The sequence below is a fragment of the Sporosarcina luteola genome, assembly GCF_007991495.1.
GTDB classification, from domain to species: Bacteria; Bacillota; Bacilli; order Bacillales_A; family Planococcaceae; genus Sporosarcina; species Sporosarcina luteola.
Genome location: NZ_BJYL01000029.1, coordinates 1 through 56,861, shown reverse-complemented (window position 1 = coordinate 56,861; position 56,861 = coordinate 1). Strand labels below are relative to the sequence as shown.

At 42.8% G+C, this 56,861-nt stretch carries 63 protein-coding genes and 1 riboswitch (1 of these 64 running past the window's edge); of the genes, 25 read left to right on the top strand and 38 right to left on the bottom strand.

Going from position 1 to position 56,861, the window contains the following annotated elements:
• The 5 genes in view from SLU01_RS11250 to nspC are tightly spaced (at most 18 nt apart) and all read left to right on the top strand, a layout consistent with a single transcriptional unit that may run on beyond the window.
• Nucleotides 1–897, top strand: partial view of an aminotransferase class I/II-fold pyridoxal phosphate-dependent enzyme gene (locus tag SLU01_RS11250; protein WP_147058329.1) — the 3' portion only. The gene continues 564 nt to the left of window position 1, outside the view; the window shows 897 of its 1,461 coding nt (coding positions 565–1,461); its start codon lies beyond the left edge, outside the window; the stop codon is at nt 895–897.
• A complete protein-coding gene (gene speE / locus SLU01_RS11245; protein WP_147058327.1) occupies nt 894–1,745 on the top strand; it encodes a polyamine aminopropyltransferase in 852 nt (283 codons plus the stop codon). Before SLU01_RS11250 ends, speE begins: the two co-directional genes overlap by 4 nt.
• Nucleotides 1,735–2,592 carry an agmatinase gene (gene speB / locus SLU01_RS11240; protein ID WP_218029702.1) on the top strand — a complete coding sequence of 286 codons (858 nt, stop codon included), beginning with the start codon at nt 1,735–1,737 and terminating at the stop codon, nt 2,590–2,592. The genes speE and speB overlap by 11 nt, the downstream gene beginning before the upstream one ends.
• Before the next feature lie 18 nt (nt 2,593–2,610).
• Complete coding sequence (locus SLU01_RS11235; RefSeq protein ID WP_147058325.1) at nt 2,611–3,810, top strand: saccharopine dehydrogenase family protein; 1,200 nt, start codon at nt 2,611–2,613, stop codon at nt 3,808–3,810.
• 17 nt (nt 3,811–3,827) lie between these two features.
• On the top strand, nt 3,828–4,970 hold the full coding sequence (nspC, locus tag SLU01_RS11230; protein ID WP_147058323.1) for a carboxynorspermidine decarboxylase: 1,143 nt from the start codon (nt 3,828–3,830) through the stop codon (nt 4,968–4,970).
• A gap of 319 nt (nt 4,971–5,289) precedes the next feature.
• Here the strand turns inward: nspC and SLU01_RS11225 are convergent, their stop codons facing one another.
• The 7 genes from SLU01_RS11225 to argC form a co-directional block, all read right to left on the bottom strand.
• A complete protein-coding gene (locus SLU01_RS11225; protein ID WP_147058321.1) occupies nt 5,290–5,586 on the bottom strand; it encodes a hypothetical protein in 297 nt (98 codons plus the stop codon).
• Nucleotides 5,587–5,736: 150 nt separating this feature from the next.
• Nucleotides 5,737–6,732, bottom strand: coding sequence for a stalk domain-containing protein (locus SLU01_RS11220; protein WP_170232680.1), 996 nt, complete (start codon nt 6,730–6,732; stop codon nt 5,737–5,739).
• A gap of 71 nt (nt 6,733–6,803) precedes the next feature.
• A complete protein-coding gene (locus SLU01_RS11215; RefSeq protein ID WP_147058317.1) occupies nt 6,804–8,018 on the bottom strand; it encodes a CynX/NimT family MFS transporter in 1,215 nt (404 codons plus the stop codon).
• Between the two features lie 127 nt (nt 8,019–8,145).
• Nucleotides 8,146–9,288 (bottom strand): acetylornithine transaminase, encoded by a 1,143-nt coding sequence (gene argD, locus SLU01_RS11210; RefSeq protein WP_147058315.1) that lies wholly within the window; start codon nt 9,286–9,288, stop codon nt 8,146–8,148.
• On the bottom strand, nt 9,285–10,064 hold the full coding sequence (gene argB / locus SLU01_RS11205) for an acetylglutamate kinase (protein WP_147058313.1): 780 nt from the start codon (nt 10,062–10,064) through the stop codon (nt 9,285–9,287). Before argB ends, argD begins: the two co-directional genes overlap by 4 nt.
• Nucleotides 10,027–11,250 carry a bifunctional ornithine acetyltransferase/N-acetylglutamate synthase gene (gene argJ, locus SLU01_RS11200; protein ID WP_147058311.1) on the bottom strand — a complete coding sequence of 408 codons (1,224 nt, stop codon included), beginning with the start codon at nt 11,248–11,250 and terminating at the stop codon, nt 10,027–10,029. Before argJ ends, argB begins: the two co-directional genes overlap by 38 nt.
• Before the next feature lie 15 nt (nt 11,251–11,265).
• The gene (gene argC, locus SLU01_RS11195; protein ID WP_147058309.1) at nt 11,266–12,300 is read right to left on the bottom strand and encodes an N-acetyl-gamma-glutamyl-phosphate reductase; all 1,035 of its coding nucleotides are present in this window, start codon (nt 12,298–12,300) and stop codon (nt 11,266–11,268) included.
• Between the two features lie 191 nt (nt 12,301–12,491).
• Here argC and fabI point away from each other — a divergent pair, with 191 nt between their 5' ends.
• The 4 genes from fabI to SLU01_RS11175 all read left to right on the top strand — a co-directional run bounded on the left by fabI (nt 12,492) and on the right by SLU01_RS11175 (nt 16,598).
• Entirely contained in the window at nt 12,492–13,271 is a 780-nt protein-coding gene (fabI, locus tag SLU01_RS11190; RefSeq protein ID WP_147058307.1) for an enoyl-ACP reductase FabI, read from the top strand.
• Between the two features lie 112 nt (nt 13,272–13,383).
• Nucleotides 13,384–14,301 (top strand): DoxX-like family protein, encoded by a 918-nt coding sequence (locus SLU01_RS11185; RefSeq protein ID WP_147058305.1) that lies wholly within the window; start codon nt 13,384–13,386, stop codon nt 14,299–14,301.
• 115 nt (nt 14,302–14,416) lie between these two features.
• On the top strand, nt 14,417–15,025 hold the full coding sequence (locus tag SLU01_RS11180; RefSeq protein WP_147058303.1) for a DUF4166 domain-containing protein: 609 nt from the start codon (nt 14,417–14,419) through the stop codon (nt 15,023–15,025).
• The gene (locus SLU01_RS11175) at nt 15,018–16,598 is read left to right on the top strand and encodes a YndJ family protein (protein WP_170232679.1); all 1,581 of its coding nucleotides are present in this window, start codon (nt 15,018–15,020) and stop codon (nt 16,596–16,598) included. The genes SLU01_RS11180 and SLU01_RS11175 overlap by 8 nt, the downstream gene beginning before the upstream one ends.
• Before the next feature lie 15 nt (nt 16,599–16,613).
• Here SLU01_RS11175 and SLU01_RS18000 read toward each other — a convergent pair whose 3' ends face one another.
• Together SLU01_RS18000 and argH are read right to left on the bottom strand one after the other, a co-directional pair.
• The gene (locus SLU01_RS18000) at nt 16,614–17,021 is read right to left on the bottom strand and encodes a hypothetical protein (RefSeq protein ID WP_170232678.1); all 408 of its coding nucleotides are present in this window, start codon (nt 17,019–17,021) and stop codon (nt 16,614–16,616) included.
• 58 nt (nt 17,022–17,079) lie between these two features.
• Nucleotides 17,080–18,408 carry an argininosuccinate lyase gene (gene argH / locus SLU01_RS11165; RefSeq protein ID WP_147058299.1) on the bottom strand — a complete coding sequence of 443 codons (1,329 nt, stop codon included), beginning with the start codon at nt 18,406–18,408 and terminating at the stop codon, nt 17,080–17,082.
• 293 nt (nt 18,409–18,701) lie between these two features.
• On the opposite strand from argH, the gene SLU01_RS11160 reads away from it, so the two are divergent.
• Genes SLU01_RS11160 through SLU01_RS11150 form a run of 3 tightly spaced genes read left to right on the top strand, consistent with a single transcriptional unit; the run spans nt 18,702 to nt 21,174 of the window.
• Entirely contained in the window at nt 18,702–19,604 is a 903-nt protein-coding gene (locus SLU01_RS11160; protein WP_147058297.1) for a cation diffusion facilitator family transporter, read from the top strand.
• A 56-nt stretch (nt 19,605–19,660) separates the two neighbouring features.
• Nucleotides 19,661–20,221, top strand: coding sequence for a branched-chain amino acid aminotransferase (locus SLU01_RS11155; RefSeq protein WP_147058295.1), 561 nt, complete (start codon nt 19,661–19,663; stop codon nt 20,219–20,221).
• Nucleotides 20,218–21,174, top strand: coding sequence for a TRM11 family SAM-dependent methyltransferase (locus tag SLU01_RS11150; protein WP_246110963.1), 957 nt, complete (start codon nt 20,218–20,220; stop codon nt 21,172–21,174). Before SLU01_RS11155 ends, SLU01_RS11150 begins: the two co-directional genes overlap by 4 nt.
• Nucleotides 21,175–21,217: 43 nt before the next feature.
• Here the strand turns inward: SLU01_RS11150 and SLU01_RS11145 are convergent, their stop codons facing one another.
• The 5 genes from SLU01_RS11145 to SLU01_RS11125 all read right to left on the bottom strand — a co-directional run bounded on the left by SLU01_RS11145 (nt 21,218) and on the right by SLU01_RS11125 (nt 24,473).
• Nucleotides 21,218–21,418 (bottom strand): cold-shock protein, encoded by a 201-nt coding sequence (locus SLU01_RS11145; RefSeq protein ID WP_147058293.1) that lies wholly within the window; start codon nt 21,416–21,418, stop codon nt 21,218–21,220.
• Between the two features lie 190 nt (nt 21,419–21,608).
• A complete protein-coding gene (locus tag SLU01_RS11140; RefSeq protein WP_147058290.1) occupies nt 21,609–21,947 on the bottom strand; it encodes a MazG nucleotide pyrophosphohydrolase domain-containing protein in 339 nt (112 codons plus the stop codon).
• Between the two features lie 58 nt (nt 21,948–22,005).
• Nucleotides 22,006–22,557, bottom strand: a complete 552-nt coding sequence (locus SLU01_RS11135) for a GNAT family N-acetyltransferase (RefSeq protein WP_147058367.1) — start codon at nt 22,555–22,557, stop codon at nt 22,006–22,008.
• 177 nt (nt 22,558–22,734) lie between these two features.
• Nucleotides 22,735–23,247: a GrpB family protein gene (locus SLU01_RS11130; RefSeq protein WP_147058288.1), complete on the bottom strand. Its 513-nt coding sequence runs from the start codon at nt 23,245–23,247 to the stop codon at nt 22,735–22,737.
• 38 nt (nt 23,248–23,285) lie between these two features.
• Nucleotides 23,286–24,473, bottom strand: coding sequence for a serine hydrolase domain-containing protein (locus SLU01_RS11125; protein ID WP_246110962.1), 1,188 nt, complete (start codon nt 24,471–24,473; stop codon nt 23,286–23,288).
• 194 nt (nt 24,474–24,667) lie between these two features.
• Here SLU01_RS11125 and SLU01_RS18470 point away from each other — a divergent pair, with 194 nt between their 5' ends.
• From SLU01_RS18470 to SLU01_RS11110, 4 genes are all read left to right on the top strand, one after another.
• Nucleotides 24,668–25,201, top strand: coding sequence for a DUF6431 domain-containing protein (locus SLU01_RS18470; protein ID WP_373866414.1), 534 nt, complete (start codon nt 24,668–24,670; stop codon nt 25,199–25,201).
• 133 nt (nt 25,202–25,334) lie between these two features.
• Nucleotides 25,335–26,594, top strand: coding sequence for a TnsB C-terminal domain-containing protein (locus SLU01_RS11120; protein ID WP_147058282.1), 1,260 nt, complete (start codon nt 25,335–25,337; stop codon nt 26,592–26,594).
• The gene (locus SLU01_RS11115; protein WP_147058280.1) at nt 26,587–27,390 is read left to right on the top strand and encodes an ExeA family protein; all 804 of its coding nucleotides are present in this window, start codon (nt 26,587–26,589) and stop codon (nt 27,388–27,390) included. The genes SLU01_RS11120 and SLU01_RS11115 overlap by 8 nt, the downstream gene beginning before the upstream one ends.
• Nucleotides 27,387–27,644 (top strand): DUF5348 domain-containing protein, encoded by a 258-nt coding sequence (locus SLU01_RS11110; RefSeq protein WP_147058278.1) that lies wholly within the window; start codon nt 27,387–27,389, stop codon nt 27,642–27,644. The genes SLU01_RS11115 and SLU01_RS11110 overlap by 4 nt, the downstream gene beginning before the upstream one ends.
• 251 nt (nt 27,645–27,895) lie before the next feature.
• On the opposite strand, the gene SLU01_RS11105 is transcribed toward SLU01_RS11110, so the two are convergent.
• From SLU01_RS11105 to SLU01_RS11080, 6 genes are all read right to left on the bottom strand, one after another.
• The gene (locus SLU01_RS11105) at nt 27,896–28,918 is read right to left on the bottom strand and encodes a serine hydrolase domain-containing protein (protein WP_147058276.1); all 1,023 of its coding nucleotides are present in this window, start codon (nt 28,916–28,918) and stop codon (nt 27,896–27,898) included.
• Between the two features lie 315 nt (nt 28,919–29,233).
• Nucleotides 29,234–30,331, bottom strand: coding sequence for an IS200/IS605 family element RNA-guided endonuclease TnpB (gene tnpB, locus SLU01_RS11100; protein WP_147058275.1), 1,098 nt, complete (start codon nt 30,329–30,331; stop codon nt 29,234–29,236).
• Nucleotides 30,332–30,342: 11 nt separating this feature from the next.
• On the bottom strand, nt 30,343–30,714 hold the full coding sequence (tnpA, locus tag SLU01_RS11095; RefSeq protein ID WP_147058273.1) for an IS200/IS605 family transposase: 372 nt from the start codon (nt 30,712–30,714) through the stop codon (nt 30,343–30,345).
• A gap of 826 nt (nt 30,715–31,540) precedes the next feature.
• The gene (locus SLU01_RS11085; protein ID WP_147058269.1) at nt 31,541–32,917 is read right to left on the bottom strand and encodes a leucyl aminopeptidase family protein; all 1,377 of its coding nucleotides are present in this window, start codon (nt 32,915–32,917) and stop codon (nt 31,541–31,543) included.
• A gap of 71 nt (nt 32,918–32,988) precedes the next feature.
• Nucleotides 32,989–33,144: a hypothetical protein gene (locus SLU01_RS17995; protein WP_170232677.1), complete on the bottom strand. Its 156-nt coding sequence runs from the start codon at nt 33,142–33,144 to the stop codon at nt 32,989–32,991.
• Nucleotides 33,145–33,160: 16 nt separating this feature from the next.
• Nucleotides 33,161–33,616, bottom strand: coding sequence for a hypothetical protein (locus tag SLU01_RS11080; protein ID WP_147058267.1), 456 nt, complete (start codon nt 33,614–33,616; stop codon nt 33,161–33,163).
• A 153-nt stretch (nt 33,617–33,769) separates the two neighbouring features.
• Here SLU01_RS11080 and SLU01_RS11075 point away from each other — a divergent pair, with 153 nt between their 5' ends.
• Complete coding sequence (locus SLU01_RS11075; RefSeq protein WP_147058265.1) at nt 33,770–34,093, top strand: PadR family transcriptional regulator; 324 nt, start codon at nt 33,770–33,772, stop codon at nt 34,091–34,093.
• Complete coding sequence (locus SLU01_RS11070) at nt 34,086–35,135, top strand: DUF4097 family beta strand repeat-containing protein (protein WP_147058262.1); 1,050 nt, start codon at nt 34,086–34,088, stop codon at nt 35,133–35,135. Before SLU01_RS11075 ends, SLU01_RS11070 begins: the two co-directional genes overlap by 8 nt.
• A gap of 32 nt (nt 35,136–35,167) precedes the next feature.
• Here SLU01_RS11070 and SLU01_RS11065 read toward each other — a convergent pair whose 3' ends face one another.
• Nucleotides 35,168–35,395 (bottom strand): hypothetical protein, encoded by a 228-nt coding sequence (locus SLU01_RS11065; RefSeq protein WP_147058260.1) that lies wholly within the window; start codon nt 35,393–35,395, stop codon nt 35,168–35,170.
• A gap of 150 nt (nt 35,396–35,545) precedes the next feature.
• On the opposite strand from SLU01_RS11065, the gene SLU01_RS11060 reads away from it, so the two are divergent.
• The 3 genes from SLU01_RS11060 to SLU01_RS11050 all read left to right on the top strand — a co-directional run bounded on the left by SLU01_RS11060 (nt 35,546) and on the right by SLU01_RS11050 (nt 37,774).
• Complete coding sequence (locus tag SLU01_RS11060) at nt 35,546–35,998, top strand: YaiI/YqxD family protein (protein ID WP_147058258.1); 453 nt, start codon at nt 35,546–35,548, stop codon at nt 35,996–35,998.
• A gap of 152 nt (nt 35,999–36,150) precedes the next feature.
• Nucleotides 36,151–37,230, top strand: coding sequence for a type III polyketide synthase (locus SLU01_RS11055; protein WP_147058256.1), 1,080 nt, complete (start codon nt 36,151–36,153; stop codon nt 37,228–37,230).
• A 10-nt stretch (nt 37,231–37,240) separates the two neighbouring features.
• The gene (locus tag SLU01_RS11050) at nt 37,241–37,774 is read left to right on the top strand and encodes an isoprenylcysteine carboxyl methyltransferase family protein (RefSeq protein ID WP_147058254.1); all 534 of its coding nucleotides are present in this window, start codon (nt 37,241–37,243) and stop codon (nt 37,772–37,774) included.
• Between the two features lie 39 nt (nt 37,775–37,813).
• Here the strand turns inward: SLU01_RS11050 and nhaC are convergent, their stop codons facing one another.
• The 10 genes from nhaC to SLU01_RS11000 form a co-directional block, all read right to left on the bottom strand.
• Nucleotides 37,814–39,193, bottom strand: coding sequence for a Na+/H+ antiporter NhaC (gene nhaC / locus SLU01_RS11045; protein ID WP_147058252.1), 1,380 nt, complete (start codon nt 39,191–39,193; stop codon nt 37,814–37,816).
• A 311-nt stretch (nt 39,194–39,504) separates the two neighbouring features.
• A complete protein-coding gene (locus SLU01_RS11040) occupies nt 39,505–39,864 on the bottom strand; it encodes a fluoride efflux transporter FluC (protein ID WP_147058249.1) in 360 nt (119 codons plus the stop codon).
• Nucleotides 39,861–40,238, bottom strand: a complete 378-nt coding sequence (locus SLU01_RS11035) for a fluoride efflux transporter FluC (protein ID WP_147058247.1) — start codon at nt 40,236–40,238, stop codon at nt 39,861–39,863. Before SLU01_RS11035 ends, SLU01_RS11040 begins: the two co-directional genes overlap by 4 nt.
• Nucleotides 40,235–42,385, bottom strand: coding sequence for an ATP-dependent helicase (locus SLU01_RS11030; protein WP_147058245.1), 2,151 nt, complete (start codon nt 42,383–42,385; stop codon nt 40,235–40,237). The genes SLU01_RS11035 and SLU01_RS11030 overlap by 4 nt, the downstream gene beginning before the upstream one ends.
• 112 nt (nt 42,386–42,497) lie before the next feature.
• Nucleotides 42,498–42,680 (bottom strand): hypothetical protein, encoded by a 183-nt coding sequence (locus SLU01_RS11025; RefSeq protein ID WP_147058243.1) that lies wholly within the window; start codon nt 42,678–42,680, stop codon nt 42,498–42,500.
• Between the two features lie 56 nt (nt 42,681–42,736).
• Complete coding sequence (locus SLU01_RS11020; RefSeq protein ID WP_147058241.1) at nt 42,737–43,282, bottom strand: GNAT family N-acetyltransferase; 546 nt, start codon at nt 43,280–43,282, stop codon at nt 42,737–42,739.
• Nucleotides 43,239–43,868: an AAA family ATPase gene (locus SLU01_RS11015; RefSeq protein WP_147058239.1), complete on the bottom strand. Its 630-nt coding sequence runs from the start codon at nt 43,866–43,868 to the stop codon at nt 43,239–43,241. The genes SLU01_RS11020 and SLU01_RS11015 overlap by 44 nt, the downstream gene beginning before the upstream one ends.
• Nucleotides 43,869–44,396, bottom strand: coding sequence for a signal peptidase I (gene lepB, locus SLU01_RS11010; protein WP_373866413.1), 528 nt, complete (start codon nt 44,394–44,396; stop codon nt 43,869–43,871).
• 143 nt (nt 44,397–44,539) lie between these two features.
• Complete coding sequence (locus SLU01_RS11005) at nt 44,540–45,139, bottom strand: histidine phosphatase family protein (protein ID WP_308507726.1); 600 nt, start codon at nt 45,137–45,139, stop codon at nt 44,540–44,542.
• A 17-nt stretch (nt 45,140–45,156) separates the two neighbouring features.
• On the bottom strand, nt 45,157–45,945 hold the full coding sequence (locus SLU01_RS11000; protein WP_147058235.1) for an alpha/beta fold hydrolase: 789 nt from the start codon (nt 45,943–45,945) through the stop codon (nt 45,157–45,159).
• 81 nt (nt 45,946–46,026) lie between these two features.
• Between SLU01_RS11000 and SLU01_RS10995 the strand changes: the two genes are divergently transcribed.
• Nucleotides 46,027–46,539 carry a gamma carbonic anhydrase gene (locus SLU01_RS10995; RefSeq protein ID WP_147058233.1) on the top strand — a complete coding sequence of 171 codons (513 nt, stop codon included), beginning with the start codon at nt 46,027–46,029 and terminating at the stop codon, nt 46,537–46,539.
• Nucleotides 46,540–47,088: 549 nt separating this feature from the next.
• On the opposite strand, the gene metK is transcribed toward SLU01_RS10995, so the two are convergent.
• Complete coding sequence (gene metK / locus SLU01_RS10990; RefSeq protein WP_147058231.1) at nt 47,089–48,291, bottom strand: methionine adenosyltransferase; 1,203 nt, start codon at nt 48,289–48,291, stop codon at nt 47,089–47,091.
• Between the two features lie 181 nt (nt 48,292–48,472).
• Nucleotides 48,473–48,586, bottom strand: a riboswitch (SAM riboswitch).
• Nucleotides 48,587–48,758: 172 nt separating this feature from the next.
• Between metK and pckA the strand changes: the two genes are divergently transcribed.
• Nucleotides 48,759–50,345 (top strand): phosphoenolpyruvate carboxykinase (ATP), encoded by a 1,587-nt coding sequence (gene pckA, locus SLU01_RS10985; RefSeq protein WP_147058229.1) that lies wholly within the window; start codon nt 48,759–48,761, stop codon nt 50,343–50,345.
• A 43-nt stretch (nt 50,346–50,388) separates the two neighbouring features.
• Here pckA and SLU01_RS10980 read toward each other — a convergent pair whose 3' ends face one another.
• From SLU01_RS10980 to SLU01_RS10955, 6 genes are all read right to left on the bottom strand, one after another.
• A complete protein-coding gene (locus SLU01_RS10980) occupies nt 50,389–52,431 on the bottom strand; it encodes a catalase (protein WP_246110961.1) in 2,043 nt (680 codons plus the stop codon).
• A gap of 146 nt (nt 52,432–52,577) precedes the next feature.
• The gene (locus tag SLU01_RS10975; RefSeq protein ID WP_147058227.1) at nt 52,578–53,369 is read right to left on the bottom strand and encodes an alpha/beta hydrolase family protein; all 792 of its coding nucleotides are present in this window, start codon (nt 53,367–53,369) and stop codon (nt 52,578–52,580) included.
• A complete protein-coding gene (locus SLU01_RS10970; RefSeq protein WP_147058225.1) occupies nt 53,362–53,760 on the bottom strand; it encodes an NUDIX hydrolase in 399 nt (132 codons plus the stop codon). The genes SLU01_RS10975 and SLU01_RS10970 overlap by 8 nt, the downstream gene beginning before the upstream one ends.
• 86 nt (nt 53,761–53,846) lie before the next feature.
• Entirely contained in the window at nt 53,847–54,209 is a 363-nt protein-coding gene (locus SLU01_RS10965; protein WP_170232676.1) for a transposase, read from the bottom strand.
• Between the two features lie 147 nt (nt 54,210–54,356).
• The gene (locus SLU01_RS10960) at nt 54,357–54,542 is read right to left on the bottom strand and encodes a putative motility protein (protein WP_147058221.1); all 186 of its coding nucleotides are present in this window, start codon (nt 54,540–54,542) and stop codon (nt 54,357–54,359) included.
• A gap of 61 nt (nt 54,543–54,603) precedes the next feature.
• Nucleotides 54,604–55,053, bottom strand: a complete 450-nt coding sequence (locus SLU01_RS10955) for a Dps family protein (RefSeq protein ID WP_147058219.1) — start codon at nt 55,051–55,053, stop codon at nt 54,604–54,606.
• Between the two features lie 111 nt (nt 55,054–55,164).
• Between SLU01_RS10955 and yidD the strand changes: the two genes are divergently transcribed.
• Nucleotides 55,165–55,395: a membrane protein insertion efficiency factor YidD gene (yidD, locus tag SLU01_RS10950; RefSeq protein WP_147058217.1), complete on the top strand. Its 231-nt coding sequence runs from the start codon at nt 55,165–55,167 to the stop codon at nt 55,393–55,395.
• Between the two features lie 122 nt (nt 55,396–55,517).
• Nucleotides 55,518–56,495 (top strand): metal ABC transporter solute-binding protein, Zn/Mn family, encoded by a 978-nt coding sequence (locus tag SLU01_RS10945; protein WP_147058215.1) that lies wholly within the window; start codon nt 55,518–55,520, stop codon nt 56,493–56,495.
• The last annotated feature ends 366 nt before the right edge of the window (nt 56,496–56,861 follow it).

Sequence of the window (56,861 nt, the reverse complement as noted above, 5' to 3'; positions counted from 1 at the left end):
GAGCACGGCATGCTCGTCCTTGTTGACGAAGCGCATGGCACTCATTTCTATTTTAGCGATGACCTGCCTGCTTCCGGAATGTCGGTAGGTGCGGATATGGCTTCTGTCAGTATGCATAAGTCCGGCGGTTCCTTGACCCAAAGTTCAATATTATTGATAAATAACGATGTGAGCGAAGGCTACACTAGACAGATCATCAATTTGACGCAAACGACGAGCGGTTCTTATTTACTGCTCTCCTCTCTTGACATTTCGCGGAAAAACCTTGCCCTCAACGGGAGCGAAATTTTCCGGAAGGTTGGAGAGATGGCGCAATATACGAGAGAAGAAATCAATAAAATCGGAGGTTACTACGCTTTCTCCAAGGAATTGATCAATGGAGATACGATTTTTGATTTCGATCAGACAAAGCTTTCCGTACATACGCTTGAAATCGGATTAGCCGGTGTGGAAGTGTATGACATCCTTCGTGATGAATACGACATTCAAATCGAGTTCGGGGATATTGGCAATATTCTTGCCTATATATCTGTCGGGGATCGCCGATTGGACCTAGAAAGACTCGTGGGCGCCCTATCGGAAATCAAAAGGCGTTACGGCAACGATAAAAGCGGTTTATTCGACCACGAATATATTAACCCGCAAGTCGTCTATACGCCGCAAAAAGCGTTTTACGCAACTAAGGAAAAACTTCCGATCAATGAAAGCGCCGGTCGGATTGCGAGTGAATTTGTTATGGCCTATCCGCCTGGTATTCCGATTTTAGCTCCAGGAGAGCGGATTACAACCGAAATTCTTGAGTACATCCAGTATTGTAAGGATAAGGGCAGCTTCATGACAGGAACTGAAGATAGCAAGATTGAGCACATTAATGTATTGAAGGAGACTGAGCAATGAATTTATGGTTTACCGAAAATCATTCGCCGAATGTCCTATTCTCTATAAAGGTGATTGAACATCTTTATACCGGGAGAAGTGAATTCCAGAAAATCGATGTGCTGCAAACAGCGGAATTCGGACGTATCTTGACACTTGACGGTTTAGTCATGGTCACTGAAAAAGATGAATTCATCTACCATGACATGATCACGCACGTCCCGATGGCAACGAACCCAGGCATCAAGAAAGTCCTCGTCATCGGTGCTGGCGACGGCGGCACGGTTCGCGAATTGACTAAATACGAGTCAATCGAGCATATCGATATGGTAGAAATCGACGAGATGGTTGTTGATGTGTGCAAGGAATTCATCCCACAAACCGCATCTAAATTGGATGACCCTCGAGTCCATCTACACTTCGAGGACGGCTTGAAATTTGTCCGTTCCCGTGAAGATGAATACGATCTGATCATCGTCGATTCGACTGACCCATTCGGACCAGGTGAAGGGTTGTTCACACGGGAATTTTACGGGAACTGTTACAAGGCTTTAAAAGAAGACGGCATTCTTGTCAATCAACACGAGAGTCCGTTTTATGAAGAAGACGCTCTTGGCATGCAACGGGCACATAAGCGGATTACCGGTTTCTTCCCTGTTTGCGAAGTGTACCAAGTGCATATTCCAACATATCCTTCCGGCCATTGGCTGTTTGGTTTTGCGTCCAAAAAGTTTGATCCAATCAAAGACTTAAATGCAGATGCTTGGAATGAACTTGGATTGCAAACGAAATATTATAATACCGACATTCACGTCGGTTCATTCGCATTGCCGAATTACGTAAAGGAGCAATTGAAAGATGCTGAATAAAAATATTGAAACCTTCATCGGATGCGACAACGAGTATGATGAGTCAGGTATCGTCATTTTTGGCGCGCCTTTCGATTCAACGACTTCTTTTCGCCCCGGTACGCGGTTCGCTAGCAAAGTGATGCGCGGGGAATCGTTCGGAATCGAAACATACAGCCCTTATCAGAATAAGGATCTTGAAGATTTTAACGTCTATGATGGCGGAGATTTGGAATTGAGCTTCGGAAATACGGAACGGGCTTTAGGGCAAATTGAGGAATACACGCGAAAAGTCGTTCAAGATGGCAAGATTCCTTGCATGATCGGCGGAGAGCATTTAGTGACCCTTGGCGCAGTCCGGGCAGTAGCTGAACAATACCCTGATTTGCATATCATTCAATTCGATGCTCATGCGGACTTGCGTGACGATTATTTGGATGAAAAACTTTCACATGCAACTGTCATCCACCGTGTCTGGGATATCCTTGGCGACGGGCGGATTTTCCAATTCGGCATCCGCTCCGGTGATCGCAGCGAGTTTGAATGGGGACGGAACCATGTCTTCACGAATAAATTCAACTTTAACGGTTTAGAGGAAATAGTTGAAAGTTTAAAAGGGAAGCCTGTTTATCTAACAATAGATTTGGATGTTTTAGATCCATCCGTCTTTCCTGGAACAGGTACTCCTGAAGCAGGCGGCGTAAGTTTCATGGAATTATTGCAAGGCATTTTGACGGTGAGCGGCTTGAATATTGTCGGGTGTGATGTAAACGAACTCTCCCCGATTTACGATCAAAGTGGGGTTTCGACTGCAGTCGCTTGTAAAGTGCTTCGCGAATTGATTCTAGCAGTAGGTACAGAAAAATAATACTGGGTGGTGTTTTGATTGGGTAAAGCGTTAATCATTGGTGCAGGTGGAGTAGCAAGTGTAGTTGTTCATAAATGTGTGCAAGTTCCTGATGTATTTGAGGAAATTTGTATTGCAAGCCGTACGAAATCAAAATGTGATACGTTGAAAGAAAAGTTGGACGGCGGTCGCACTAAAATCCAAACAGCACAAGTCGATGCAGACAATGTAGATGAGTTGATTGAACTTATTAATGATTTCAAACCTGAAATCGTTATCAACGTTGCATTGCCGTATCAAGATTTGACGATCATGGATGCATGTCTTGCAACAGGCGTTCACTATTTGGATACAGCGAACTACGAGCCGCTGGATACGGCCAAGTTCGAATATAAATGGCAATGGGCATATCGTGAGAAGTTTGAACAAGCAGGCTTAACTGCGATTCTTGGCTCCGGCTTCGACCCTGGTGTAACAGGTGTCTTCTCCGCCTATGCACAAAAGCATTATTTCGATGAAATCCATACGATCGATATTGTGGATGCGAATGCTGGCGATCACGGATATCCATTTGCAACAAACTTCAACCCAGAGATCAACATCCGAGAAATTACGGCAAACGGCCGCTACTGGGAAAATGGCGAGTTCATTGAAACTCCGCCTCTTTCTGAAAAACGTGTATACGATTTACCGGAAATCGGTCCTAAAGATGTTTATCTTCTCTATCATGAGGAATTGGAGTCACTTGCAGAAAATATTAAAGGGATCAAGAAAATCCGTTTCTGGATGACGTTCTCAGAGAAATACTTAACGCATTTGAAAGTGCTTGAAAATGTTGGTATGACGTCAATCGAGCCGATCAACTTCGAAGGACAGGAAATCGTTCCATTGCAATTCCTGAAGGCGGTTCTTCCTGACCCTGCTTCCCTCGGACCGCGCACAAAAGGAAAAACGAATATCGGTTGTATTTTCCAAGGTACAAAAGACGGCGAAGAAAAGACGTATTACGTTTATAACGTATCCGATCACCAAGAATGCTACCGTGAAGTCGGTTCCCAAGCGATTTCGTACACGACTGGTGTACCGGCGATGATCGGCGCGATGCTATTAATGAAGGGCGAATGGAAAAAACCAGGCGTTTATAACGTCGAGGAATTCAATCCAGATCCATTCATGGAAGCATTGAACGAATACGGTCTGCCTTGGCAGGAAGATTTCAACCCAGAGCTGATCGATTGATAGGAGGCGCGCAACAAATGAAGTTAAATTTCGATCCACATGCAGTCCCCTCCCCTTCTTATGTAGTCGATGAAGGGCTGCTGATCAAAAACTTGGAATTGCTGAAATCGGTAATCGACCGGACAGGCTGCAAAATATTATTGGCTCAAAAAGGCTTTTCAATGTTCTCTGTCTATCCACTTATTGGACAGTATTTGAGTGGTGTAACCTCGAGCGGATTATTTGAGGCAAGATTAGGTTTTGAGGAGATGGGCAAAGAGGTCCATACGTACTCCCCCGCCTATTCCGAAGCTGATTTTGACGAGATCCTTTCCTATTCCGATCATCTTGTGTTCAACTCGTTCGATCAATGGAGACGGTTCAGGGATAAAGTGAAAAACAATCCGAAACCGATTGAATGCGGCATTCGGATCAATCCCGAGTATTCGGAGATTGAAGTCGATATGTACAACCCATGCTTTCCATTTTCTCGGTTCGGCGTGACGCTTGAAAACTTTGAACCTGAAGAACTCGAAGGCATCAGCGGCTTGCATTTCCACACGATGTGCGAACAGAACTCCGACACGCTTGCCCGGACGATCAAAGTTGTAGATGAAAAGTTCGGCAAGTATTTGAAAAACATGAAGTGGATCAATTTTGGCGGCGGTCATCATATAACCCGTCCCGATTATGATATTGAGTCCTTAATTGAATCCATTATGTTCATGAAGGATAAGTACGGCATTGAAGTCTATTTAGAACCTGGCGAAGCAATCGCTCTTCATACGGGATTCCTTGTGACAACTGTGTTGGATACGATGCATAACGCAATGCCGATTGCAATCGTAGATACTTCAGCTTCCTGTCATATGCCAGACGTCTTGGAAATGCCCTATCGCCCTGAAATCATAGGAGCAGGATTACCGAATGAGAAAGCCCTCACGTACAGGCTTGGCGGACCTACTTGCCTCGCTGGCGATGTTATCGGCGATTACTCATTCGATCAGCCCCTAACAGCAGGAGATAAGCTAGTCTTTACCGACATGGCCCATTACACAATGGTGAAAAACAATACATTCAACGGCATGGGCTTGCCGGCAATTGTGTTAAATACTATCAACGAAGGACCGAAAGTAATCAAGGAATTTGGTTATGAGGACTTTAAAGAGCGTTTATCATAATAAGCAAAAGTGTAGGTCGCAGCTAGATGATAAAAAAGGGTTGCCTGGCATCTAAACAATGCCGGCAACCTCTTTTTTATATTATGCGTGTTATAAACGAGCCGTTGTACGAAAGAATGAGCCGTTCTCAGGATAAACGAGCCGTCGTACGAAAGAATGAGCCGTTCTCATTAGGTTACAGTTTTCACATCATACCGTACTGATATCCCCTAACTTCGATGAGCCGAAAATTAATAATAGAATAAACACGAGTAAAATCACTTTATTGATAAACTTGCTAGCATCAAACTCTTGTTGCCTCTTCATAACAATTTCACTCCTATTGATTCATCTTCTGCTTAAGGCCTTCTAACACATCAGCCAATGTCATCTCGCGATTTTCTTCAAGAATGTCCGCCAAATCCGCCATCCGGTTTTCCTTTTTTTCTTCAGTCGATTTAAATTGCCCGATTAACGAAACAACAATGAGTGGCTGATCTCGAAAAAGAGATACCGAATCCACTTTTAACTTTCCAATTAAAAGTAAAGAAGCGGCAATGATTTCAAGATCCTTCCCGCTAAAAAGATCACTTATTCCATAAGATGTTTTGGCCCCTTGGCGGGATTGATCGTTCATACATTCACACCCTTGGTATTCCTTTTATATAGTGTATGGAAGATGAATGTCTATTGTTCTTTTCGGCCAAATAGAAAAAAGCCTGAAACGCTCGTCTACTGACGGTCCCATCGTTTCAGGCTTTGCTTATTTATTTATTTATTTATTTATTTATTGGTCACCAAGCAACATTTCAAGGAAGTCCTCGGATACATACGTCTTGTTCCATTCATGTAATTCCGGTGCTGCTTCAAACTTCCGTAAGCTCTTGTTGAATCCGTACGTCTTTTCGCCACGCGTAATTGTGAATGAACGATTTTCTTTTGTTAAAATAGCGCCATTCACTTTTGGTTGAGACACAACAGTGTAGCCTAGTTCTTCTGCGACTAAGCGCAATGGAATCATCTTCACGCCATCTTTCATGTAGTGGTCGGCTTCAATGATTGACTTTACAGCTTCCGATACTTGTCCTGATTCAGGAACTTCCGGTGTTTCAGGTGTTTCAGGCACTTCTGGAGTTTCTATATCCTCTCCAGGTACTTCTTCCGACATCAGATCTAATGCAATGATTTTAGTTGGCGGTGTTTGTGGCGGAAGGCTTCTAGTCGTAATTGTGTAAAAGACAACCAATTCCTTATTTTTCAAATCAGCCACTTCAATCTTTTCGCCTTGCTGATTCAACAACACTGTATCTTCACCGATATTCAATTTCAGCTCATTGTCCAAGCTTAGGAAGTTCTCGTCGAATTTGCTAACTTTCACATTGCCCGGTTCTTTATCATCCATGACAAAGAATAATTCTGGTGTAGTTTGTGGTGGATAAATCAAGATCATCGGCTTGTTTTTATCATAATAGCCTTCAACTTTCATCCCTTTTTCCAACTTGCTCATTTCCATTTTTTCAGTAGTTCCGCTATGGAAAATAAGCGTTTCATCTTTGATCCAGAAATTCATGATCATGCCGTCCTCATCTTCCACAGTGACAAACTTATCATTTTCTCTGTTTTCAATGTTCGTAATGACTCCTGCTGCTCGCATGAATTGTGTGGAATCCTTCACTTCTTCGTTCTCCATTTGAACTACGTCCTCTTTCGCCTGCACGGCATATGGTGTCCACGCACTTCCTGCCAACAACGCCGTTAATGCTACTGCTCCAATTTTTTTCATTTTCTCTCTCTCCTTCATTGGATTATCAATAAGTTAGACGGAAAACATTACTAATAGTTACAAGTATTTTTTTAGAATCCTATTTTTTTATTTTGTCCTGCGATCCATCCACTCGCAAGTAATACAAGTGAAACGGCAAGGAAGATGATCATCGGGCTCGTCCAAGACGAAGTTGCATCATGCAGGAATCCGAAAAGCACCGGACCGATTGCTGCAAGCAAGTAACCAAATGATTGTGCCATGCCTGATAGATTCGCAGCCTCGGTATGCGTCTCCGTCCGCAATGTGAAAAACATCATCGCAATACCAAATGCGGCACCTCCCGCGATGCCGATTGCGATCATCCAGAGAGGTATCAACGCCGATCCGCCGAAAAGAATACCGCCGTAACCTATTAAATATAACGCGGCCACTCCGACAACGACACCCCGCTGATTCTTCAATCTTCCAATGACAACCGGAATGATGAACGTCATCGGCAATTGGGCTAATTGCAAAAGTGAAAACATCCAACCTGCTTTTTCAGCTGTCATTCCTGTTGAAATAAGCATCTCAGGCAACCATGCTGATGTGGAATAAAACAGCATGGACTGCAATCCCATGAAAAATGTCACCGCCCATGCGATAGGAGAACGCAAAAGTGAATTTGCCTTCCCTTTCGCAACGGTTTGGCCCGCTGATTCCGTTGAAACCTTGTTTTTCAATTGCGGTAACCATAACAGCAATGCAACTGCAGCTAACATTGCCCAAACTCCAAGCGCTCCTTGCCACCCGAAAGTGGTTTTCTCAACGATTGGCACGCTTATGCCTGAAGCGAGCGTCGCCGATATATTCATCGAAATGGAGTAGATCCCGGTCATTAAACCGATATGTAGTGGAAAGCTCAATTTCAATAAGCCTGGCAATAAAACATTACCAAATGCAATAGCTACACCGATGAGAAATGTCCCGATGACCAAAAAAGTAATAGAGCCTACTGACCTTATAACAATCCCGGCTGTCAATAAGCACAGCGAACAGAATAAAGTGATTTCCATTCCGAATCGTCTTGATAGCTTTGGGACAAATGGTGAAATGAGCGCAAATGCCAACAAAGGGATAGTTGTTAAAAAACCTGCCAGCACATTTGACATCCCAAGACCATCCCGAATGGGTGCGATGATCGGTCCTACAGAAGTCAAAGGGGAGCGGAGAGTGGAGGCGATGAAAATAATGCCGATGATCAGTAACCAAGTTTGCTTCCCGAAACTCAATTTCTTTGAACGATTTTCTTCTATCAAAAGAATGCCTCCCTATACAATTTTAAATGCTATACGAGCATATCATATCAAAATCCATTCTGATACTAGAAAACGGATCCCACAGTTTGCAGGATCCGTTTTCTATAGATCTATTCTTTTCAATTCGTTACAACTAACTGATAAGCGTTTCATGCAAGACGGAAGCCAATAAACCAATCGCCTGATCGATTTCCATTTGCGTCACCGTCAAAGGCGGCAGTAACCGAATGATGGATGGTCCTGCCTGAACTACGAGTAAACCCGCTTTCTCTGTTTGGCGGATAAATGGCGTAACGTCCTCTTTACAGTCGATACCGAGTAACAGTCCTTTGCCCCGCACTTCAAAGGGCGCCGGTAATAGATCCTCCAGTTTTCCACTTATATAAGCCGACTTGCGTTGAACATCCTCCAAGAAAGTTACGTCAAAAACATGATTCACAACTGTCTGGGCAACCGAGATTGCGAGCGGATTTCCGCCGAATGTCGTTCCGTGTGATCCGGGTCCAAATGCGTTGCACAACTCTGCTGTTCCGAGCATCGCCCCGATTGGGAAGCCCCCACCCAACCCTTTGGCAAGCGTCATAATATCCGGCACGAGTGAAGTTTGCTCATATGCATAACGAGTCCCTGTTCTGCCAATCCCAGTTTGCACTTCATCTACGATGCACAATATCCCTTTAGATTTACAAATACCGGCAATTGTGTCCGCAAATTCAGCAGTGATCTCATGGACCCCTCCTTCTCCTTGGATCACTTCAAGCATGATAGCTGCCACGTCTTCGTCAATGGCCGCTGACAGCGCTATTGGATCATTGAAAGGAACAGTTCGGAACGATTCAAGCATCGGGCCGAATCCCTGCTTGATCTTCTCTTGGCCAGTTGCAGCCATCGCCCCGAACGTACGCCCATGGAAGGATTGTTCGAAAGTGATGATGACGTGTTTTCCTGTATGCTTTCTGGCAAGCTTAATGGCAGCTTCATTCGCTTCGGCTCCGCTATTGCAAAAGAAAGCGTGGGAGAACTGCGTATCCTTGGTGAGTGTTGCCGCGAGCTTTTCCTGTTGGGGACTTTCGAATAGATTTGAGACATGCCATAGCTTTTCACTCTGTTTTTTTATCGTTTCGACAATCGCCGGATGAGCGTGCCCCAAGCTGACAACGGCAATACCGCTAATGAAATCTAAATACTCCTTGCCTTTGTCGTCTTGGACAATCGTCCCCTTCCCGCTTATAAGATGGATAGGCCGCCTTGAATAGTTATTAAATAGAAAGCTCAATTCAACACCTCCTCAAATGCAATCATCGTGCCCGTCAAATATTGATCTACAACTTGAACAGTCGCAACACCCGCATCCAAACAAGCAACGGCAGCGTTCACTTTAGGAATCATACCGCCGTATATATCCCCATTTTCAATCCATTTGGCGATTTGCCCAGGGGTTGCCGATTGCTTAATTTGGTTTTCAATCTTTATCCCCGGCGTGTCTGTGACGAGCAGTAGACTTTCCGCACCGATTGCAAACGCTATAGCACTCGCAACCGTATCAGCATTAATATTGAGTGCAAAACCGTCATTTGTTGAACCGATACATGAAATCACCGGCACCATTTCCGCGACAAGCAACTTTTCAATCATTGTTTGATTCACCGCGTGGATATTTCCGACGAAGCCATACCTTTTCTCATCTAGCATCGAACACTCCAACAATTTGCCGTCGAATCCATTAAGACCGATTGCTTCTACGGCGTTCCGGTTCAACTGATGGACGAGTGATGTATTGACATTTCCAATCAAAACTTGCTTCACAATCTCGATAGATTTTTCGCAAGTCACCCGAATGCCATGATCGATTTTCGATTCAATGCCAGTTTCCTTCAACGCTTCATTAATGAAAGGACCTCCGCCATGTACGATGACAACTTCATATCCTTCATTCCGCAGCTCGTTGAACCTTGTGAAAAACCCTTCACTTAAACGTTCAAGCGTACTGCCACCTAATTTGATAACAACCCGCTTACGTTCTGTATGATGCATTGATTTGGACGTAATCATATGTCAAATCACACCCCCATGCAATTCCCTGTCCGCTTCCTTTATTCAACCCTACAAAGATTTTCACTTCAGGTTGTTTTAAATAAAGTAGCAGCTGCTCTTCCGAAAAGATGACCGGCTCTCCATCTTCCACGACTACTGTTTGGCCGATTTTAATAGAAATCCCTGCTGGGTCCACGGATGCTCCGCTATATCCGACTGCCGCAATAATTCTTCCCCAGTTTGCGTCGCATCCGAATACCGCGGTTTTTACTAATGGCGAGCCAACAACGGTTTTAGCGATTTTTCGAGCTTCAAGGTCTGTTAGCGCCCCATTCACCTCGACTTCGATGAGTTTCGTCGCTCCTTCTCCGTCGCTCGCAATCATTTTCGCAAGGTCTTGCGCAACGGCATGCATCGTCTGAAGGAAAACGTCCCAATCAGGATGGGACGGGGTTAGAGATGAATTCCCAGCCATCCCGTTTGCAAGGACCAACACCATATCATTTGTTGAAGTGTCTCCGTCAACCGTAATGGAATTGAATGTCACATCCGTCACCTTTTGCAGTGCATCTTGCAAATGAACGGAATCGATTTCTGCATCGGTCGTTATAAAGCCGAGCATCGTTGCCATATTCGGTTCGATCATGCCGGAACCTTTTGCAGTGCCTGCAATCATTACCTCTTTGCCATCGACTTCCATTCGGTAGACTGTGTTCTTCATAACAGTATCTGTCGTCAAGATTGCTTGTGAGAATTGAATTGAGCCTTCCAAGCTGTCAACCGGATCGAGCTGTTCAATCCCTTTCAACAAAGGTTCCATCTTCAATTTCTCACCGATTACGCCTGTTGAGGCAACACCGACCAATTTAGTTTCAAGGCCGAATTTTTCTGCAGTCTTCTCCTGCATTGTCAGCGCATCCAACATCCCCTGCTTTCCTGTGCAAGCATTGGCGTTGCCGGAATTGATAATTACCGCCTGCATCTTTCCGTTTTGAACCGCTTCTTTCGTTACGATAAGGGGTGCGGCTTGGATGGCATTTGTTGTAAACACACCTGCAACGCTAGCAGGTACTTCGCTAAGCAAAACTGCCAAATCATATTTCTTATGTTTTAATCCACAATGAATGCCGACTGCTTTGAACCCTTTTGGCGAAGTGATGTTTGTGCCCGAAACATGTTTTGCTTGTTGGATGACAACTGGCATACCTTCTCCTCCTCTTTAAATGAATAATGGTACTTGATTCAACCCGGTCGTTTCTTCCAACCCGGATGCTACGTTCATATTTTGAATCGCTTGCCCCGCCGCACCTTTCACCAAATTATCGATGACTGACACGATTGTCGCCCGATTCGTCCGCGGATCCACTTTCACGTGCATATCACAAAAATTCGAGCCATACACTTGCTTCGTACTAAATTTGGCCGATTCAGGCATGACACGGATGAACGGCCGCCCGTCATAATAGTCCTTCAGACAATCGATAAGCACTTCTTCAGTAACGCCTTTTGTAAGTGGCGCGTAGCTTGTTGTCATAATCCCCCGCGTCATCGGAACGAGATGTGTCGTAAATGTCACCGGCGTTTTATAATTGCCGAACTGTTCGATTCCTTGTTCAATTTCAGGGATATGCTGATGCTGATGGATTTTATAGATTGTAAGATTTTCATTCGTTTCACTGAAATGCGTCATCGGTCCGGGAGTATTCCCCGCTCCCGACACGCCGCTTTTTGCATCGATAATGAGTCCCGATGCATCGATTAGCCGCTCCTTGATAATTGGCAATAAAGATAGAAGGACTGCTGTCGGATAACAACCTGGATTTGCAATTAGATCCGCTTGACGGATTGCTTCCATATTCCATTCCGTCAAGCCGTATGCACTTTGCTCAATGGCTTTGATTGGCGCAGAAGTCTTCTTATACCAAAGCTCATAGTCCGCAACATTGTTTAATCGGAAATCACCCGAAAGGTCAATCAACTTTGGCCCTTTACCGATCAGCGGAGGCAATAAACGACTCGTTACTCCTGCTGGGGTGCTAGCAAACAGAACGTCATAGTTGGTTAACTGTGCTTGATCGATTTTCAGAAGAGGTTGGTCATACAATTTTGTTGTATGAGGATACTTCATTGAAAATAATGTCCCCTCTTCAGAAGATGTGTATAAATCGATTTTCTGCACTTCGGGGTGATGATGCAATAACCGCATCAATTCAAGCCCTCCGTACCCCGAAGCTCCAATTATTCCTACCTTCATGTCCTCACCTCTCTTAATCTTAAAAGTAGTATACTGATGTATAAATATAAAGTCAACTGTATTTTTATTAATTATAACGTAGTTTTTATACATACTTGTCGAATTGGAGTGTTGAATTTGGGTAGAGTATGTTATAATTCTGTTATTATCAGGTACTAATATTAGGTGATAGATTTTCTAAGGAGGACACTATGGAGGATTTATTAAAACTAAAAGGAAAGAACGTTGTCGTTATGGGCGTTGCGAACGAACGCAGTCTTGCTTGGGGAGTGGCAAAATCTCTTTTTGAAATCGGAGCGAATGTCATTTTCACGTATCGTAAAGAACGTTCACTCGTAAAGCTTGAAAAAGCATTAGAAAGCAATGGCCTGGAAGCGAAAATGATTGTTCAATGTGATGTCAATGAAGATGAAAGCATCCAACATGCATTCACATTGATCGGCGAAACGCTTGGAACAATTCATGGCCTTGTCCATTCCGTCGCATTTGCGCATGCGGAAGATTTGAAAAATGATTTTGTCGAAACGACAAGAAGCGGCTATGCATTCGCGCAGGATACAAGCTCCTATTCACTCATTGCGACAGCGAGGGAAGCTCGTCGCTATATGACGGAAGGTGCGTCTATCATTACGATGAGCTATCTCGGGGCAGAACGCGTTCTTGATGGCTATAATGTAATGGGAGTTGCAAAGGCTGCGCTGGAAGCCTCCGTCCGTTATTTAGCAAATGATTTAGGGAAAGAAGCAATCCGTGTCAATGCGATTTCTGCGGGCGCGGTCCGCACATTGTCTGCAAAAGGTGTTCCTTCATTTAACACGATTTTAGGTCAAATCGGAGAGAAGGCTCCATTGAAACGCAATATTACGAACGAGGAAGTAGCGAAGATGTCAATTGTGATGTTGAGCGACCTTTCTAGCGGTGTAACCGGCGAAATTATTTACGTCGATGGTGGCTATCATATAATGGGATGAAAAAGGAGCCTTGAGGGCTCCTTTTTTCATTGTCGTATACTGACAACCCTTATTGTATGATATAAGTGAATCTAGTTAATTTCCAAAACGTCATAGTGAGGAGATGAAAATGATGAAGAAGAAACCAATCTATGTAGAAATTGAAATCGATACAGAGTTGGAGGATGTGTGGAATGCATCACAAAATCCCGATTTGCATTCGCAATGGGATTTGCGATTCTCATCCATCACCTATTTGCCGAAAAAAGACGATGAGCCCCAATTGTTTACTTATAAGCGTAGTGTTCTTCCCTTACTTACAGTTGAAGGTTGGGGGAAAAGCATGGGGACGATGAATAAAGCGGATGGCACTCGATCTTCTTCCCTTCATTTCGGAACAGACCAATGGTTTTCGCCGATTAAAGAAGGAAAAGGGTATTGGAAGTACGAGCCGCAGGAAAAAGGTATCAAGTTCCTTACTCAATATGATTATGACGTAAACTTCGGCTCTTTCGGGAAATTGCTTGATGCACTCGCATTCCGGCCTTTAATCGGATGGGCGACCGCATTAAGCTTCGACGTTTTAGGAAGATGGCTTGAAAAAGGGGAAGCGCCTAGTTCGCAATATATGCGTTTTTTTATTACCTATGGAATGACGGTTCTTCTTTCATTCATTTGGTTGTATCAAGGGCTCGTCCCAAAACTGATTGGCATGCATCCCCAAGAACGTCTTATGGTGGAAAACACATTTTCTGCAAGTGAGGCAACAGTTACTGCCATTATGATAGGTGTCGGGATTTTGGAAATATTATTTGGAATTCTTTGGCTCATCTATAAGAGGAAGAAGCAATTATTTGCAATCCAGCTCGTCGCATTTCCATTGTTGACGGCAGCGGCTATATTGGGGGACCCGACAACTGCAGTACATCCTTTCAATCCGGTCACGTTTAATCTGGCGCTGTTTGCATTATCCTTGATCGGCTATTTTACGTGTAATGACGTCCCTACAGCAAAAAGTTGTAAAAGACAAAAGCAAAGAGCGCTTGCATAGCTGCGACCGGCATAAGGCAGATCTGCGAAACGGCGGTTTTTGCCGTGCAGCTGAGCTGACTTATGATCCGAGCAGCTAGCGCTCGGAGCTAGATGAAGAAAAAGGTGAATGATTAATGTCCATTTATAAGCAAGTGCTGGGAGACGAGTACTACCGGCTTCATCCGATGCTGCAGCAACGATACAATATCGGTCCTGATAGATCCTTCGAAGCGTCTGGCATTATGCATGAAATCAAAGGCGGGCCCAAATGGCTTTTTCCGCTATTCCGACTAGGCGTCTATTGGAAATTACTTTTCCCCGAACATGGGCGCTCAATCCCTTTTACAATTAAAAATACAGCACGAATCGGACCGGATGGGGAAAGTCAAATCCATTGGGAACGCATCTTCCATTTCGGAGCATCGAAGCGCTTTTTCAATGCGCTGATGAGCTTGGACGAGGAGCGGTCGGTCATAAAAGATTATCTTGGAGAGCCGCCATTGGTGTATTCCGATTTGACATTCCATGTATCTGACGATGGTTCATTAACAATCGGTTCATTACATCAGCGCGTGGTGCTTGGAAAAGTCGAGTTACCATTGCCAAAATTTCTGCAAGGACTTGCTACCGTCACAGAACGTTATGATGACAAGGACGGTGTCTTTAAAATAAATGTGAATGTCCGAAATCCTTTGATTGGCCATGTCTTTTCCTATGAAGGGGAGTTTAAGGAAAATGCGTAAATTCATCAGTCTCCATTTCGTATTGTTCGCTGTTATTGCTCTTTTCAGCGTTGATCCATGGCCGTCTTTATTATTGACTGTCGCACAAATCGCGTATGTACCGATTGCGATGAAGTTCGTCATGCATCAGAAAGACTGGTTTTCCAAGTACTATTTCTACTTCGCAATACCCGCGTATGCTTCAATTGCACTTATTCAAATTAGCCCGGTGGAATGGATTGCATTGCCAGCATTCATTTATTTCGCATTTACATTATGGATTGCAATCTATGGGCTGACCCGGTTTCTAAAAAAGGGATTCACCAATATTGAAGAGTTTTCAATCGATCTTGGACTAATGTATATCGCGCTCGGTGGCGCTTGGTTTTTTGCTTATGTTGTGGATATTAACACGGGGTTCACGCCATTATTAACTTGGTTGACTGCTATTCATTTTCATTACTCTGCCCTTCTTTTACCGATCTTCATAGGACTGCTTGGAAGATTGCACAAACCACGTTCCTACTCAGTTTTCACAGCGCTGTTGTTGGCATCACCAATGGTTGTGGCAATCGGCATCACATTTTCAAGATGGATTGAATTGATATCAGTCTTACTGTACATCGTTGGTTTAGCCGGAATGATCACGATTGCTTGGCGCGCAAACTTTCCAAAACGCATTCAGAAATGGCTAGTGTTTATTTCTTTTTCATCTCTCGGGGTCACAATCGTCTTTTCGTTGTTATATGTGCTTGGAAACGGCTTCGGTCTCACTGCCGTTACGAAAGACTTTATGCTGCGTTTTCACGGCGTTTTGAATTGTCTCGTCTTTGCGTTGTTCGGAATTGCCGGATGGGCGTTAGCTGTTCCATCTTCGAATTATCAAGAACCGAAATTCCCAGTTAGCAGGATGAGGGGAAAGCAACGGGTAGATAATCTTGGCGCTCCTGGAAAGTACAAAGGGCTTGTCGATGATATGAAAATGTATGACATCGGCGATATATCCCCGGGCATTGTCGATTTTTACGAAAATACAAACGATTATCGGCTATTTGCAACCATTCGATGGCGGAGTTGGTTCAAGCCTTTTGCATTCGTCTATTCATTTATTAGCCGGAAAACAGAGCAGATTAATTTACCGCTGCATCGTAATGAGGTGGAAATGACAGGTGATATTATTACGGTAGGAGATGGCTTGGACGGAAGAGAGGATGTCCGCGCATGGATTCGGAAAGTCGGTGAAAAGTATGCCTTCATCGCACTTTATTCTCATCATCAGTCAGTTGAAGGCGTTCCATTCATGAATATCGCATTGCCTCTGCCCTTTTCGACGATGACCGGCATCTTGGAATTAAATGCCAATGGCAGGGACTTGCAGCTAACGAGCCGTAAAAATGCAGCTGCCTCGGATGCAGGAATTTATTTAGCATTCAGATTGGGTCAGTATTTCAGACTGCCGCTTGAGGAAAACTTCGTCGTCCACGAAGAAACGGATGGACAATTGCACGCGAAACATGAAATGTGGATTTTCTCGATTCCTTTTTTGAGAATTGACTATACTATTGTTAAACGAGCAGCGCCAGATGGAGAGTAACCTCCTCTGGCGCTGCTAGTTTAAAGCGCAAGACCCGCTTCCTTGAGCGCGATACTCGTTTTCTTGAGCGCGAAACTCGCTTACTTGAGCGCGATACCCAAATTCATTGAGCGCAAAACTCGCTTGCTTGAGCGCGAGACCCGATTCCTTGAGCGCGAAACCCGATTCCTTGAGCGCGAAACTCGCTTGCTTGAGCGCAAGACCCGTTTCCTTGAGCGCGAGACCCGATTCCTTGAGCGCGATACTCGCTTTCTTGAGCGCGAGACCCGTTTCCTTGAGCGCGATACTCGCTTCCTTGAGCGCGATACTCGCTTTCTTGAGCGCGAGACCCGATTCCTTGAGCGCAAAACTCGCTTGCTTGAGCGCGAGACCCGTTTCCTTAAGCGCGAGACCCGATTCCTTGAGCGCGAGACCCAAATTCATTGAAACCGCTCAAACTTTTTCTTCGGCGCGTATCCCCGGAAGTAAGATCTGTTGCAGACTATTCCCCAATCTCCTTCATCAACCCTTTATTTCCTTTCGTCAATATGTTTTCGTAATCGATATACGCATATATATCATCGGAAATCGTATCACTAAACGTCGTCAACTCCTGGACGGTTAAATCCTCGATCGCTTTCTTTTCCGCTTCGCAATAAATAATGATTTTCCCTACAATTTCATGTGCATCACGGAATGGCGTCCCTTTGCTCACCAAGTAATCGGCCACTTCTGTTGCATTCAAGAACCCGGCTTTGATAGCTGCTTTCATATTGTCCGCATTCACTTCCAATGTATCAATCATCTTGGACATGATTTCCATACAATCCAACACTGTATCAAGCGCATCGAAAAATTGCTCTTTATCCTCCTGCATATCCTTGTTATACGTGAGGGGAAGACCTTTCAACGTTGTCAATAATGCGAATAAAGAACCGTACACCCTGCCCGTCTTTCCGCGGATCAATTCGGCAGCATCCGGGTTCTTCTTCTGCGGCATAATGCTGCTGCCTGTTGAATACGCGTCCGCCATTGTAATGAATTTGAATTCCTGGCTGCTCCATAAAATCAATTCTTCGCTCAATCGGCTCAAATGCATCATGATGATTGAGAAATCGGACATAAGTTCAAGCATATAATCGCGATCACTGACACCATCCAAAAAATTATCGACCGGTTTCGCAAATCGTAAAAGAGCGGTTGTCACATCCCTGTCGATGGCATGTGTCGTTCCGGCAAGCGCTCCGCATCCCAATGGATTTTCATCCAAGAGTTCAAGCGCATTGCCGACTCGTTTTTTATCGCGCTTGAACATTTGCTCATATGCGCCTAAATGATGTCCGAACGTGACGACTTGTGCGCGTTGCAAATGCGTATAACCCGGCATGATAACGTTATTCGCCATCGCTTTTGCATGCAAGGAATCGATGAGCGACTGAAGACTATCGATCACCTCAATCGCTTTATTTTTTGCATAAAGTCGCATATCGACCGCCACTTGATCATTTCGGCTGCGCGCAGTATGTAATTTCTTCCCCGTCTCTCCGATTCGCTCAGTCAAATGCATTTCCACAAACGAATGGATATCTTCATAATCCCCCTCTATCACTAGCTGCCCGGATTCTATATCATGAAGAATGGAATCAAGTCCTTGCGTTAGCAAATCCCCTTCTTCCGGCGTCAGCAGATCACTATGCACAAGCATTGCGACGTGCGCTAGGCTGCCTGCAATATCTTCATGGTAAAGCCTATGATCGACCGGCAACGACGTATTGAACTGCTCCATGATTTGATCTGCACGATTTGTAAAACGTCCTCCCCAAAGTTTCATGGTTAATTAACCTCCATTATGTATTTTTATTCACTTCATTGTATTATAATGATTCAGTTGCTGATATGCAATTGATTCTACAGTTATGATCGTCCACATGCCGACTTCTCATTCAATTTCTTGCTACAATTACGATGAAATGCTATGCTTGAATGAATGATAATTAAAAGAGTGATGACAATGTTTGCAAATAATTATACACAATACGATATCATTTTCTTTAACGAGCCCTTGACAACAATATGTCAGGGCTTTTTGTTTCCCCAGGGAAAATCAGCTTGGAGGTCAGATGAATGACAACTAAACATAGCCATTCCATTGCTTCTGTTTTTGCAATTTGGATCAGTTTGATGAGCAATATTGTCTTAACGGTTTTGAAAATACTTGTTGGAATACTTTTCAACAGTCCGGTATTATTGGCAGACGGTTTTCATAACGCAGGTGATGTCGTTGCGTCGGCCGCAGCATTGACTTCCATGCGATTTTCACAGCGCCCTGCCGATGAAGACCATCCTTACGGTCACGGGAAAGCGGAAGTCATCGGATCGGGGATTGTCGCCATTATTCTAGCCGCCGCTTCCATCTATATCGGATATGAGGCTGTGAAAACATTTTTTGAAGAACCCGCAAAGGCAAGTGTCATCGCCCTAATTACAGCGCTTGTGTCCCTTTTCTGGAAACAAGGTCTTTATATCTACACGATGCGCGTCGGAAAGAAAGCAAACAGCAAAGGGTTGATTGCAACCGCCTACGATCATTTGGCGGATGTATATGCTTCCCTTGCCGCGGTCGTCGGAATCGGCTTGGCGCTAATAGGCGATGCTTTTGATATTCCGTTCCTCGCTTACGGAGACCCTTTCGCAGGGGTGATCGTCTCCATTCTCGTCTTAAGGCTCGCTTATGAAATCGGGAAAGAGGCGATGGACATTTTAATGGAAAAGAATGTTTCCGAAGATCGACTTAGAGAGTTTGCAGCTCTCATTCGCACGATTCCTGAAGTAAGACGGATCGACCGCCTGCGCGCACGGGAGCATGGTCATTATGTCCTCGTCGATTTACGCATCGGCATTCCGGGCACACTCACGATCCAGGAAGGTCATGATATATCGAGTGAAATCCGAAATTTGATCATCAATGAGCATCCCGATGTGGATGAAGTGCTCATTCATTTGAACCCTTGGTATCCAGGGGAATAGTTGGGCAAATGATACAGGATATGCGGTATACTGTTGAATGAAAAGGAGTGTCTTTCATGTTAAAAGAAAAAATCACACATTTAATCGATACTAATGAACCGTTATTTTCGATTGAAAAAGCGTATGCGGTCAATCAAGGCTTGATGAACGAAAATAACGAAGTTGGAAATAAAGAATGGGAATTTCCAGTTATTGAAAGATGCCTAAAAGAGACGGAAGAAGTCATCATAGAAGAGCAAGATTCTTTCATGAATCAACCCATTTCCTATTTTGCCAAAAACGCTGATGAGTTCCTCTATATCGAATCGAACGCTTTCGAAACGATTGGCGTCGATGGAATTGCATTCGAAACGGATGATGTGTTCCAGACATCCACAGTTCTATTCGGATTGAAAGTACAGAAAAAATGGGGTCCTTTCTTAAAAGGATATTTCGAAGAAAACGTCGGTGCAAAGACGTTCAGCGCCATGTTCTCAGACAAAGACGGATTGTGGGACGTCAATATCCCGCTTGATCATTTGGATGGTTTTCAAAGTGAAATGCCTATAAAAGATGCAATGGATCTTGCCTACCAATTCATCTTTAAGCTGCTTGAAGCAATCGAGGCTGCAAATTGAGACATGCATTTGAAGTGGCAAAAGAGGAATTCATCTACACATATGTACGGCAAACGGACGAACATGACTTATGCCGATTGGAAATGAGGGCTTTTTTCGGTTGCGACAGTCCATCGAACGTCATTAAGAGCAATGTGAAAATTGATCCAAGCAGAAGCCCTTTCATGAAGGAACGGCTACAAATTATGTTTTCTGGAAACGATTTTGAAGCGTTAAAAAGACAAGCATCCGAATTTGTCTCACTTCAGACATTCAAAGTGACTTGCTTGAACTCGATTGCTTTGGATACGACAGCTAAACTTCATCATCCTGAAAGGCGTTCCATTGAGCGGGAAATCGGTGAAGTAATTCAAGGAGAAGCCGATTTACTGAAGCCACTAGTTAACTTTGGCGTCGTCTTACTTGATGACGTTTGGCATTTCGGCATTATCGAGGAAAGCAAGCCGATATGGCGATTCCATATGAAAAAGCCTCATATGTATTCTACTGCGCTCAGCACGCGTGTTGCACGGGCTGTCGCAAACATTGCTGTTCCGCATCCTGAGGGAATCCGGGCGATCGATCCGTGTTGCGGAATCGGGACTGTTTTGGTCGAAGCACGTTCGATGGACATTGATATTGTCGGAAGGGATATCAACCCTCTCGTCTGTCTCGGCTCCAGAAAGAACCTTGCACATTTCGGATTGGCGGGCGAAGTTGCCATTGGCCCTATTGCTGAAGTGACGGATACATACGATGCCGCAATTATCGACATGCCCTATAATCTATTTACGCATATCACCGCCGAAGGGCAACAGGACATTTTAAAGAATGCTAGACGCATAACTTCGCGTCTTGTAGTTGTTACGATCGAGCCGATGGATCATATGATTGCTGAAGCAGGATTTGAGATTGTTGATCGTTGCATCGCGAAAAAAGGAACGTTCGAACGGCAAATTGTTGTTTGTGAATGAATAAAAAAAAGACCCTATAAATAGGGCCTTTTTTTAGCTATTATTAAGCTTTTTGAACGTTTGTAGCTTGTAGGCCACGTTGTCCTTGCTCAATTTCAAATGTTACACTTTGACCTTCGTCTAAAGATTTGAAACCGTCGCTTTGGATTGCAGAGAAATGTACGAATACGTCTTCTCCACCTTCACGCTCGATAAATCCAAAACCTTTTTCTGCATTAAACCACTTAACTGTACCTTGTTCCATAATTGTTGCCTCCTCGTGTGGATTTCCACACATGTGTTACTATCTTTGTTCAAATACTTTAGACGAATAACAAAATCTATTCTTAATCCGAAAAAGAACAAAAATAATTCTTCTTTAGAATACCATGCCCCTGACGAAATAGCAAATGGAATGATTTTTATTCAAATGCAATTATCAAAAATACCATCTTCTATTGTCTTTTCAATTCATTTTGTGTGACTAAGAATTCTTCTAAATTTGGTGACTGATTATATTTAATTGCGGCTTGCTTGTCTTTATCTATAATTGCTTTGGTTAAATCAATTTGGTTTATACTGGCAATAGCTACCGCGTAATGAATGACATCGACTAACTCTTTTTCGAGAGAAGCATCGGATGTAATTGATTTACGACCTTCTTGCTGATTTAATACTTCTGCCACTTCCCCTATTTCTTCTACTAATTTCATGAATAGCCCTGATGACGTACGGCCTTCCTTATATTTTTGCGCTAAATAATTTTGTAATGCCTGAAACGTTAATTTCTCCATATATTGAGTCCTCACAATGCCTATTCGTTAGATTTCTGGACGAGTGCTTCTGCTTTTTTCATTGGTATTCGCTTTCCCACTCACGCTCTAAAATGCTGTATAAAAGTGAATCACGCCAACCATCTTTTAATAATAAAACCTCACGCATCCTGCCTTCCTCACTCATTCCTACTTTCTCTAGCACTTTTAATGAACCGATATTTCTTGGATCACAAGTTGCAAAAATACGATGTAGTTTTAATTCAGTAAAGCCATACGAAAGTAACAGCTCCGCTACTTCTGTTGCAAATCCCTCCCCCCAGTATTGAGGGTTCACTATGTACCCTATCTCACCAGTTCTATTCGTATAGTCTCGAATATTTATCTCGCCTGCACCAATCATCTTTTCGCTTTCCTTTATAATTATCGCAAAAACAAATCTGCTTCTCGGTTCCTTTTTAGCATCAACAAGTACTTGTAACACAAACTCCTTAGACTCTTGTTCAGAGTTCGGCCCCCATGGCTGGTATTGACAAACCTTTTCTAGCGAAGCATATTTGTGAACATCTATCCAATCATTTTCTTCTATTTCTCGCAGTATAACTCTTTTACTTTCTAGGTTATTGATCATCATAGTACACCTTCCTGTCGCTGAATATTTTCAAAAAAAAACTCTTATACTATCCAAGAGAAAGAATGAAAATACTATCTGAAAGGGGGGTTCCTCTCTCATGCGTCTTTCCAGTTATATTTCTGTTCTTATCGTATATATCCCAAAGCTCCACCGGAATTCCTCCAGTCTTTATTATCATTCTTGGTTTTCAAACCAATTCAACGCTCGCTGTTCCAATTCATTTACAAAAGGCTTTTTTGCTTTGCTGTAAAAAGCCGTGTCATCATATTTTTGAGCTAATTCTTCTTTCAAATATGTATAACGTTCAACTTCGTCGGGATGAGTTCTCAAATAATCTCGTAGTGCCAAGTGTCTTTGGATATGCCGATTATCCTGTTCATAAACATGAATGTGATGGGTTCTGTTTTCCCCGCCCTTACGAAATAACCGCCGACCTTCAATTCCCCAATCACCAGCAACGTCATAGCCAAGTGAATGCATATATTCATTAAACGTATCAATTTTATTGATGTCTTTCACGAGACACATCATATCAATGACAGGCTTTGCCTTCATACCCGGAACAGCGGTACTTCCGAAATGTTCAAATGTAATAATTTCATCTCCGAATATACTTTGCCATAATTGGGCTTCCTCATTGAACAGTTGAACCCAATTTTCATCGTACTCGGTCAGTCTGACTTTCAAATAAATTCCTCCTGTAATCGTCACTGGCTTTCAAGTTCTTATAAAGGGTCCTTTATAAATCCCCAAAACGTCATTTCGCCTTTTTCGTTCTCCACAATACTGTAAGGGTTAATTTGATCAAAATATCTTCGGACAAATTTCCCTTCACCTACTGGGTAGATTTCAATATGAAGATTGCTGGAGAATCTCGTAAAGTATAATTTGTTATTAATGAATTCTATTTCTATTTTATCTTTCAAGTATGTTCCACAATATTGTTGAAGCTGACTTTCATTCATTGAAACCTCTTGGTGTTTAGTAGGAGCAGCTACTTCAATATGATGGAGTATATCTGAAATTGCATTACCCAGTCTGTACTGATTTATGGCCTCATTATTGGATAAAATGATGATACAAATATCTTCATCGAAAAAACTTTGCATATACGTACTGATTCCAAGATGATCTCCACCATGGGAATACTTATCTGTGCCGTAAACCTGTTGGTGCTCAAGTCCGTAGCAGTAATTATTTTGGTTCACGTTAAAAAATCTAGTATACCCTTTCTCAGAAAGTAGCTTCCGATCGCGCAAACAGGTATACCATTTGTACAAATCCTCGCAGTTAGAAACGATAGCGCCTGCCCCAATACTAAATTTTTCATTAAAATACGGGCTTTTGATCATTTCATCAAGATCCTTTACGTAATTACATGATCTATTTTTAATCGGTTTGCAGCCATCATCAACTTCGCTGTTCATCATATGTAAAGGCAGGAAAATATGGTTTCTTAGAAAATCATCATATGTTTCCCCAGAAACATTTTCAATGATCCACGCTAGCAGATTATAATTCGAGTTATTGTAATCAAATATCGTTCCTGCCGGCTTTGTAGGCTTTTTATTAATATACTTCTGAAAAAAATAGTCTCTGGAATAATTCATCCTGTTGTCACCAGCAAAGAAATCATCTTCAAAGTTCGTGAAATTATTTAAACCAGACGTATGTGATAATAAATGATGTACTGTGATCGATTCGTCAATCTTCATGTCAGCAGGGAGGTATAAGTTTGCAGGTTTATCGATATCCAGCATTTTCTTATCGTAAAGGAGCATAATCGCAAAGGCAGTAAACTGTTTTGATATTGATGCAATAGAAAAGCGCGAGCTCATATTATTTTTTATCCCAAATTCGATACTTGCATAGCCGTATGCATTTTCAAAAAGCGCTTCCCCTTTTTTGATCACTTGGATAACACCAAAAAAGTCCCACATCTTTAGATAATCATTGATATATTCTTCTAGTTTGGTTCGTAGTGTAATGAGTCACATTAAATCTTCTAATAACCGTTTGTTTTTGTCAAACTCTCCCGGCAGTGAATCTATACTCTTCCCTTTCAATGTGCTAAATTATTGGCATATTGAAAGGGAGGAGTATTTTTATGATCATCAGTCACGATTTCGGTGTGAATTTAAGGGAATACGAGGCGCGGGGTACGGAAAATGATTTCCCTGAATTTGAATGGTGCCCAAGCTGTAAATGCGTGGGGTCAGGGAATATTCATCTTAACGGTTTTTATTGGAGATATGGAATCACTGAAGAGATGGAGGTGAAAATTCCGATTCGCCGCATGCGGTGTCTGAACTGCAAGGTTACTATCTCAGTCCTTCCGGACTTTCTGATCCCATACTTTCAACATACCATTCATACGATGTTGGCGCGCGTACGAAAATATCTTCAACAAAAGAGGAAATCGAATGGAAGCCGGCAGCTATTAATGTTCCACGTCTCTCGCTTCATTAAACGGATCAATTGGATACATACCTTTTTTAACAGCATAGGAAAAGTGAGCGGAATTTCTGGAGATCTAAAAAAAGAGGCCACAAAATATTTAAAAATGATCCTTGATTTTGGCGAATCAACCTTCCTAAGAAGGAGCTGGGGTCATTTAGATAAATACTTTATGGCACATTAATCTTACCATGTTTTGATGTTTTTAAAAATTTTTATCATCCCACATAACTTTTCCATCGTCAGAAAATGGTGAGAAATGTAGAATAAGAGTCATGGATGACCGGTCGTCCTTCTATCAAAGGGAGGAAGATTCCATGACTGAAAAAGAACGTGAACAAGTGGCCTTGTTTCGTCATGGCCTGATTGCGCCCCTGTTGAATGGGCAAGTTGATCCGAAGGATTATCTAGATGGTTTGGCGGGAAAGGTGCATTCCATTCCCCATTATGGAGAACGTAAAATCGCTGCAAAGACGGTGAAAGAGTGGCAACTGAATTACCGTCGCAATGGTTTCGAAGCACTGAAGCCGAAAAGGCGCGGGGATCGTGGAAGTTCCAGAAGGCTTTCGCCGGAAGATCAGGATCATATTCTGGAAGAACGAAAAAAAGTTCTCCACATGCCTGTCAGCGTCTTTTACGAGCAACTGATCAAGAGTGGAGAAATCAAAGAAACACAAATATCTTACTCCACTATAAACCGGTTACTCAAAAAACACAACCTGGCCGGCAGGCAAATTATAGCCATTCCCGAAAGGAAACGATTCGCCCATGAGAAAGTTAATGTCCTATGGCAGGCGGACCTGTCCCACGGCCCTTACGTGCCTATTGGAGGGAAGAAGAAAAAGACCTTTCTTATCGCCTATATCGATGACTGTTCACGTCTTGTCCCCTATGCGCAATTCTTTCCGTCGGAAAAGTTCGATGGATTAAGAGTGACGACAAAGGAAGCTCTTCTTCGGAGGGGCAAGCCGACCATCATCTATGCGGACAATGGAAAAATCTATCGATCAGAAACACTTCAATATGCCTGTGCCCAACTAGGCATTACGCTGGCTCATACTGCCCCTTACGATCCTCAGAGTAAAGGGAAAATTGAACGCTTCTTCAAGACCGTGCAAACTCGATTCTATCCATTATTACAAGCAGATCCTACCGACTCTCTTGAAGAGTTGAATGAACGCTTTTGGCACTGGCTGGAGGAGGATTACCACCGAAGGGTGCACGCTTCTTTGGAAGGCAGAACCCCGCTTGAGGTATATCACGAACAACTGGATCAGTTGACTTTCCTAGAAGACTCCTCGATCCTGGACACCATTTTCTTAAAACGAGAGCACCGTAAAGTGAAGGCTGACGGAACCATTACTTTGAATAAGCAATTATATGAGGTCCCTTCGCGTTTCATCGGTACCTCCATTGATGTGCGTCTGGATGAAAATGGCGTCTATATCTTTGAGGAGGACCGGAAGGTCGCGGAAGCCAAACTCGTTTCGATGAAGGACAATGCGCATGCGAAAAGGGTGCGTTCCCCTTTCATAAAGGCGAACCACCAGGAAGAGGAGGGAATTGATCATGTATAAAGCGTATTATTCCCTGGCACGTACACCCTTCTCCAAAGACCTCCGCCCGTCAGAGGCCTTCCCGTCAACGGATTACGAGGGGGTTCAGCAAGCGTTGTCCTATTTACAGAAAACAAGAGGCATTGGGCTGCTTGTCGGTGAAGCGGGGGCTGGTAAAACCTTTGCGTTGCGCTCATTCAAGGAATCGTTGAATACTTCCTTATACCATGTCGTCTACTTTCCACTTTCCACAGGAGGGGTAATGGACTTTTACAGGGGGCTTGCCTACGGCTTAGGTGAAGAGCCGAAATTCCGCAAGGGGGACCTGTTCCGTCAAATTCAGCAAGGGATTGAACGGATGGCTGAGGAACGGAAACTGACACCTATTTTCATCTTGGATGAAATGCATATGGCGAAGGACGCTTTCCTGCAAGACATTGCACTTCTTTTTAATTTCAAGATGGATTCAACGAATCCGTTCGTCCTTATCCTTTCGGGTTTACCTCATCTGAAAACGCGTTTGAAGTTGAACCATCACCGGCCGCTTTCGCAACGGCTGATCGTAAATTATGAATTCCAGCCTTTATCAAGGGAAGAAGTGACCGCATACATTGAACACCATCTGAAGGTGGCCGGTGCAAAGATGCCGATTTTTACTGACACAGCCATTGAGGCCATTGCATCCCGATCGCAAGGTTGGCCACGTGTCATCAACAACCTGACAATCAACAGCCTATTATACGGTTTTCAGTTAAAAAAGGAGCACATCGACGAAGAGGTCGTCCGACTCGCTATCGAAGCAGGTGGACTTTCATGAGTCGTGGAATCCTGGTCTTCGACCAAAGTGAGCAGGAATGGAGGGCATGGATTGGTCAGGAGGCCTATTACATCGTACAAGGCGATACATTTGAGTTGCGTGTGCAAAATAGATATTTTAGAGCCTTTTTAGAAAAGGACTGGGAGTGGTTTGTCACATTGAATTATGAAGTGGTTTTTACGCTGCATCCCCAGGAAGTGTATAAGATAAGGATTAACAAGCAACATCATATGAAAGTCGGGACCCCTTTTTAGGGGTTTTACTTTTCGTAAGTTAGCTGGAGTTGTGTGGAAAAGCTTTTTCAAAATCTGATGGAATGTGACTGGATGAGCACATTAGTCCAGCTGTCATGCCGGAGGTATGTGGAAATAGGCATCTGAGATAATGTGCTCGTTTACACGTAGTGCTTGCATCAGTTCACACTCCACACACCGTTTATTTCACATAGAAATATAGGTCAATGCGGCAGCACCGCATTGACCTTTCAGAAAGGCATTTCACCCGATTATAGAATACTTTCAACCTCTTTCAGAAGTTCATAAGCACCTTTCGATTCATTGGAACAGACCACGATTATCTTTTTGGCTTCCGGATAGTAAACTGAACGGAAATTCACACCTGGATCATAACCCATCTGAATATACTTAACTACTTTTTTAGAGTCATCTAACTCCATAAAACCGCAATACCCATAATATATATTATCCTCTTCATCTACTATCTCACGAGGCACGAACAACATTTCAGTCATCTTCATAGACAACAGTTGGTGGTTCGTTAATGCTTGCCAAAATCTAACCATGTCCTCGACCGAGACAAATGCTCCCCCGTCTGGTCCGCCTTTTGCGGGCAAGGAATAAATATTTGTTTTCCAAGTCCCTTCCGAATCCTCAATGTGGCCAAGTGCCGTTCGTTCTGGCAAACGGTCCATTTCGAAGTATCCCGCATTCTTCATGTCAACTTTACGGAAAATATGTTCCTCGACAAATTCAGCAAAACTACACTCAGTCACATGTTCTACAATTAGTCCCAGCAATATATAACCGGTATTGTTGTACTGAAACGAACTGCCAAGACGATCTTGCATTTTTTCATTCTGAAACATCGGTAAGAAATCCTTTGGAGACCGAATGTGATACATAGGACGTGAGTTCCAAAGCATCTCGAAATCGTCCATTATTTCTTCATTAAAGTAGTCAGGTGCTCCTGATGTGTGTGTTAGTAAGTGATGAATGGTGATATCTTCGTCAAAATTCGGAAAGTCTATATCTAAACAGTCTTTTAATTTTGTGTCAAAAGAAATCTTTCCATCTTCAACTAACAAACAAATAGCAACCGACGTGAATATTTTACAACCGGAAGCAATCGCAAATCTTGTATTTACTTGATTGACAATTTTCTCTGATCGATTGGCGAAACCATTACTTCCCTTTAAGGTTTCATTTCCTTTTTGAGCATAAAATGCGCCTGAAAATTGAAAATCCTTCTGCACATTTTCTAAATGGATTAATTTATTTTCTGTATTCATTATTATTCCTCCTGAATTCCCTTTTTTATATTCGTTTTTGAAATATAGAAAGGAATTCAGTTAGTTTGTTCACACCAAATAACGAATCACCATACAGCTCCCCCACCTTTCTACTAAGATATTAGACTACCCACACTTAACATTCAACTCTCATTTATCTGTTTAGTTAAAATTCCACATAAAATGGTTGAAGACTATTATCAAGACAGTAGTGAACCTCCCATCACTAAAGTGACGAGCTTCTTGGGTAGTAGATGCTTTTGTCAGCCATCTAAATTGACCAAGCTCAAAGGGGTGAACCCTCCCCGTGTGTCATTAATTCGCCAGCTTGAGCAGATTTCGGCTGGCGTTGATGTCCCTGTCATGTGTGGATTGGCAATTTGTACAGGTCCATTCTCTGATGTTCAACGATAATTTCTCGCCTTTATGTTCACATACACTGCATGTTTGGGTAGAAGCAAACCATTGATCCGCCTGGATGAGCGTGCGGCCAAGCCAGGCGGATTTATACGTCAGCTGTCTGGTGAATTCATGCCAGCTGACGTCGGAAATTGACTTGGACAGTTTGCGGTTCTTTAATAGATTCGATGTTTTTAACGTTTCGATAACAATCACTTGGTTTTCGTGTGTTATCCTGTAAGATAATTTATGAAGAAAGTCTTTACGCTGGTTGGCAATCTTCTCATGCTTCTTGGCCAATACTAAGCGGGCTTTCTCTCTGTTTTTGCTTCCGGCTTTCTTTCTGCTGAGCGCTTTTTGCGCTTTGATCAACTGTTTCTCGGACTTTCTGTGAAACTTCGGATTGCTGTATTTTTCACTCCTGCCGTCATCATTCGTTGTAATGGCGAAGTTTGACAAACCTAAATCGATTCCTATTTTGTTTTTAGCGGGAATCCGTTCAGCCTCTTCCACCTCTACTAAAATGGAAATATAGTATTTACCGGAAGGCGTCTGACTGACCGTGCACGACTTGATCAGACCGTTGAATGGTCGATGATATTTGATCTTTACGAAACCAATCTTGGGCAATTTGACTTGATTGCCTTTTACGCGGATATTGCCGCCTTGATTGTTTGTTTTGTACGTTTTTTTACTTTTGTGCTTCGACTTGAATTTCGGAAAGCCAGCGCCTTCCTTAAAGAATTTCCTGTAAGCGGCATTTAAATCCAACTGGGCATTCGCTAAAGCGAGGTTATCCACTTCGTTCAGGAAGTCGAATTCTCTTTTGAACGAAGTATAGGTTCTCGGTTTATACAGTTTAAGCTTGTCCTTGTCATCCTTATAACTTTCATACAGCCCAATTCGGTCAGCCAGCATTTTGTTGTAAATAAAGCGGACACAGCCGAAAGACTTCGCGAAGAACTCTTTTTGTTCAGCGTTCGGATACATTCTGTATTTATAGGCTTTCAGCATGTGATCCCTCCTTACCTATGATCAATCTGCTGGTTTTGAATATAATGCTTAATTTGTTCTTCAGTGTTGTCACTGACTGTCGATACAAAATAACTCGAATTCCACATATGATCTCCCCATAGCTTGTTCTTTAATTCCGGATGTTTGAGAAACAACTTGCGGGCAGAGGAGCCTTTAAAAGCCTTCATAATGGAAGGTATCACGTGCTGAGACTTACAGCTGATCAGCATATGAACGTGGTCTTTTCCTGTCTCCAGCTCCAAGACGACGATTTCATTATCAGAAGCAATGTCAGTAAGAATTTCTTTCAAATCCGTTTCCACTTGTCCTTGGAGAATCGGATACCTATGTTTTACACACCATACAATATGATAGTACAACATATAAACATATCCTCTTCCTTAATTGACTTTGTCTATGTTTATCACCCTACTTATGATACTGCATATGTGTGGCAACTAAGTAAAACAAAGGCATTCGCTAACTCATGACTGAAGTCACGAGAGTGCGCTCATTAGTTTTTAACTACCAGTACCTCTATTGGATAAAATTCATTAAGTAGCTCAAGTATCTTTTGTTCCATAACATAACTCTCCAATTTCAAGCATTTCTATTATTCTTGTCAGTCTTAATGGTGAATGTAGTCATCAAAACCATGAATATCGGCAATAAACTCCATAAAAAGAAGCCCCAGTGATCTGTAACTAGCGATAGAACTAAGAAAAAAACAAGTACGGCAAATGAAGCATACACAGAAACTTTTTGATATTTATTCAGATTACTCACCCCAGATGTCATTGATTTATTACTACCTTTTACATTATACATATTATACAGTATTTTCAATATAAATATAATAGTCAAACAGAAAATGATATGAGGAGGATGTCCAACAGATCTCATACTTTACTAGCTACTAATTGACTGTGAACGTGAACATTATTGTTGAACCGGACAAGAGCTGCTTAATTGACCGCGGGAGCTCAATTTTCCTTCGCGCGGGACTTTAAGAAACGTTTAATTGACCGCCGGGGCTCAATTTTCCTTCGCGCGGGACTTTAAGAGATAGCGGCAGTCTAATTTTCCAGCGTACGGGAAATTACGAACTGTTTCATCAACCAATCATGCCCTATTTTGCCGATTCGTACGGCAATCAAAAAAATAGAGCTGCCCAGATGATTTTCCGGACAGCTCTCTTCTCATTCTCTTTTATTTCGAGACTTCTACAGCGTAATCTGCCAATAGCCTTGCCCCGTAGCCTGTTGCGGATTTTGCATAATAGCCTGATGCGCTTGACTTGCTCATCATGCCTGCCATATCGACATGCAGCCATTTGCTGTTTTCCGGCACGAAGCGGCGTAGGAAAAGACCTGCCGTGATGGAACCCGCGAAGTTCAATGAACTGATATTGTTCATGTCCGCGTAATCACTTGCGAGTGACTTGTCGTATGCTTCAACCAAAGGCATCGGCCAGACGAAATCGCCGTTTTGGTCACCGACTTTTTTCATGATGAAAGACAATTCCTCATCGCCGAAAACGCCTCCGATTTCGGAACCGAGCGCTGCTACAATTGCACCCGTCAACGTTGCGATGTCAACGATGTATTCTGCATTCAATTCACCTGCACGAATTAAAGCATCCGCCAAGATGAGACGTCCTTCCGCATCTGTATTGCCGACTTGAACGGTTTTGCCGTTCTTATAACGGATCACTTCGCCAGGGAATACGGAATTTGCATCCGGCGTGTTTTCTACCATTGGAATTAAAGCAACGACATTTACGTTTGCCTTGGAATCAACGAGTAGCTGCATTGCTCCTGCAACTGCTGCAGAACCACCCATATCCATACGCATGCTGCTCAAGTCTTTGCCGCTTTTCAGACTGATCCCGCCTGTATCGAATGTAACACCTTTTCCGACGAGCGCAACAAGCGGTTTTGACGCATCGCCTTCATAACGGATTTCCACAAATGATGGCTTGTACTTGCTGCCACGGTTAACTGTCAATAGACCGTTCATTTCCATCTCTTCAAGCTGCTCTTTGCCATGGACAGTTACTTCAACGTCTTTCCCTTCGAACTTTTGCTTCAACACTTCAGGATACGTTTCAGGGTTCAGTACGTCCGACAATTCATTCATCAAATCACGTGAGAAAGCGGTTGCCGCGGCACGGATCTTACCCGATTGAACAGCTGCCTGCATATCGCTTTCATCGACTTTAAGTTCCGTGTTGAATCGCTCTCCTTCAGATTTATACGATAGGAATTGATAGGAACCGAGATTCCATCCTTCAGCAAATGCCGTGAAGACTTCCTCTTTGTCTAAACCGGAGAACACATTTGCTAATACGCCGTCCTGCACAGTTGCTTTCTCCACTTTTTGTGCTGCCAAATCGCGCGCAATGTTCCCTGCCGTTGAACGAACTTTTTCCAAATTAGCCTTTTCAGCTTCCTTGATAACGATAAAATGTGTGTCTTCAATCAAGACTGAGCAATGGCCTGCCTTCTGTTGTGCGACAAAATTCTTCCTTGCATCATTGCCGCTGATCAATTCATCATTCGCAAAAATGATTTTTACTTCTGTCATTTCCATTCCCCCTACAACTAGTTATTTCGATTACAGAAATAGTTTACCATAAGTCAGCACTTTTTAAAGAATTATCTTTTTTCGACGATTACTAAAAAGAACGTTGCCACCGGACCTAATAATAGTGATAATAAAAACCAATTCAATCCACTTCTATTTTTTCCTTGGGCGATCCCCGCGTTAATCAATGCTAATGTTCCCCATCCTACAAAATAGCTTCCTTCCATACCATTTCCTCCTTACTTAGATGTCTGTCTTTGCAGCCTGCTTTTCGAGAAAATTCATTGCTTCCTGCACATCATTTGTGCAAAAAAGCGTTTTGCTTGCGTCCATTACTACGCGATCCTCTGCATCTATATAATCCGTAAGCGGAATCGTATTAAAGAACTTTTTCCATTTATGATTTTGCTCAAGCAATTTGATTTCCTTTTTAATATCTTCCTGGATGATTTCATTTATCATAAACACCGTTTCATTCATTTCCACTTCCGGAAACCTTTTTATAAGTATCTTCAATTGTTCATTATCCCAATCGGCCTGCAATAATGAAGTTGTAGATCCTACATTGTCGGCTGCATCCATCAAATCATCTGTCCAAACTTCATACTGGTCGTCGTCCAGTTCATTGACCGATATGATGCCAACGTTAAAATAGGTTTTATCCGGTCCTACTGCTTTCGACTTTTTTCTTCCGAACAAGACGAACACCTCCATACATTCTATACGTCTAATCGATGGAAAAGTTTCGGGAAATATTTTTTCACAGTACCTTGCAATGAATAATACCATATGATATATTACTCTTAACACAGTAGTACTCTATACACAGTACTGGAAAAGGAGGGGTAGTTTGTGAATATTCAATTCAAAAAGGGCGTTTTAAATTTATGCGTCCTTGTTTTATTGGATAAACAAGATCGTTATGGCTATGAATTAGTCCAAAAAATTTCTGATCAGATTTCCATATCAGAAGGATCTGTTTATCCACTGCTGCGCCGATTGACGAAAGAAGGCTATTTCACGACCTACTTACAGGAATCAACCGAAGGACCTCCCCGTAAATATTATAAATTGACGGATGCAGGACGTGATTACTTACATGAGCAACTGGAAGAATGGCGCAGTTTCACGGAAGGTGTAAATAAATTAATCGAGGAGGGCGTTCGCCATGACTGAAAACCAATTTATAACGGAACTAGAGCAAGCTTTGAAAAGACTTCCATCAGAGGAAAGAAACGATATTTTGCAAGACATCCGCGAGTACTTTTCCAATGGAAGAGATGACGGAAAAACCGAAACTGAAATTGCGTCTTCCCTAGGGTCACCTAGTAAAATTGCAACGGAACTATTGGACGCCTATCCATTCGAAGAGATTCAGGCAACACACGGGGCTTCACGACTTTCAACATCCCCTTCAACTGAAGTAATTACAATTCAAGACGATCGCTATACAAAGGTTGATGTCGATGTTTTTCATGGAGCACTTTCCATCTTTCCTTCAAATAACTCTGAGACGAAAATTGAACTAGTGAATTCCAATGATAAGCTCGAATTTTCCGCAGACGTTTTTGAAGATACGTTACGAATCAGATTGAAAAAGAAAGGTCTTTGGTTATTCATATTCAATTTCAATACGAAGGAGGTTGCGTTGAACGTGTTTATTCCCAAGAAACTCTATCAATCCATTTCAATGAAAACCGATAATGGGCACATAAAAGCTGAGAAGTTGATCGGCAAATCTATCGAGGCTCGTACGGATAACGGACGCATTGAATTGACTGAACTGGCAGCGACTACACTTAATGCGGAAACGGACAATGGAAGAATCGAAATTTCGAAGGTGCAAAGTGATCGGTTGAAGGCAATGACGGATAATGGCCGTGTAATTATGAGGCATGTCGAAGCCGATTCAATCCATGCCGAATCGGATAATGGACGCATTGAATTCGACCAAGTGGAAGGAGAATTGTTCGCAATCACTGACAACGGCCGGATCACACTTGCCGCAGAGCATCTTGACCGTAATATCGATTTTGAAACGGATAATGGAAGCATCGAAATTACATCTTCCTATAAGCCGACCAATGCGACAATCCATGCCAAAACAGGACATGGAAGGATTGATGTGTATGGAGATCGAAACGCCCGCACCCGTTTCGGAGCGGAAGAATATCAGATTCGATTGAAATCAGATAACGGACGGATTACGGTGAAATGATCATAAAAAAAGAGGGCGATTCTTCGCTCTCTTTAACTGTTTATAGAGTTTTGATAATCACTATCATTGTTTTTAAAGTTCTCAGCGCCAACCCGTCTTTTAATCTCCTCTTCGCTTAATGGAGGTGGAAGTTGATCAGCCGGTATGATTTCATCTTCTTCATAGACCATATTTCGTTCAACCGCTGCATTTCTTGCGTTAATCCCGCGGCCGTAGCTTTCTGCTTCCTCTATTGTCATCTCATATCTTTCATCTTTCATCTAGTTGCATCTCCTTTACCTACTTTTTCTTGTAATACCCTTTTCGAATTAAAAGAAAACATTTGAATATGATATAGTAGACATCAATCCACACATAGTATGTCGCAGTGAATTGCTTTCATACTTCAAAACTGAAAAGAGGTCGAGACAATGGTGACGATTTTTGTTGATGCAGATGGGTGTCCTGTTGTAAATGAAACGATTTCCATTGCAAAAAAGTTCAAGCTCCCTTGCATCCTTATTTGTGATACGGCGCATGAAATGCATCGGGAAGGTGCAGAAACAGTCATCGTATCAAAGGGGGCGGATGCGGTCGATTTTGTTTTGGTCAACCGTGTTAAAAAAGGTGATATCGTCGTGACACAAGATTACGGCCTGGCAGCAATGGTGTTGGCAAAGCAAGGACATCCGATTGACCAGAACGGAAGACGGTACACCGAAGAAAATATCGATCAGCTTTTATTCGCGCGTCATACTGCACAAAAGATCAGGATGGCGGGAGGAAGGCTACGCGGGCCTAAAAAGCGCTCTAAAGAAAGCAATGAAAAATTCATAGAAAGTCTTAAGGAATTATGCAAATTTGCCATTCCCCCTAACAGTTAAGCCCGCCTATTGGTCGGGCTTTCATAATTACTCCTACCCCTTCATAAAATACATCAGATGATAAATTCCATTGTTGACAAAAAGGACATGCAAAAATGTTTAGCAACTTGCCTTGAAGGCAAGAGAATAATAAAGATATTGGAGGTCTGTCCATGCCGAAAATTCTATCCGTCAGTACAGTACTGCCCCCCCATGAGGTGAAACAGGAACAGGCAGTCGAACTGACCCGCGCTCTGTTCAGTCGAAGATTCAAAGATATCGAACGGCTTTTGAAAGTCTTTCAAAACGGCGATATCGAGAAGCGGGATGTGTGCATGCCTCTTGAGTGGTATGGGCAACCCCATGATTTCGAGGAACGAAACACTTTATATATCCAACACGCCATCGACTTAGGCGTGGAGGCCGTACAAACATGTTTGCAAAACACGGAAACATTACTTGAAGTTGTTGACCCTACTGAAATTGATGCGATTTTCTTTATTTCAAGTACAGGCATTGCAACACCCAGCATTGAAGCGCGTATTATGAACCGGATTTCTTTCCGAGATGACACGAAACGCGTTCCGATTTGGGGTTTAGGTTGTGCAGGAGGCGCTGCAGGGGTTAGCCGCGCATTTGAATACTGCAAAGCCTTTCCAAAGTCGAATGTCTTAGTGTTATCGCTCGAGTTTTGCAGTTTAACATTTCAAAAGGATGATTATTCGAAAAGCAATCTCGTCGGTGTTTCCCTATTTTCAGATGGGGTTGCATGTGCTTTGATTGCTGGCGATCAGTCCGAAATTGCTGTGAATAAACCCGTTCCTTCCATTATGGGGACGACTTCAAAACTGATGCCTGATTCCGAAGATGTCATGGGCTGGGACATTAAGAATAATGGTCTCTACGTTGTCTTTTCGAAAAGCATTCCTTCCATCATCACAAATTGGTTAGGACCCTTTGTCCATGAATTCCTAGGGGCATATAATTTGAATAAAGATGATATCACTCATTTCGTCGCGCATCCTGGCGGCAAAAAAGTGTTGAAAGCGTATGAGGATGCATTAGGCTTTGATTCTACTAAAACGGATATTTCCAGAGATGTTTTGCGAAATCACGGAAATATGTCATCACCGACCGTCCTCTATGTGCTAAAGCAATTCATGGAATCATCGCCTGAAGCTGGTGACTACGGTCTAATGGCTGCTTTAGGACCGGGCTTCTGTGGCGAATTGCTTTTGTTGAAATGGAATTGAGGTGCCGCAAATGATATTTGGCATTGTCCTTTCCATCGTCATCCTTCAACGTCTCGTTGAATTGTTTATCGCCAAGCGGAATGAAAAATGGATGAAAGACCAGGGAGCCTTTGAAGCAGGCGCTTCACATTACCCACTTATGGTCGGCATGCATGTTCTTTTTTTCATCGTATTCATTATTGAAGTCAGTTTTTTTGACCGCCAACTTTCACCGATATGGCAGATTCTTTTGGCCATCTTTCTTCTCGCTCAACTACTTAGGGTTTGGTGTCTCGCTTCGTTAGGGAAGTTCTGGAATACTAAAATCATCGTCCTGCCCGATGCGGATGTTATACGAAGAGGTCCCTACAAATGGATCCGCCATCCGAACTATGTAATCGTCGCTACGGAAATACTTGTGCTGCCTTTACTCTTTGGCGCCTTCCTGACCGCAGTTTTATTTTCAATCCTCAATATTTGGATGATGTCTATTCGCATTCCTGCAGAGGAAAAAGCACTGAAAAAAGCGACGAACTATACTGACGAATTCTCACTGAATAAATAAAAAAACACCAACGTCGGTGTTTTTTTATTTCAATCGTCTTCAAGCTATCCGCGTCAATGTCTTCCCCATATATCCAAAAAGAATTGTTAAAATCGGTGATAACAAACAAAAGAATGCAAAAGGCAAATACTCGACTGTCGAAACACCTAACACATCCGTTATGAAAATACCGCAAACACTCCACGGAACGAGTGGATTCACAACCGTACCCGCATCCTCCATGACTCGAGCCAAGTTTTTATTCGCCAGTCCGACTTTCTCATACTGCGTCTGAAACGCTTGCCCTGTCAATAAAATCGACAAATACTGTTCACCGATCAACACATTAATGCCAATCGCTGTAACAGCAGAAGCCATGATGACGGAGGAAACCTTCTTCAATAACGTTTCGATTTGAGCCAATAAACTTTGGACAATTCCTAATGTAAACAATAATCCTCCCATACTGAGAGCCAATAACACCAATGCGACCGTGAACATCATACTTTCCATTCCGCCACGCGTCAGCAATTCATCAACATCCTTCACGCCAGTCGAGGAAACAAATCCTTTGAATAAAATCTCCAGAATTTGTGTGAATCCATAAGTATGATGAAGAAAGGAAAGAAGGACAGCAACTGCCGAGCTGACCGCCAACGTAAGCAGCGCTGGCACCTTTTTAATGGTCAGGAAAAATAGAACGACGAGCGGAATGACCGTATACCAATGGATCATCCCAGTTTCAAGAAGCGTTTCCTTAAAGACTGCAACCTTTTCGAATTCTCCTGTAGTAACATTCGGCGATAGTGCTCCGAAGAAGAGGAAAGAAATGATAAAAGCTGGAACAGTCGTCCAACCCATATTACGAATATGCTCAAATAAATCGACACCGACTATCGACGAGGCAAGGTTCGTCGTATCCGAGAGCGGCGACATTTTATCACCAAAAAATGCTCCGGAAACGATAGCGCCAGCAGCTAACGGCAATGAAAGTTCAAGCACACTAGCCATTCCTATGAATGCCACCCCGACTGTCGCTACAGTCGTGAGTGAACTACCGATTGAGACGCCTACGATAGCCGTGACGACGAAGACAATCGCAAAAAAGAAAGTCGGCGTTATCAAGTGAAATCCTGCGTAAATCAACGAAGGAATCGTGCCACTCATCATCCAACTGCTTATCAGAATGCCGATGAAGAAAAAGAGAAAGACAGCGCTCATCCCAGCTCCTGCACCATCCACCAAACCTTTTTCAAGTCGGCGGAACGGAATCCGTTTCAGCAGGCCATAGCCAATTAATAACAAAATTGAAAAAAGAATAGGCAAGTGCGGAACGGAATCGAATCCTATTATGCTGACGCTGATAACGAGTACAATGCCAGCAATGAGTGCGGCTGATTCAAAAAACGTCGGCGTATGAATCGCTTTAATTTTAAACATAATACACTCTCCTATACTTTATAATAAATAAAAAAAACCCCTTCCATCCCTTAAAAGGGACGAAGGAGTTCTCCGCGATACCACCCTAGTTGACGGCTTTTTTTGCCATCCACTTCATTGCAAAAAGAGAAAAACTGTTGATGTACTTCATGCCCGCCGCTGCCTGAATTTGCACTGCCCATTCAGTCTCTAGTTGCTGCCCACGACGGTATTACTATGTCAACTCTCCGTTGATTATTTAATTTATCCGAATGTCTTGTCGTTTTTTATTATGTTTTGTATCTTACCACGCATGTTGTAAAAGTCAATAGTCATAATGCCACGCCGATTAAAAATCCACTATACCCAAGTAAAATGCCAACACCATATGTAAAAGAGATATAACTCAAGAACTGCAATTTTCGATTAGCATTCCATAATTCCAGCAACTCTTTATTCAGCGTTGAAAATGTCGTAAGCGCGCCGGCGAACCCCGATACGAGTAAGAGCTTCCACAATGTTGGAATATCCAATCCCACTAGTATTCCGATCAGCAAGGAACCAGTTAAATTCACAGCCAAGGTCCCGTATGGCAGGCTGCCTTCCCTGTTCAACCGACCGGAAATGAAATACCGTATAACCGCTCCAATAAACCCGCCTGCACCTATCATAACCAGTTCAACGGCCGTCATCCTCTTACCACCTTCCACCCTGCCCTCATACCTGCAATTCCGAACATTAACCCACCAAGAATACTGCCAGCAATATACAAGAGCGCAAACAATAGGTGGCTGTTCTGAAATAGGGACACTGTTTCCATGCTGAATGCGGAAAAAGTAGTGAACGAACCTAAGAAACCGGTCGTTATTGCTGTCCGCAGTTCTTCATTAGCCGTGATACGTTGGATGACGCCTGCGCTAAGGAAGCAAAGTAGAAATGTTCCCGCCATATTCACGGCAAATGTCGCGAAAGGAAAATCGGACGAAACCCCTATGAGTTCACCAATCCCGACACGACAAATCGCACCGAGCGCACCAGCAATGCCGACAAAAAAGGCTTTCTTCATGATTCCACCAGTTTCAATAGACGACGTAATAAAATCGTTTCAAGGGAGAGGCGTTTTTCATTCTCTCCAAATTGAATTCGAATGTCTTCTTCACCGATTTCTTGGACAACTCCTTTTCCAAATACGCGATGGTTTACATGCATGCCTTCCGATAGCTCATTCCGGTTATGAATACCATCCGGATCCATAGGAATCGAAAGATTAGCCTTTGTCAGTTTCTCCACTTTCTGCTCTTCAGGTTTCATCAAGATCCCTCGCACTTCATTCACAAATCGGGAATCCTCTTTTGTCTTCCCATTCTGTTTTTGATAGGATAATAGTTCCAATCGATCTTTCGCACGCGTCATTCCAACGTAGAATAACCGCCTTGCTTCTTCCATTAACAACGGATCATTTTCATCCTCTTCAGATGGAATGATCCCTTTCACTAAGTCAATCATAAACACACGTCTGAACTCCAGCCCTTTTGCGCTATGGAATGTCGACAACGTCAACGCATTATCTGGCGGATTGAATTTGGCCTGCTGAACCGCTTCTTCCAATTCCTTTAAGCGGGTAGCAAAGTCAACCATCGTGCGCACTTGTGAGGCGATCCCTTCAAGCGTATCCAGTATGCCAAGAAGTTGATCGATTCTGTAACCGAATTTCGCGGCACGGCTTTTAAGTGCCTCCTCATATTCCAATTCATAGCGAATCATCCGGATGACTTGGGCAGGCCGCATCGTTGGAATTTTAGTGTACGCTACCTTGTAGTCATTCAGTTTGTCGATTTGGCTGCTTTTCAGTTGAACACTGTCCTTAAACGCATCGAAAACATTCCCCGAAGTCGGCGTTGTTAAAAATTCGGTCAGCATCTTTCGTGAGATGAATAAATTCATTTTCATTGCCACTTTTGAAAAAACATCTTTTCGCTCATCATTGAAACTCAGGCGCATGAAATTCAAAATATCTTCTACAATCCAATGTGAAAAAAACTTGTCATCGGCATCTTTCATATAAAAAGGAATTCCTCTTCTATGGAGTTCATTGACATACATTGTCGAAGAAGAATTATTTCTGAATAAAATGGCGACCTCACTCAAGTTTTCCTCATCTAATAATTCATATGTGACATATTCCAAAAGCTGTTTCGGATCTTCGTATTGTTTGATGAAAATAGGCCCGACCTCACGATTATCCGTCCGCATTTCCTTTGCATATCGATGTCGATTTCGTTTGATGAATTTGGCGGCTGTATCAACAATCTCTTTTGAAGATCGGTAATTCTGTTCCATCATGAGCAGCTCTGCATCCGGATAGACCTTCTTAAAATCGAGCAAATAAGCGGGATCCGCCCCACGCCATGTATAGATGGATTGATCGTCATCTGCGACGACACAAAGATTGCCGTGATGCGCCACGAGATGCTCTACAATCCGGTGTTGCACGAGCGACGTATCCTGACTTTCATCTGTTAGTATATAATCGTATCGGCTACGGAAGCGTTCAGCAAGCTGTTCGTCAATCCGTAGCGCCTGTTCTGCGATCGATAACATATCGTCAAAATCGAGAAGCAGGTGGCCAACCGTTTTCGATTTTTGCTGTTCGTATTTCAATGCGATGCTGCCAGCATTATCGAAAGGACCTGGCACTTGTTCCCACTCTTTAAAAGGGATCATCCTATTTTTAAGGAAGCTGATGAACGTCGATAGTGAAGCCAATTCTTCTTCCGTGCCATCTTCTTTCAGCGTTTCTTTGTATAGGGCTTTCAATAGCATCGATTTAGTAGGCGACTGCTTCCCTTTCCCACCACCCTCAATTAATTCAAATCCGGTGCGGGTTTTATTCAAATAAGTTCTTGTAATACTATAAGCCAAGCTATGTATCGTAGAAAAATCGATTGGATCATGCTGTGGAAAGAAACGTTTGAATCGTTCTGTCATGTCTCTTGCAGATGCGCGGCTGAAAGTGATCGCTTTTATGCGTTTCGGATCTACCTTCTTCTCTTCAATCAAATAACCGATTCGCATGATCATCGTCGTTGTTTTCCCCGAACCCGGGCATGCTAATAAAAGCAACGGCCCTTCCGTTTGAAGTACTGCGCTTTTTTGAACATCATTCAATTGAATATGTAGTTCATTCATTTTTCGATTAAAAAAATCCGTCATTACAAGGTGCTCCTTCTCTTTGCATTGTACTTAATTTACCATACGAACGCGTAATTGTTGAGAAGTTGCTTGTGAAATGAAACAACCTCTGCAATTATGCAGAGGTTGTTGACTAGAACCCGCCTGATTCAAGCCGATCGTTTTGAATATCCACTTTTTCGTTTTTACTACCCTTATAGGCAGTGGAGGCAACTTCGTTTGTGCGTCGTTGTTCGTCGGTATACTCGGTGCCGGCCAATTCGGCTCTTGTATTGTCCTTGTTGCTTTGGCCTTTGTTTTTATCCTTTTTAAACAATGTCATCACTCCCGTGTGAGTAGTCTTCATAAGATACCCCAAAGAGTGAGAGTTAATCATGCTATCAGCCATTCCTCACGCAGAAGCGAAAATAGTTGACCGTCATGCGATTTGCCGTTTTGAAAGAGATAGCTGCGAAGGATCCCTTCTTTTTGGAATCCATGCTTTTCCAAAAGGCCGATTGATGCGCTATTGTCCAAAAACGTAACCGCGCCCATTCGATTTAAACCTAGCTCCCCGAAAGAATAATTCAGTACGGCGATCAATGCTTCGGATGTATATCCACTCCGCCAAAAATCAGGGTGAATTTCGAAGCCGACTTCTGACTTTTTCATTCCCATCGATAAAAGATTTAATCCGATTGTGCCGATACAGCGATTATCATTTTCCACTAGGATCGCCCATCGAATCCCACGTTTCGCCTTAAACGTACTTTTGAAATGCTGTACCAATTTTTCAGCCTGATGAATGTCCGTCATCGGCTCACTGCCATAGTATTTCAGAACCCTCGGATCCGTAAAATTAGCGAAAAGTGCCGGTGCATGTTCCATTTTCACTTCAACGAGTCGAAGACGATCTGTTTTCAATAAAGGAAATGACATCATTTACCTCCCGTTCCAACCGTGAATTCACAGCGCTAAGAACTCGATCTGCAAGGTGAACCGGATCGTACTCTTCCAAGTATCTATCTTCCGCAGGGAAATACCGGCTTTCATATTTCTTTAAGATTTCATCTTGTGTTCCAATATAATGATCTCTACCCAATACGCGTTCAAGTCGGTCTTCTTTGTTTACGTCAATGAATATGACAGCATCGAAGTAGTCCCGTAATTCTTTTCTCTGAAGAAATACACCTTCAACGATAATCATTCCTTCAGCTGGAATCATTACTTGCTTCTCTTCATAGTCATCATTTTCTTTATTATAAAATTCAATAAGGCCGTTAATCGGCAACCCGTTCTTCAATGGTTTTAGAATTGATTGAATCAAATAGTCATAACGCCATTGCTTATTATAATATGCTTCTTGTTCTGATACGTTTTGATCATACCGAATGGATTTCGGATAAATGAAATCATCCAAATGAAAAAGCTTCGCATGGTCAAGTCGCTGCTGAAGAATTTTGGAAAATGTTGTTTTCCCTGATCCCCCTAAGCCGTCGATGCCGATAATCTTTGCCTTATTCACTTATTTCGGAAATCCGATGGAATTGAATGGATAGAATCTGAAACCGACTTTCCCGACTACGGATTCTTGATCGATACAACCAATTATCCGGCTGTCTGTGCTATTTCTTCGATTATCGCCCAAGACAAAAAGCTGTCCTTCCGGAACGGTAACTTCAAAATCCTGAGTCAATTTTTCGTCTTTAAAAATCTGATCCTTATTCGCCTCTAAGTACTCTTCTTTGTATTCTTTCCCGTTAATGAAAAGCTTGTCATCTTTCATAACGACAGTATCTCCTGGAAGACCGATCACCCGTTTAATATAGTCTTCTTTTGACCCCGGGGCATGGAAGACAATTAAGTCAAAATGATCGAGTTTATGGATTTTGGAGATAACGACACGGTTCTCCGATTCAAAAGTAGGCTCCATCGATTGTCCAGACACGATGACTGGTGAGAATAAAAAGTGGCGAATCACGAAAACGAGCACACAAGCAACTGCAATGGATTTAATCCAAGACATAATTTCATTTGTAGTTTCTTTTTTCAATTGATGACCTCCGTTCAAGCAATTGGTAGTTGTTTAATTATATTATAGACTATTTTTCTTATGAAAGGTTCCAAATTCTAAACAACCCAATCACCTTTTTCAAGCGGTCGGGTTATTCATAGCTACTGCGAATTGATTCTCATTTAATTTTCTACAGTCTTTTGTAAATGAGCTGTGCAATTGAATAGCTGACAAATATTATGCTCGTCTGATAGCTGTACAATCGTTAAAGACGTATTATCAAGGCTTTGTTCATACATTGTATCAGTGACAAGTTCGTTCAACATCCGTTTAATGAAGCTGCCATGACTGACGACCAATACCCTTTCGCCGGCATGCTTCTTTTTGATTTCATCAAGGGATTCCAATCCACGAGAAACGATAGACTCATGCGTTTCAAACCCCATGTCTTGCAGTTTCCAATCTTCCCCCCACTTTTCGATGCGCTCTGCCTCAGTCGTTCCTTCCACCAGTCCACCGCCTGTTTCACGTAAGCGCGCGTCTTCCACCAGCCCTACACCCGGCATTTTCGCTGCAATGATTTCTGCTGTCTTCTTCGCTCTTATCAGATGGCTCGTATAAATAATATCCCATTGTTCTGCCGCTAATCGATCTGCCACTTGCTCCGCCATTTGAATCCCTTCTTCATCCAACGGAACATCCGAACTGCCTTGCGCTCTTCCCTCTTTATTCCACGCTGTCACGCCATGTCTTACAAAACCGATAATCGTCAAACTAACCACTCCCCTTTTGTTTTAGACTATACAATATACCCTAGCGATCGAAGTACGTTATCCATGAATGATTCGATATACAAATAGACTTCTTCTCTCTCAGGCTCTTGATAGAGATCATGATAGAGATGCTTCCACTCCTTGTAGTGCAGCTCCGATAATTGCTGATTGAGCAGCCACTTTCTTGCAATACTAATGTCTGTTATTTTATCTTGGCCACCCGTGTGAAGGAGGATCGGCACGTCATATATACTTTCTTCATGCGTGATGATCGATTTCATCATTGTGAGCATTTCCCTATACCAAGATGCGACAACTGTGGAACTGTAATCACGGTCGTTTTGAAACTCTATGTACATATCATAGTTTCGAGTCAACATCTCAATCGTAATATCATGATTCACTTTCATGGAACTTGATAGTTTTGTGAGTACTCCTGAAAACTTAGTTGGCTGATGTTTAATAGACAACCAAGGCGAGCTGAATATAAAACCTGCACATTCCAATTTTTCACGTTGCAAAATATGCATGACAATCGTTGCGCCAAGTCCATGCCCCAGTACGAAAAGCGGTAAATTATCTTGCAGTGCGATTTCAATCATCTTTTTCACATGGTCCACATACGACTCGAATGATTCGTCATGAATCCTTCTTCCACTATCGGAACCGTGTCCCGGCAGATCGCTCGTTACGACATGGAAGCCATCGTTTCGAAGTTTCTGGATGAGCCATGCATACCGCCGATGATGTTCATAGGCATTATGGACAATTACAATTACTGCTTTCGGTTGTCCTTCGGCTTCCCATTTCCACATAGCAATCACCTCCCCTTTCTGTATATGAAAGTTTTGTGATACGATAAATTATACATGATTTTTAGAAAAGAGGAGACGTTCATGATTTATCCATACAATGGAAAGACACCAAAAATCGACCCTTCCGTCTATGTCGCGGATTATGCAACGATTACCGGCGATGTAACAATCGGGGCAAACAGTTCCATCTGGTTCAATACAGTCATACGGGGTGACGTGGCACCGACAGTTATCGGTGAACGGGTCAGCATCCAAGATTTAAGCTGCCTCCATCAAAGCCCCGGACAAACGTTGCTCATTGAAGATGATGTGACGGTTGGCCATAAAGCACTTTTACATAGTTGCATAATTCGTAAAGGTGCGCTGATCGGAATGGGTTCCATCATTTTGGATGGCGCAGAAATCGGCGAAGGTGCGTTCATCGGAGCCGGCAGCCTTGTACCGCCGGGCAAGAAAATCCCGCCAGGCTGTCTTGCCCTCGGCTCACCTGCAAAAGTTGTACGTGAGTTGAATGATGAGGATCGTGCTGACATGAAACGGATCGTTGATAGTTATGTTGAAAAAGGACAGATTTATAAATCTATCAATCAGTAATCGATATGCTGCTCACTCGGGCAGCATTTTATTTTTTGGAAGCTACTAAAACAATGATGCCCGCCACGGTGACAATTGCAACAAAAGCAATGATTGCTAATAAAACTAAACTGGTAAATGCCATTTTCAAAACGCCACCTTTTAATGTATTAATAGTATAAACGTTGCGAATTTAGTTTAGTTCCCTTCTGAGGAATGGACCCTGGATGTGAATGAATGGGCCTTTGTTCGGAATGAATGGACCTTGAATGTGAAAGAATGGACCTTTGAGTATGCCTTCATAAAATGAGTTCTCATTCTTCTTCCTGAAGTTCTCATTCCCTCTAAATGAGTTCTCATTCTTACCCGTAGAGTTCTCATTTCCTCTATTTGAGTTCTCATTCTTACCCGTAGAGTTCTCATTTCCTCTATTTGAGTTCTCATTCTTCCCCGTAGAGTTCTCATTATCACTAATGAGTTCTCATTCTTCCCAGTACAGTTCTCATTTCACCACAACATAAAAAAACAGAAAGCTTGGATTTCTCCTTACTTCCTGCATTTATTCTATCCTCAACTAGACAATCCCGCTTTTTCCACCAATTCTGCTGCCTTGTCTGTCTGCTCCCATGGGAGTTCTACGTCTGTGCGGCCGAAATGGCCGTAGGCAGCGGTCTGTTTGTAAATCGGGCGGCGAAGATCTAGCATTTTAATAATGCCGGCTGGGCGTAGATCGAATAACTCACGCACGATTTCTACAAGCTTGCTTTCCTCGACTTTTCCTGTTCCAAAAGTATCGATTGAAATGGATACCGGTCGCGCCATACCGATTGCGTAAGCCAATTGAACTTCACAACGGTCCGCAAGTCCTGCTGCGACGATGTTTTTAGCAACATAGCGTGCTGCGTAAGAAGCGGAACGGTCCACTTTCGTAGCATCCTTACCTGAGAATGCGCCGCCGCCATGTCTTGCATAACCGCCATACGTATCGACGATAATTTTCCGGCCAGTCAAGCCTGCATCTCCTTGTGGACCACCGATAACGAAACGGCCTGAAGGATTAATGAAGTATTTTGTTTCTCCATCTAATAATTCAGCAGGCACGACTGGTTGAATGACATGCTCTTTTAAATCTCTTTGAATTTCTTCTAATGTAGTATCAGGATGATGTTGAGTCGAAATGACAATTGTGTCGATACGGACAGGATTGTTATTCTCATCATACTCTACCGTTACTTGTGTTTTACCGTCTGGACGCAGATACGGAAGAATGTCTTCTTTTCGAACTTGTGCAAGTCTGCGGGCCAGTTTATGCGATAAACTAATTGGCATTGGCATTAGTTCAGCTGTTTCATTACATGCATATCCGAACATGAGCCCTTGGTCTCCCGCTCCGATTGCGTCAAGCTCTGCATCCGACATGGTTCCTTCGCGTGCTTCCAGTGCAACGTCGACGCTTGCCGCGATATCCGGTGACTGTTCGTCGATTGAAGTCAAGACTGAAGACGTTTCCCAGTCAAATCCGAATTTTGCACGTGTATACCCGATTTCCTTAACTGTGTCCCGGACAACTTTCGGAATATCAACATATGTTGTTGTCGTAATTTCTCCAATAACTAACACAAGTCCAGTCGTGATTGTTGTTTCACACGCTACTCGTGCATTCGGATCCTCTTCCAATATTGCGTCCAAAATGGCGTCAGAAATCTGATCACACATTTTGTCCGGATGTCCTTCTGTTACCGATTCAGATGTGAATAATCGGCGATTTGTCATTGTTGTTTCCTCCTTAACGGCTTGCAAATATTGATACGGTACTCTAATTGTCCCAGTAAGTTCAGCGCCTAGAGAGTCGACGTCAACATACACAAGGATTAAGGGCCTGACAATATAAAAAGCCCTTCACTCACGTAAATATACATGAGGAAAGGCATAATTTCAAAAGCAGCACCTTTCACTCTTATCGTCCAAGGAATTCAACCTTGCTCCAGGTTTGGCACCTTCTCGTGGGATTACCACGCAGGTTGCCGGGCTTCATAGGGCCTGTCCCTCCGCCAGCTCGGGATAAGAGTATCCGTTCAACTATCTATGGTAGAGAAAAGTTTCGATTTTGTCAAATCTTTTCGGACTATCTGCTTGAGTTTTTGATTAGTATAGATTATTATTCTAAATGTGTTATACTATTTACGAAATGTGATGAAACCCAGCAAATGGGATTACATGCAAAGGACGGTACGAACAATATGATCTCAGCGAAAATCGAAAGCGGACTAAATGAGTTACTTTCAGGCAATAACGTAAACATCCAGCCTTCCGTGGCGGAACTGGTTGAAAAAGCGACAGCTCGCGGAGAAGCGAAACTTTCTGCAGATGGCGCAATCACAGCGCAAACTGGAAAGTACACTGGCCGTTCTCCTGGAGATAAGTACACTGTCGAAGAAGCTTCCTCAAAAGATAAGATCGATTGGGGTAAAGTGAATCAACCGATTTCAACTGAAGTATTTGATTCCTTATATACAAAAGTGCTAAACCACTTGAAAATGAAAGACGAATTATTCGTATTTAAAGGCTACGCTGGTGCTGATAAAGAATCCCAGCTATCCATCCAAGTCATTAATGAATATGCTTGGCAAAACCTATTCGTGCACAATCTTTTCATCCGCCCTACAGAAGAGGAATTGAAAACGCATGAAGCCCAATTCACGATCTTAGCCGCTCCATCTTTCAAGGCGGACCCGGCAGTTGACGGAACTAAATCAGAAACCTTCATTATTGTATCACTTGAAAAGCGAATTGTGTTGATTGGCGGTACTGAATATGCCGGGGAAATGAAAAAGTCGATTTTCTCCGTTATGAACTACTTGCTTCCTGAGCGCGGAATCCTTTCCATGCATTGCTCTGCAAACGTTGGTCAAGAAGGGGATGTTGCCCTATTCTTCGGTTTGTCCGGCACAGGAAAAACAACACTTTCAGCTGACGCTAATCGCAAGCTAATTGGTGATGATGAGCATGGCTGGTCAGACAACGGAGTATTCAACATCGAAGGCGGATGCTATGCAAAATGCATCAACCTTTCCCAAGAAAAAGAACCTGAAATCTTTGGAGCAATCCAATTTGGTACAGTTCTTGAGAACGTTGTGGTTGACGAAAAGACACGCGTGCCCGATTACGATGATAATTCATTAACTGAAAACACACGTGCTGCTTATCCAATCCATAATATCGAAAATATCGTAACACCATCGGTTGCAGGTCATCCGAAAGCAATCGTATTCTTAACAGCGGATGCATTCGGCGTGTTGCCTCCAATCTCTAAATTGACGAAGGAGCAAGCGATGTATCACTTCCTAAGCGGTTTCACATCGAAACTTGCAGGAACAGAACGTGGTATCACTGCTCCTGAGGCTACTTTCTCAACATGTTTCGGTTCTCCGTTCCTACCACTTCCAGCAACTGTGTATGCTGAAATGCTAGGAAAGAAAATCGACGAGCATGGAGCACAAGTATTCCTAGTTAACACGGGATGGACTGGCGGCGTGTATGGTGTCGGCAAACGTATGGCATTGAAACATACACGTACAATGGTGCGTGCAGCAATTGCCGGTCAATTGAATGACGTTGAGTTCGAAGAAAATCCAATTTTCGGTCTTGCTATGCCAAAAGCTATCGATGGCGTACCAAGCGAAGTATTGAACCCTCGAAATGCTTGGAGCAATCCGGCAGAATATGATGCAAAAGCAACTGAATTAGCTGATCTATTCCGCGAAAACTTCAAGAAGTTCGGTCATGTTTCTGAAGATATCACGCTAAAAGGCGGACCAAAAGCATAATATATAAAGAAAAACCAGGCGCATATTTATCGCGCCTGGTTTTTTATGTTCTATCATAGAAACGCATTTGAGCGATAGCTGATACAAAGTCTTCTCCAAAGTTTGGATTGTTTTCGGCAAATACAACACCTGCCAAATTATTTGCTTCCGACCCTTCGATAAAGAACTGTCCTGTTGTAGCGACACCGATTGGTTTATAATGCCTATATGCCACTTGTATGAACTCCGTGACATCAGAGTTGAATTTCGCCTCGTTCTTAGATTGACCACCAACGACGTATAACGAGTCAAGCAAATAAGGGCTAGTCGTTAGAAACGTTTCGTCTACTTTCAGTTTCGTGCCATCACTTCCAGTAACAGTGCCTAGCATTTCACTTACTATAACAACCCAAACCCCGTACTTTTCCAATTCTTTTATCGTATTGGTCACTTCGTTTGTGTTAAATCCATCCCCAACCAATACGCCGACTTTCATGGAATATGCATATTTAGGAGTGCTAGCCTGGCTTAAGGAAGGATACTTCGTTGAAACAGGCACATTGGTACCGTTTGGTCGATTGACCCCGACATTATCCGCAACAATGTCCGCCATCCCTTTATCGACGTTGACTAATATATCCACACTTTGCTGGCGGACCGATTCACTTTTACAACTTCCGATTTGATAACTAAGTGCTTCGATCATATGTTGCTTCTCCACCGGCGTCAAACTATTCCAGAAGATTCTAGGCTGTGTAAAAAAATCATCGAATTTTTCAGGGCGCTCTCGCGTGACATGCCCTTCCACCTTCATTGGATAATGCTTATATCCGCCTTTTTCAGGCGGAGTCGTAAACGGTGTATTATTTTCCAATGAATTTCTATGATAGCTAGTTTCGTCTACATCGATTCGATACCTCATAAACCCTTTTCGCTGATTATTATGGAACGGACAGACCGGGCGATTGATTGGGAGATCCTGATAGTTTTTACTGCCTAACCGATGTAATGCCGCCGCTTGGTATGCAACTAACCTTCCCTGAAGAACAGGATCATTGGAAAAATCAATTCCTGGAACGACGTTCGCTGGGTTAAATGCCGCTTGTTCAATTTCCGAAAACTCATTATCCACATTTCGATTCAAGGTCATTTTCCCGATAATCTGGACGGGAATGAGCTCTTCAGGCCAAAACTTTGTGGAATCAATAATATCAAAATCGTATTTGAATTCATCTTCCATTGGAATCAGCTGAACCCCTAATTCATATTCAGCAAAAGCTCCACGGTCAATTGCCTCTCTCAAATCACGTCGGTGGAAATCCGGATCAATGCCCCCAATTTTCTGTGCTTCATCCATAAGCAAGGAATGAGAGCCAAGAACAGGCTTCCAAACAAATCTCACAAACGTTGCCACATCTTGATCATTGACAAACAAGTATGTGCTCACAGACCAGGATTCCATCATTCTGTAACTTCTCAGAATGCCTCGGTCAGACATGACCCATAATGTCATATGGAGTGATTCCGGGTTATTTGCAACATAATCCCAAAAAGTATCATGTGCTCCCGCTGCTTGCGGCATACCTGTGCGTGGCTCAGGTTGATAAGCATGAATGATGTCAGCGAACTTCATCGCATCTTGGTTGATCAAAACCGGGAATCCGATCATCGTCATATCGTAATTCCCTTCTTCTGTATAAAACTTGACACCTAAGCAACGCAAGTCCCTTGCCGTATCTTTTGAGCCTTTGCTTCCTTGCACAGTAGAAAACCGGACAAATAAAGGCGTCTTTTTCCCTGCCTCCTGTAAAAAACCGGCTTTCGTAAATTGTTTCATCGATTGGTAGCATTCGAACTCTCCATGAGCCCCGTATCCTCTCGCATGAACTTTTCTTTCCGGGATTTCTTCATGTACAAATGATGTGATTTTTTCGAAGTAATGAAAGTCTTCTAACAGTCCCGGACCTCGTTTGCCTGCCGTTAAAATCCTCTCATCATCTGAGATTTTTCTGGACACATTTGTCGTCATTGGCTTCCCGGCATTGACGATGCGAAATTCATCTAGTTGTTCTTGTTTACTGTTCTTATTGACATTTTCATTATTCAACTTTAAACTCACTCACCTTTCCTTACGATAGGTATTCACCCAATATATATATGACGACGTCTATTCATAAGTTCCTTAATGTTATTTATTGAAATAATATAAAAATCCCCAATGGAGAATTTAATTCTTCTCCATTGAGGATTTCATCATTTTTTTTGTTCCTTCATCCATATGCATAAGTCACGGACAGTCTGTGCGTTATGCTCTGCAGGAAAGTAATGTGTATACTCGGGGAAATACCAAGTTTCGTAAAGCTTATTATGCTCCCTCAAGGCATCTTCCAGTAAGATCGCTTGCTCAAATGATACATTTTCATCTTTCATCCCGTGGATAATCAATACAGGTGCCTCGATATCATCTACTCTAAACAAAGCAGTACGCTCCCTATAAGCGTCTGGCATACTGTTTGGCGTACCTCCGATGACCCGCTTCATCATCCGTCGCATATCTTTCCGTTCATTATATGTAAAGATGACATCTGAGACTCCTGCCCATGTGACAACAGACGTAATATCCTTCCGTAAAATGGCTGTCCATAACGCCATGATCCCGCCGCGCGAAAAAGCATAGAGATGGATTCTTTCCTTATTCACTTTAGCGCTCTGCTTGATAACGTCGACGGCATTTATGGCGTCTTGCCGATCATCGCCAGCAAACTCGTCACGCCCCTCTCCGCCACGGTTCCCCCGATAATAGGGGGCAAATACGACGAAGCCTTGTGAAGCGAACTGAGCGATGCGAGACGGGCGAACCATTCCTACATGCTGGATACCACCGCGCAAATAAATAAGTCCATCATAATTCCCTGCGATAATCGGTTCTGCAAGCAACCCTTTCACTTTAAATCCATCTGACCAATACGTAATTTCTTCAAGACGGATGTGAGGATTCGGGGATGGATAGTCTCTTCTATGTAAAATAGCTCCATTATCATACATAATTTTCAACCCACTTACGGATTTTAGGCATCCCGGCATCTTTCATATGGAAACTCAACTCATCGCACTCATTCAATTCCTCGTCCGTCATCCACAAAGCACCTTCTGTCTCATGCAGTTGCGGATTCTCGTCAATGCTCACAACTTGCGCCGTGAACACTGCCTTGCAAAAAGTAACATTGCTCACCACGACATATTCAGCAAACTTCACCAAATCCGTAATTGTTACTCCTGTTTCCTCAATCGTTTCCCGGATAGCGGCGTCCTGAATCGTTTCCCCTTCCTCCGCCTTTCCTCCTGGAAATTCGATACCGCGCACCGAGTGGCGTGTCAATAACCATTTATCTTTATGTTTCAATACAACGAGTACATGTCTCGCTTCCATATTCATGCGATTATCCCCAAATGTCAGCTCGACATGTGCTCCTTGTAAATCTTTAAATGTAGTCGTTGCTATGTGACTTCACGTCCTTTCATTCAATTGGATGGTTGAACGGGGCCAGAAGTTATCTTCGGACTGCCTTTTGTAAAATACGGCAGCTTTTCGATAAACTTCTTCGTTTCCTCATCCGTAAATTCATGGATTAATGCATACAACTTCATCGTCCGAACATCAATTTCATGGTTGTCCCGATCGTAATGGTATTGTAAATAAGGGCGTGTATGGCCTCTAAGGAAATTCGTGAATTCCAAACGGCCTATTTGAGAAAACAGGTTATTGAAGACAGGCAAGAATTCCCTACTCATTTCCACTTCGTATTCCCAAGGGGAAGCATGCTTATGCGGATAAATTTGTTGATTGGCAATTGAAACGTACATTCTTACTTTGTCGTTGTCCATTTGAGTAACCATCCTTTTTTAAAAAATAGTATGGTTCCCTTCAGCGAAATGATTCTCACTTTCACTTCTTATTTTACACTTACTTACTTGCGGCCTCAAAAGTAAAGCACGAATTCCCAAATTAAACAGGAATCCGTGCTCACACAATCAAGCCTTTATATCGACTGACATCCCTTTATGAGGATGTGCTGCCACAGGAGGTTGATCTTGCAGACCTTGAAGCATATCCGTCATTGCTGCTGTTTCCATGGATAATGCTTTGTTCATGACGCTCATTTGTACAGTCGATTGAAGACTTCTCAATTGGCTCGCCATGATGGAGTTCATGTCCATTGCCATTCCTCCCTTCATCCTTCTTTATCGGAGAAATAGCGAAAGTTTCAAGACAACTCGATTATTTATTATCTTCTCCAAGGAATGCATTCAACATCCATTGGTGCTTTTCGATGCTCTGATACGTCGCGTTCAATATGTCTTCCGTCATATCATCACCGTCTTTTGAGGCAGCATCCATCCCCTTTTTCAGTGACTTCATAATTTCACCAAAGTCTTCAGCGATGGCCTTCACCATTTCTTCGGCTTCTTCGTCGCCCTTCGCCTCTTTCACGACGGACTGCTCCAAATGCTCTTTCAATGTTGCTGTCGGATTACCTCCAAGTGTTAAAATCCTTTCGGCAATTTCATCCATATGGGCAGTCGCCTCATTGTATAGCTCCTCAAACTTTGCATGCAATGTAAAAAATTGCTTCCCTTTCACATACCAATGATAATTATGCAGTTTTGCATACATGACAGACCATGTAGATACTTGTACATTTAATTCTTCCATTAATTCCTTAGACATAAAAAAACCCCTTTTCAATCATTCGTATTTAAAATGCAAATGCATCTTCCTGTTAATTTACCACCGGAACAAATAAAATAAACATATATAAGAAAGCAAGGGGATACTACATTGAAAACAATCTTAATCGGTTTTATTAAAATATATCAAAAGATCATTTCTCCACTAACACCGCCTTCATGCCGCTTCTATCCTACTTGTTCACATTACGGTGTCGAAGCTATCGAAAAGCACGGTGCACTGAAAGGAACATGGTTGGCGATCCGTCGAATTTCTAAATGTCACCCATTTCATGAAGGTGGTTTCGATCCTGTTCCCGAAAAAATCATAAACAAAAAGTAATGGATTTACACCGGCGCTTGCCGGTTTTTTCTTTTTTGTTGCCAAATAGATGATCATCTAGTATTATAAGAAAGCAGTTAAATCGTAATCATTACTATTAACAAATCGGAGGGTAATCTTTTATGAAGAAAAAGTTATTCATTCTCCCCGCACTCATTTTTACTTTGATAATTGGTGCATGTGGGAATAAAGAAGAAAAGGCAGAGGGACAGAAAGAAGATAAATTATCAGTATATACAACAGTGTATCCTTTACAGTACTTCACAGAACGGATCGGCGGGGAGTTTGTTGATGTTCATTCCATCTATCCTGCTGGGGCTGATGAGCATTCATTCGATCCGACACAGAAGGATATGATTTCTCTTTCCAATGCAGATCTATTTTTTTACATAGGACTTGGCTTAGAAGGATTTGTGGACAATGCTAAAAAAACGTTAAAAGATGAACATGTAACTTTGGTAGCTACCGCTGATTCAATTACAAAAGAACAGTTAGATGAGGGACATCATCATGATGAAGAAGAGGATCATGATGAACATGGACATGAAGAAGAGCATGATCATGAGCATGGTCAATTCGATCCCCATGTATGGATTTCTCCGATTTTAAGCATTGAATTGGCGACGTCCATAAAGGATTCACTTATTACGAAAATGCCGGAAGAAGCAGAAACGTTCGAAAAGAATTTCGACATGCTTGAAGATGATTTAATGGATTTGGATGAACGGTTCAAGGAAATGGCTCAGCAAGCTCCTACAAAAACATTTTTCGTCTCGCACGCTGCATTCGGCTACATTTCCAAAGAGTATGGGTTGAACCAGGTTGCGATAGCAGGGTTAAATTCACAGAGTGAACCTTCACAAAAGCAGTTGGCTACAATTGTCGAACAAGCAAAAGAAGATAATGTCCATTATATTTTATTTGAACAGAACGTGTCTTCAAAGCTGACAGAAGTTGTTAAAAAAGAAGTCGGCGCTCAATCATTGATGTTGCATAATCTTGGAGTGCTTACGAAAGATGATGTGAAAAATAACGAAACCTACTTCACTCTGATGGAACAAAATTTGAAAGTTCTCGAACAAGCGCTTAGTAATAAATAAACAAGCAAAAGCGGAGGTCGGTGTTTAGCCCCGACAGGCGGTGGAGGACTTGAAAAAAAGGCGCTCTTTGCCTTTTCTTTCAAGACCGAAGCGACCCGAGAGGCTGCCGACCGCAGCTAGATGATAGCAAAAGTGGAGGTCGGTGTTTAGCCTCGACAGGCGGTGGAGGACTTGAAAAAAAGGCGCTCTTTACCTTTTCTTTCAAGACCGAAGCGACCCGAGAGGCGACAGGCATAAGGCGAAGATGCGAAGTGGCGCCCTTTGCCACACAGCAGCTTTGACTTATGACCCCGAGCCTCTGCCGCCCGCAGCTAGATGATAGCAAAAGCGGAGAGCGGCTGCCGAGAGGCGACAGGCATAAGGCGA

What these genes read in the sequence shown, in the direction of transcription:
- SLU01_RS11035 (WP_147058247.1), bottom strand. Translation starts at nt 40,238, where the DNA reads ATGAAGAAAGCCTTTTTTGTCGGCATTGCTGGTGCGCTCGGTGCGATT.
- SLU01_RS10975 (WP_147058227.1), bottom strand. Translation starts at nt 53,369, where the DNA reads ATGTATGATAATGGAGCTATTTTACATAGAAGAGACTATCCATCCCCG.
- SLU01_RS18470 (WP_373866414.1), top strand. Translation starts at nt 24,668, where the DNA reads ATGATCATCAGTCACGATTTCGGTGTGAATTTAAGGGAATACGAGGCG.
- SLU01_RS10945 (WP_147058215.1), top strand. Translation starts at nt 55,518, where the DNA reads ATGAAGAAAAAGTTATTCATTCTCCCCGCACTCATTTTTACTTTGATA.
- SLU01_RS11060 (WP_147058258.1), top strand. Translation starts at nt 35,546, where the DNA reads ATGGTGACGATTTTTGTTGATGCAGATGGGTGTCCTGTTGTAAATGAA.
- metK (WP_147058231.1), bottom strand. Translation starts at nt 48,291, where the DNA reads ATGACAAATCGCCGATTATTCACATCTGAATCGGTAACAGAAGGACAT.
- speE (WP_147058327.1), top strand. Translation starts at nt 894, where the DNA reads ATGAATTTATGGTTTACCGAAAATCATTCGCCGAATGTCCTATTCTCT.
- argH (WP_147058299.1), bottom strand. Translation starts at nt 18,408, where the DNA reads ATGAAACTTTGGGGAGGACGTTTTACAAATCGTGCAGATCAAATCATG.
- SLU01_RS10965 (WP_170232676.1), bottom strand. Translation starts at nt 54,209, where the DNA reads ATGGACAACGACAAAGTAAGAATGTACGTTTCAATTGCCAATCAACAA.
- argC (WP_147058309.1), bottom strand. Translation starts at nt 12,300, where the DNA reads ATGAAGGTAGGAATAATTGGAGCTTCGGGGTACGGAGGGCTTGAATTG.
- tnpA (WP_147058273.1), bottom strand. Translation starts at nt 30,714, where the DNA reads ATGTTGTACTATCATATTGTATGGTGTGTAAAACATAGGTATCCGATT.
- SLU01_RS11085 (WP_147058269.1), bottom strand. Translation starts at nt 32,917, where the DNA reads ATGACAGAAGTAAAAATCATTTTTGCGAATGATGAATTGATCAGCGGC.
- tnpB (WP_147058275.1), bottom strand. Translation starts at nt 30,331, where the DNA reads ATGCTGAAAGCCTATAAATACAGAATGTATCCGAACGCTGAACAAAAA.
- SLU01_RS11160 (WP_147058297.1), top strand. Translation starts at nt 18,702, where the DNA reads ATGACAACTAAACATAGCCATTCCATTGCTTCTGTTTTTGCAATTTGG.
- SLU01_RS11145 (WP_147058293.1), bottom strand. Translation starts at nt 21,418, where the DNA reads ATGGAACAAGGTACAGTTAAGTGGTTTAATGCAGAAAAAGGTTTTGGA.
- SLU01_RS11220 (WP_170232680.1), bottom strand. Translation starts at nt 6,732, where the DNA reads ATGAAAAAAATTGGAGCAGTAGCATTAACGGCGTTGTTGGCAGGAAGT.
- speB (WP_218029702.1), top strand. Translation starts at nt 1,735, where the DNA reads ATGCTGAATAAAAATATTGAAACCTTCATCGGATGCGACAACGAGTAT.
- SLU01_RS11120 (WP_147058282.1), top strand. Translation starts at nt 25,335, where the DNA reads ATGACTGAAAAAGAACGTGAACAAGTGGCCTTGTTTCGTCATGGCCTG.
- SLU01_RS10995 (WP_147058233.1), top strand. Translation starts at nt 46,027, where the DNA reads ATGATTTATCCATACAATGGAAAGACACCAAAAATCGACCCTTCCGTC.
- SLU01_RS11175 (WP_170232679.1), top strand. Translation starts at nt 15,018, where the DNA reads ATGCGTAAATTCATCAGTCTCCATTTCGTATTGTTCGCTGTTATTGCT.
- SLU01_RS11105 (WP_147058276.1), bottom strand. Translation starts at nt 28,918, where the DNA reads ATGAATACAGAAAATAAATTAATCCATTTAGAAAATGTGCAGAAGGAT.
- SLU01_RS11065 (WP_147058260.1), bottom strand. Translation starts at nt 35,395, where the DNA reads ATGAAAGATGAAAGATATGAGATGACAATAGAGGAAGCAGAAAGCTAC.
- SLU01_RS11070 (WP_147058262.1), top strand. Translation starts at nt 34,086, where the DNA reads ATGACTGAAAACCAATTTATAACGGAACTAGAGCAAGCTTTGAAAAGA.
- SLU01_RS11135 (WP_147058367.1), bottom strand. Translation starts at nt 22,557, where the DNA reads ATGATCAATAACCTAGAAAGTAAAAGAGTTATACTGCGAGAAATAGAA.
- SLU01_RS17995 (WP_170232677.1), bottom strand. Translation starts at nt 33,144, where the DNA reads ATGGAAGGAAGCTATTTTGTAGGATGGGGAACATTAGCATTGATTAAC.
- SLU01_RS11225 (WP_147058321.1), bottom strand. Translation starts at nt 5,586, where the DNA reads ATGAACGATCAATCCCGCCAAGGGGCCAAAACATCTTATGGAATAAGT.
- SLU01_RS11030 (WP_147058245.1), bottom strand. Translation starts at nt 42,385, where the DNA reads ATGACGGATTTTTTTAATCGAAAAATGAATGAACTACATATTCAATTG.
- argB (WP_147058313.1), bottom strand. Translation starts at nt 10,064, where the DNA reads ATGATTACGTCCAAATCAATGCATCATACAGAACGTAAGCGGGTTGTT.
- nspC (WP_147058323.1), top strand. Translation starts at nt 3,828, where the DNA reads ATGAAGTTAAATTTCGATCCACATGCAGTCCCCTCCCCTTCTTATGTA.
- nhaC (WP_147058252.1), bottom strand. Translation starts at nt 39,193, where the DNA reads ATGTTTAAAATTAAAGCGATTCATACGCCGACGTTTTTTGAATCAGCC.
- fabI (WP_147058307.1), top strand. Translation starts at nt 12,492, where the DNA reads ATGGAGGATTTATTAAAACTAAAAGGAAAGAACGTTGTCGTTATGGGC.
- pckA (WP_147058229.1), top strand. Translation starts at nt 48,759, where the DNA reads ATGATCTCAGCGAAAATCGAAAGCGGACTAAATGAGTTACTTTCAGGC.
- SLU01_RS18000 (WP_170232678.1), bottom strand. Translation starts at nt 17,021, where the DNA reads ATGAATTTGGGTCTCGCGCTCAAGGAATCGGGTCTCGCGCTTAAGGAA.
- SLU01_RS11020 (WP_147058241.1), bottom strand. Translation starts at nt 43,282, where the DNA reads ATGTCATTTCCTTTATTGAAAACAGATCGTCTTCGACTCGTTGAAGTG.
- SLU01_RS10970 (WP_147058225.1), bottom strand. Translation starts at nt 53,760, where the DNA reads ATGAATATGGAAGCGAGACATGTACTCGTTGTATTGAAACATAAAGAT.
- SLU01_RS11110 (WP_147058278.1), top strand. Translation starts at nt 27,387, where the DNA reads ATGAGTCGTGGAATCCTGGTCTTCGACCAAAGTGAGCAGGAATGGAGG.
- argJ (WP_147058311.1), bottom strand. Translation starts at nt 11,250, where the DNA reads ATGCCAGTTGTCATCCAACAAGCAAAACATGTTTCGGGCACAAACATC.
- SLU01_RS11140 (WP_147058290.1), bottom strand. Translation starts at nt 21,947, where the DNA reads ATGGAGAAATTAACGTTTCAGGCATTACAAAATTATTTAGCGCAAAAA.
- SLU01_RS11000 (WP_147058235.1), bottom strand. Translation starts at nt 45,945, where the DNA reads ATGTGGAAATGGGAAGCCGAAGGACAACCGAAAGCAGTAATTGTAATT.
- SLU01_RS11155 (WP_147058295.1), top strand. Translation starts at nt 19,661, where the DNA reads ATGTTAAAAGAAAAAATCACACATTTAATCGATACTAATGAACCGTTA.
- SLU01_RS11040 (WP_147058249.1), bottom strand. Translation starts at nt 39,864, where the DNA reads ATGACGGCCGTTGAACTGGTTATGATAGGTGCAGGCGGGTTTATTGGA.
- SLU01_RS11055 (WP_147058256.1), top strand. Translation starts at nt 36,151, where the DNA reads ATGCCGAAAATTCTATCCGTCAGTACAGTACTGCCCCCCCATGAGGTG.
- SLU01_RS11050 (WP_147058254.1), top strand. Translation starts at nt 37,241, where the DNA reads ATGATATTTGGCATTGTCCTTTCCATCGTCATCCTTCAACGTCTCGTT.
- SLU01_RS11180 (WP_147058303.1), top strand. Translation starts at nt 14,417, where the DNA reads ATGTCCATTTATAAGCAAGTGCTGGGAGACGAGTACTACCGGCTTCAT.
- SLU01_RS11115 (WP_147058280.1), top strand. Translation starts at nt 26,587, where the DNA reads ATGTATAAAGCGTATTATTCCCTGGCACGTACACCCTTCTCCAAAGAC.
- SLU01_RS11185 (WP_147058305.1), top strand. Translation starts at nt 13,384, where the DNA reads ATGAAGAAGAAACCAATCTATGTAGAAATTGAAATCGATACAGAGTTG.
- SLU01_RS10960 (WP_147058221.1), bottom strand. Translation starts at nt 54,542, where the DNA reads ATGGACATGAACTCCATCATGGCGAGCCAATTGAGAAGTCTTCAATCG.
- SLU01_RS10955 (WP_147058219.1), bottom strand. Translation starts at nt 55,053, where the DNA reads ATGTCTAAGGAATTAATGGAAGAATTAAATGTACAAGTATCTACATGG.